We start from the raw sequence: 55,832 nt of genomic DNA, 5'->3' as shown, positions 1-55,832 counted from the left end.
CGCGTCGGCCGACCGGCTGGAACGCACCATCGAGGATCTCCTGGCGCTCGGCCGCGAACGCCGGGCGCCCCGGGCCGAGCTGGACCTGGACGCGCTCCTCGACGAGGTCCGGCAGTCCGGCGAGGCGCTGCTCGGGCCGCAGGGGCGGACGGTGCGGATCCTCCGGGAGGAACCGCCTCCGGCGCGCGTGGCGGCCGCGGCGGTCCGGCAGGTGCTCGGCGTGCTGCTGGACAACGCGGCGACGCACGGCCGCGGCACGGTCACGGTCCTGGCCCGCGACGCCGGCGACGCGCTCGCCATCGACGTCGCCGACGAAGGCCCGGACCTCGGCGAGACGGACCCGTTCGCGACGACGCCCAGCGGCCACGGCATCGGCCTGCGCCTGGCCCGCAGTCTCGCCGAGGCCGAAGGCGGCCGCCTCCGGCTCAGCCGCCCCCACCCACCGACGTTCACCCTCCTCCTCCCGGCCGCCGACCCCACCACCCCAGCGTGATCCGCGGGGCATCACCCGTGACTGGAGGGGCATCTCGCGTGATTGGGCGGGCATCACGCGTGACTGGCGGGGCATCGGCGTGATGCCTCCCGGATCACGCGTGATGCCCCGCTGATCACGCTTGATGCCTTTCGGATCACGGGTGGCGGCTACATCGGGAAGGTCGTGCGGAAGGCGGCCGAGATCGGGGTGAGGTCGGCGATGAGGTGATCCAGCTCGGTGGGGGTCAGGGCGGAGTACGGCGGCTCGGCGAGGCGGTCGGTCAGGGCCTCGACGCGCTCCTTCGCGGCTCGGCCGTCGGGCGTGAGCCAGCCGTCCGGGCCGACCAGGCCGCGGGCGCGCATGCCGTCGATGACCGCGTCCAGCTGCGCGGCCGGGAGGTGCCAGACCCGGCCGAACTTCTCCGCGGGCAGGTCGACGGACAGGGCGTGCAGCACGTGGGCCTCCGTCCCGCCGATGCCCTCGGTCAGCAACGCGGCGGTGTGGCCGTCGCCGCGGTGCTCGCGCAGCAGGGTCGCCGCGTGCCACAGCCGGGCCACCGGCTCCCGCGGCACCGGGAGCGCGCGCAGGGCCGCGTAGAGCGGACGGCCCGTCACCGGGGCGCTCGTCGCCGCCTTCAGCAGGAGGTCGCCGGCTCGGGCGATCGCCGGGTCGCCGGCCAGGTCGCCGAGGATCCGGCGCATGCCCGCGACGCAGCCCCGCTCACGGGCGGCCAGCGCCGCTTCGGGCGTCGTCAGCTCCCAGACGCGGGGGATGTGGCGGGCCACCTCGCCCGGGGCGAAGTTGTAGAAGATCGCGTGGACGACCTCCGCCGGGACCGAACGGCCGAAGGGCGCGGCCCGGCCGGCGAAGTAGGCGTCCCACACGTTGCGCAGGCCCAGCGCCAGCAGCGCCTCGTCCGACTCGTCGGCGTAGTAGGGCACCAGGCCGATCGGCTCGACCAGGTCGTACATGCGGCGGGCGACGTGCGTCATCGGCATCCCCTGGGGTTCCGGCGGCGCCCTCGTGGCGGCCGCTCACCCACTCCACGAACAGCTCAGCCCGGATCCGACAACCCCGGGCGAAGCAAAATCCACTGCGGAACGAATCGCCAGGATCCGACGGTCCTGTGCAATGAATCACCTGTGATTCATCTGTACGCGCAACGTCCTCGTGTTTTGCGCTCCGGAAACGACCGTTACCGTCGTCGGCATGACTTTGCGAGCCGCGGCGGTGCGGCGGAAACCGGTCGCCGACCTGGTCGCCGAAGGTGATCATGGCACGTTGAAGCGGTCGCTCGGCCTCGGGCAGCTCACCATGCTCAGTATCGGCGCGACGCTCGGCAGCGGCATCTTCGTCGTGCTCGGCGAAGCCGTCCCGGTGGCCGGCCCGGCCGTGGTGCTCTCGTTCGTGCTCGCCGGCGTCACGGCGTTGTTCTCGGCACTGTCCTACGCCGAACTGGCCGGGATGATCCCGCTGTCCGGCTCGTCCTATTCCTACACCTACGCCACGCTCGGCGAGCTCGTCGCCTGGGTCTGCGGGTGGTGCCTGGTGCTCGAATACGGCGTCTCGGTCGCCTCCGTCGCCGTCGGCTGGGGCCAGTACCTCAACGAACTGCTGCGGCTGGCCTTCGGCTTCGCCATCCCGGACGCGCTGAGCCGGCCACCCGGCTCGGGCGGCGTCGTCAACGTGCCCGCCATCCTCGTCGTGGTCCTCGCCATGGTCCTGCTGCTGTCCGGGGCGAAGGAGAGCGCGCGGGCCAACGCGGTCATGGTCGTCATCAAGATCGGCACGCTGGTGCTGTTCTGCGCCATCGCGTTCAGCGCGGTGCAGGCGAAGAACTTCACGCCGTTCCTGCCACTCGGGCTGGCCGGGCTGAGCGCGGGCGGGGCCAAGCTGTTCTTCTCCTACATCGGTTTCGACGCGGCCTCGACCGCCGGCGAGGAGGCGAAGAACCCGCAACGTGACCTGCCGCGGGCGATCCTGCTCTCGCTCGGCATCGTCACCGTGCTGTACTGCCTGGTCGCCGTGGCCGCGGTCGGCGCGCTGCCGTGGCAGAAGTTCGACGGCCAGGAAGCGGCGCTCTCGCACGTGCTCGACGTCGTCTCGGACAACCCGTTCTGGGCCGGGCTGCTGGCCGTGGGCGCGATCGTGGCGATCTCCAGTGTCGTGCTGACCGTCCTCTACGGACAGACGCGCATCCTGTTCGCGATGTCGCGCGACGGCCTCGTCCCGGCCGCGCTGTCCAAAGTGGACGCCAAGACCGGCTCGCCGCGGATCAACACCCTCGTGGTCTCGGCCTTCGTCGCGGTCCTGGCCGCCTTCATCCCGCTCGGGAAGCTCGCCGACGCCACCAGCATCGGGACGCTGTTCGCGTTCGGGCTGGTCAACGTCGCCGTGCTGGTCCTGCGCCGCAGCCAGCCCGACCGGCCGCGGACGTTCCGCGTCCCGTTCTCGCCGGTCACGCCGATCCTGGGCGTGCTCTGCTGCGCGTACATGATGCTCAGCCTCGACGGCGCCACGTGGCTGGTCTTCGGCGCCTGGATGGTGGTCGGCCTGCTGATCTACTTCGGCTACGGGATCCGGAAGTCGAGGCTGGCATGAGGGTCGCCATCCACCAGGGACCGCTCGCCGACCTGCCCCGGATCGACGCCGACCTCGTCGTCACGGCGGAGATGATCACCACCGGCTACCACATCGGCGCGCGCACGCACGAACTCGCCGAACCCGCCGACGGCCCCACCGCGGCCCGGATGTCCGCGCTGGCCGTCGAAACCGGCACCGCGCTGGTGTACGGCTACCCGGAAACCGACGGCGAGCACGTCTACAACAGCGTCCAGCTCGTCGACGCGACCGGCAACCGGCTCGCCAACTACCGCAAGACGCACCTCTTCGGCGACCTCGACAAAGCCTGGTTCACCCCCGGCGACGAAGCCGTGGTGCAGGCCGACCTCGGCGGCGTCCGGATCGGGCTGCTCATCTGCTACGACGTCGAGTTCCCCGAGCTGGTCCGCGCGCACGCGCTCGCCGGCACCGAACTGCTGGTCGTGCCGACCGCGCTGATGAGCCCGTACGAGCTGGTCGCCGACACGCTCGTGCCCGCGCGGGCCTACGAAAGCCAGCTGTTCGTCGCCTACGCGAACCGCTGCGACACCGAGCGGGACCTGACCTACTGCGGGCGGTCCTGCGTCGTGGCCCCGACCGGCGAGGTACTGGCCCGCGCCGGTGCCGGGCCCGGGGTGATCACCGCCGACGTCACGCGGGCGGCGCTGACCGCGTCCCGCCTGGAGAACACCCACCTGGCCGACCGACGGCCCGATCTGTACCGAGGAACCACCGCATGACCTCCGCCGTTCCGACCGCGCTCCACCACGACGAACCGGCCGGCCGGCCGATCACGATGTTCGGCCCCGACTTCCCGTTCGCCTACGACGACTACCTCGCCCACCCGGCCGGCCTGGGCTCGGTGCCCGCCGAGCGGCACGGCACCGAGGTCGCCGTGATCGGCGGCGGCCTCTCCGGCATCGTCACCGCGTACGAGCTGATGAAGCTGGGCCTGCGGCCGGTGGTGTACGAAATCGCCGAGATCGGCGGCCGGCTGCGCACCGTGCGGTTCCCCGGCTGCCCGGACGACGTCGTCGCCGAGATGGGCGCGATGCGCTTCCCGCCCGCGTCGACCGCGCTGTTCCACTACATCGACAAGGTCGGCCTGGAGACGACGCCGTTCCCGAACCCCCTCGCCCCGGGGACGCCGAGCACGGTCGTCGACCTCAAGGGACAGAGCCACTACGCGCGCACGCCCGAAGACCTGCCCGCCGTCTTCCGCGAAGTCGCCGCGGCCTGGGACCGGACGCTGGCCGAGCACGCCTGTTTCGCCGAGATGCAGACGGCGATCCGCGACCGCGACGCGAAGACGATCAAGCGGCTGTGGAACGACCTGGTCCCGCGGCTGGACAACCAGACGTTCTACGGCTTCCTCTGCGACTCCCCCGCCTTCGCCTCCTTCCGCCACCGCGAGATCTTCGGCCAGGTCGGCTTCGGCACCGGCGGCTGGGACACCGACTTCCCCAACTCCATCCTGGAGATCCTGCGCGTCGTCTACACCGGAGCCGACGACGAGCACCGCAGCATCGTCGGCGGCAGCAGGCAGCTCCCGCTGCGGCTGTGGGAGCACACCCCGGCAGACACCGCTTTCTGGCCGGCCGGCACGAGCCTGAGCACGCTGCACGGCGGCCGGCCGCAGCCCGGCGTCGCGCGCCTGCACCGGACGGCACCCGGCAACATCACCGTGACGGACGCGCGCGGCCACATCCGGACGTTCCCGGCGGCGGTGTTCACCGCGCAGAGCTGGATGCTGCTGTCGAACATCGAGTGCGACGAAGCGCTGTTCCCGATCGACCACTGGACGGCGATCGAGCGCACGCACTACATGGCGTCGTCGAAGGTGTTCGTGCCGATCGACCGCCCGTTCTGGCTGGACCGCGATCCGGTGACCGGCCGCGACGCGCTGAGCATGACGCTCACCGACCGGATGCCCCGCGGCACGTACCTGCTCGGCGACGACCCGGCCAAGCCCGCGGTGATCTGCCTGTCCTACACGTGGGCCGACGACTCGCTGAAGTGGCTGCCGCTCTCGGTGAACGAGCGCGTCGAGGTGATGCTGCAGTCGCTGCGCGAGATCTACCCCGGTGTCGACGTCCGGCGGCACATCATCGGCGACCCGGTGACCGTGTCGTGGGAGGCCGAACCGCACTTCATGGGCGCGTTCAAGGCGAACCTGCCCGGCCACTACCGCTACCAGCAGCGGCTGTTCACGCACTTCGTGCAGGACGAGCTGCCCCGGGAGTACCGGGGCCTGTTCCTGGCGGGCGACGACATTTCGTGGACGGCGGGCTGGGCCGAGGGCGCGGTCCAGACCGCGCTGAACGCCGTGTGGGGCGTGCTGCACCACTTCGGCGGTTCCACCGATCCGGCGAATCCGGGCCCGGGTGACGGCTTCGCGGACCTCGCGCCGATCACGCTGCCGGACTGACCGTGCCCCGATCGTGGGGGCGCATCCGACATCGTGCTGACTACCCTGCCCGGCGCAACGGCCCGTGCGACGATGGGCGGATGAACACCGAGCCGGCGCCGAGATGGCGAAGACTGGAACCGGACGAACGGAAGGAACAGATCTACACCTGTGCGGCGCGGCTCTTCGGTGAGCGCCCGTATTCCGCAGTGTCCACTTCGGACATCGCCGCGGCGGCCGGCGTCGCGCGGGGGCTGATCAACCACTACTTCGGCACCAAACGCGAGCTGTACCTGGAAATCATCCGCCGCGCACTGACCGTGCCGCGGCTGGCCGTCGAGATCCTCCCCGACGGGCCGCTCGAACTGCGCGCCGACGTCGCCATCGAGTGGTTCCTCGACATGGTCACCAGCCAGGAGCGGATGTGGCTGGCCGCGATCGCGCCCGAGGGCATCGGCCGCGACCTCGAGGTGGAGCGCATCCTCGAGGAAGCCGACCGCGAATCCGCCGACCGCGTGCTGGAGGCCGTCGGGCTGTCGCGGGAAAGCGACCACGGGCCGGAGCTGAACGCGCTGGTGCGCGCGTTCGGCGGGATGGTGAAGTCGGCGGGCCGGGAGTGGCTGGTGCGCCGGTCGCTGACGCGCGACCAGGTGCACCTGCTGCTGTCGAAGTCGCTGGTGACGCTGGTCGGCGAGATCTTCCCGGCCATCCAGGCGCGGCCACCGCGCGGCGGACCGCCGTCACCGCGGCAGGGCGACCCCGGGTAGACCGAAGCCCCCGGCGCCACGAGGGGGAGGAGGGCGCCAGGGGCTCCGGGTCAGTGGGCGAACCACCGACGCACGCCCACGGTACGCCGAAGCACTGTCAAGTCGCTGTCAACCGTCACTGTCCGATTCGCGAAGTTCACTCAGCCGATGCGCGAGCCCGTCGAGACACCGCCGGACGGCGTAGTCGTAGAGCTGCGCGTAATAGCCCGAGGCGAGTTCCGGGTCGCCCATCAGGTCGTGCATCGCCGCGCCCAGCTCGGCCATCCCGGGCAGGTCGGGCCGCTCGCGGTAGGCCGCGTACTCCTCGGTGTTGTCGATCCGCAGCGCGAGCGCGCCGTCGCGGTCGTCCTCCATCGCGACGAACTGGCACGCGGTCATCAGCAGCAGGTTGTAGGCCAGCACGCTTTCGCGGCCGAAGCCGGCGGCCAGCAGCACGCCGATGCCCGCGTCGATGGTGCGCGTGGCCGCCTTGACCGACGGGCCGAACAACGCCAGCCGCCGCGCGCAGCCCGGGTACGTCCGCAGCACCGCGCGCAGGCCGGCCAGCAGCTCGGTGAACCAGTCCTGCCACGGCAGCCGCTCGTCCGGCAGCTGGAGCAACCCGACCACCCGGTCGACGACGGCGTTCACCACCGCGTCCCGGTCGCCGACGTGGTGGTAGATCACCGCCGGGTAGGCCTCGACCGCGCGGGCGAGCTCCCGCAGCGTCCAGTTGTCCAGGCCGCGCTGGGCGGTGAGGGCGGTCGCCGCGCTGACGATGGTGTCGGCCGTCAGCGCCGGCAGTCCCGCCGCGGCCCGTGACCGTGGCCGCTGTCCCGTGCCCGAGGATGAGGTCGGCATGGGGCGTAACGGTAACGGCACCGCCCGGCCCGGTGCCAGCTTCGCGCGGGTGCGGCAGGATCGGGGTATGGCACGCGCACAGGCCAACGGTCTCGAGCTCGAGTACGACACCTTCGGCGATCCGGCCGCTCCGCCGCTGGTCCTGGTGATGGGCCTCGGCGCCCAGATGATCACCTGGGAGGACGGCTTCTGCGAGCTGCTCGCCGGCCACGGGTTTTTCGTGGTGCGTTACGACAACCGGGATGTCGGGCTCTCGACGTGGCTCGACCACCTGCCGCCGCCGGACCTGGCCGCGCTGGCCGCCGGCGACCTGTCGAGCGCGCCGTACACGCTGTCGGACATGGCCGACGACGCCGTCGGCCTGTTCGACGCGCTCGGTATTTCCCGCGCGCACGTCGTCGGGGCGTCCATGGGCGGGATGATCGTGCAGCAGCTGGCCATCGACCACCCGGACCGGCTGCTGTCGATCACGTCGATCATGTCGACCACCGGCGACCGGGCGGTCGGGCAGGCCGAGCCGTGGGCGCTGGCGCTGCTGACCCGCCCGCCGGCGACGACCCGCGAGCAGGCGCTGGCCGACAGCGTCGAGGGCTACCGGCGGCTCGGCTCCCCGGGCTACCCGGACGACGAGGCGTTCCTCCTGGCCAAGGCGGCGTTGCACTACGACCGCGCCCGCCACCCGGTGGGCACGCTGCGCCACGCGGCGGCGGTGGTGGCGTCCGGCGACCGCACTGCTTTTCTCCGGGATGTCCGGCTGCCGGCCCTGGTGATTCACGGCGACGCGGACCCGCTGATCAACGTGAGCGGCGGCAAGGCGACGGCGGAGGCAATCCCGGACGCGGAGCTGGTCGTGCTCCCGGGCATGGGGCACAACCTGCCGCGCGCGGTGTGGACGGAGATCGCGGACGCGATCAAGGACTTGGCGGATCGAAGTAAATAAAGCGTAAAGATCACGACGCCGGGTGTAGGGAATGTGTCCTGGCCCACGCCGGTCTTCGTCCCGGCGACTGGACTGGACGGATGAAAGAGGACTTCGGGTTTCCGTTCGGGTGCGTGGCCGCCGTCGCCGCGGTGATCGTGGCGAACCTGGCGGGGGCGACGGGCCATCCCTGGTACGCGCTGGTCACCCTGGGCGCGGTCGTGCTGTTCGCGGCCCGCCGAAGTTCGTTCGCGGCGGCGACGGGGGTCGCGGTGGTCGCCTGGGCACTGGACACGGGCTTCGTCCTCGGTCGCCTCGGCGAGCTGACGTTCGACGCGCCGGCCGCCCTCGCCGCGCTCGTCCTCGCCTCGACCCTGGTCACCGGACTTCTCACCCGCGCGGTGTCGACTGCGCAATCACGCGTGTCGACCCTCCAGGTACGCCAACCGACCGTCCGGGTGCGCGAGTTCGCCGGCCGGGTGCTCCGGGTCCCGTGATTGGAGGGTCGACTCGCGTACCGGGAGGGCCGGCCGGCGTGGTCAGCGGCGTGACTCGCGTGACTGGGCGCGTGACTCGCGTGATTGGGCGGGCATCTCGCGTGATTGGCGGGGGATCTCGCGTGATTGGGTGGGCATCTCGCGTGATTGGCGGGGGATCTCGCGTGATTGGGCGGGCATCACGTCAGCGGCGGGCGAGGGCGGCGCGGCGGGCCGCCGCGGCCGCGATGATGCGCGGGAGGCCGGCCGGGTGGAGGGGGTCGATGCCCGTGAGGTCGCGGACTCGGCGGAGGCGGTAGTCGACCGTGTTGGGGTGGACGTGCAGCTGGGCCGCCGTGCGGCGGCGGTTCGTGTCCAGGGCCAGGTACGCGTCGAGGGTTTCGACGAGCTCGGGGTGCGTTTCCAGCGGGTCGAGCGCCGCCGCGAGGCGGTCGCGGGCCGCTCCCGGGCGGGTCAGCTGGTACTCCACCAGGACGTCGTCGAGGCCGTACAGCCCCGGTGGGCGGCCGAACCAGCGCAGCACGTCCAGCACCTCGGCGGTCTGCGCCGCCACCGCCCGGACCTCCGGCGGCGCCGCCGTCTCCGCCGCCGCCAGCACCGTCACGCCCGCCGCGCGGCCGGCCGCGTCCAGCACCGCGCGCCGATCCGAAAGCCGGTCGGACAGCGGGAGCAGGACGAGCCCGCCGGGACCGTCGAGGGACGCCAGCACACCGTCGCCGCAAGCCTGCTCGAACGCCGCCAGGAACCGCCGCAGCTTGCGGCGGACCGCGATCTCGGCGTCCACGCCCGGCGACGCCTCGTCGGCGTGCGGTCCGAGCTCGACGCTCAGCACGACGTACCGCGCCGGCAGCGTGATCCCGGCGCTGCGGGCGACGACGTCGACCGGGCCGCCGTCGACGAGCACCGACAGCAGCGTCCGGCGCGCGGTGTGCTCCTGCCCGACCTTCGTGCGCAGCTCCTCCAGGTACCCGCGGGTCACCGCGCCGGTGACCGTGCCGACGAACGCCAGCACCCGGTCCGCGACTTCGAGCAGGTCGCCGACGTCCGCACAGCCCGACGAAGCCGAGCCGACGGCGAAGATCTCCCGCGCGCCGACGTGGTACGCGGTCAGCACGGCCTCCAGCGGGAAGCCCTCCTCCGCCCGGCGGACCGCGGACGCGCCGACCTGCCGGAGTTCCGCCGCGTTGAGCTCCCGGTCCTCGCGCAGGCTGCGCGCGAACGCCCGCACCGCCTGCCGGGTGATGCCCGCGATGTCGCCGGCCAGCTCCTCCACCGGCAGCCGCCGGTAGTCCGCGACCTCCGCCTGGATCCGTGAAAGCACCCGGGCGATCAGCTCCGGCTCCTCCCGGGTGAGCCGCTCGTGCACGCGCTGCCCGCCGAGGGTGAGGTCGCCGCCGCGCTTGTGCTCCGTCACAACCGATCCCCTCGTTCTCTGCCCGGATTCCCAGTCAATCCGGCCACGCCCGGTGCCGATGGTGTCACGGAGACCAACAGTCGGCACAACGTCAAGGAGGACGGCGTGCGAGTGAGGACGGCGTTCATCGGGATCATGGTCACCGCGCTGGCCGGCGCGACGGCGGGCACAGCGACGGCCGGCACAGCGACGGCGGGCACGGCGGCAGTGGGCACCGCGGGCGAGTACGTGGCACTGGGCGATTCGGCGGCGGCCGGGCCGCTGATCCCGCCACCGGACCTCTCCTCCCCCGGCTGCCTCCGGTCGCTGCTCGACTACCCGCACGTCGCCGCGAAGGAGCTCGGCGTGCCGCTGAAGGACGTCACGTGCTCCGGCGCGACGACGGCGGACATGACCGCCCCGCAGCAGACGTCGTCCGGTCCGGTGCCGCCGCAGCTGGACGCGTTGAGCGAGCAGACCCGCACGGTGACAGTGACGATCGGCGGCAACGACGTCGGCCTGGTCGGCGCCGCGACGAGCTGCATCAACCTGCTGCCCGGCATAGTCCCCGACTGCGTCGACCGGTTCACCGCGGGCGGCCGCGACCAGCTCGCCGAGAAGATCGCCGCGTTCGAGCCGGTGTGGGGCGCGCTGCTGGACGCGATCCACGCGAAGGCCCCGAACGCCGAGGTCTTCGTGGCCGGGTACGGCACGTACCTGCCCCGCAACGGCTGCTGGCCGATCGCGCCACTGACGCCGCGTGACGCGAACTACATCCAGGGCAGCATCGACCGGACCAACGCCGCCCTCGCCCGGCAGGCCGCCGCGCACAACGCGCACTACGTCGACGTCCGGACGTTCTCGATCGGCCACGACGTCTGCAAGCTGCCCGGCGTGAAGTGGTTCGAGGGCCTGGTCCCGACGGCGATCGCGGCACCGCTGCACCCGAACGCCGCCGGCATGGCTGCGATCGGCGGGCTGGTCGCCGCGGCGATCAGCGGGTGAAGTCCCAGCGGGTGGCGCCGTGGGGCTCGGCGGTGGCGACGCCGAACGCGCGGTGCAGCGTCAGCCGGTACAGGTGCCACGGCGCCGGCCCGGCGCTCGCCGCCATGAACGGGGCGGTGAACCCGCCGTCCAGGACCGTCGCGGGCCAGCCGCCCTCGCGGTAGACGGCCGCCACCCGTTCGAGGGTTTCCGGATCGGTGAGCCGGTGCGCTTCCCCTTCCATCGTGACGTCGAGGCCGCGCAGCCGCACCGACACGGTGCACGCCGGGTTCGCCGCCAGGTTGCGGGCCCGGCGCGTCCCCGGCCCGCTCACGAAGTACAGGGCGTCGTCCACCCAGATGGCGCCCACACCGGCGGCGTGCGGCTGTCCACCGGGGCGGACGGTCCCGACGAAGAAGGTCAGGTCTTCCTTGGGCGTCTGGCTCGCGAGGAGGTCGCGCGCCCGGCTCCACGGCAGTGCCGCGGCGCCGGACCGGTCGAGGTTCCGGGTTGCGTTGGGTTCCGTCATGCCTACGCGTCGAACGGGAGGACGGCGGATCGACACGCGGCGAGGGTTTTCGCGCCACCGGGGTCGTCGTCGCCGGTCGCGGGGACGATCGCCGGCTCGGCGATCCCGGCGGCCGGGTACTCGCCGATCTTCGCGGCGATCTCGGCGCGCGACCCGACCAACCCGAACTCGGCGGTGCGGCCGGGGTGCGCGCGAAGTCGATCAGGTCGCCGAAGCCCGCCGCGCGGAACATGTCCGCATAACCCGACGCCGCGAGACAGCCGACCACTCCCCGCCGCAGCTGCGCCGGTCCCGGGTCGGCCGCCGCGACCACCCAGGCGGTCACCGGCGGCGGGGGTCCCGGCACGCTCGGCCGCCCCCGTGCAGCCCGCGCATCAGCGTCGCCGCGGCCGCCGGGCTGACGAGGTTCGTCACCATCCGGTCCGCATGCCGCGCGGCGACGTCGAGCGCGCGGCCCGAACGCGGCGATCGTCACGGGAGACTCCGGCGCGAGCGGCTGTGCCGGCCGCGCGCCACGACGTCACTGGACGTCCCGAGCGCGACGCCGGTCGACCGGCAGGTCAGCGCTGGACCAGGTGCTTCCCAGTCCCGCGCTGGTGGTGTGCTCACCCTACGCTTAAATGTCACCACCGTGTGACAATTATAAATGCCACCACCGTGTGACAATTCGGCGTAGGCTGCCGGAGAGCTCCGCCGCGACCCGCCCATGGCGATCGTCGCCGGGTCCCGCACGGTCACCGCCGGCGGCCCGAAAGTCAGGGAAATCCACGAGATCGCCGTGCCGAGCGCGAAGGCGGCCCACGTCGCCATCTCGCCGATCCACAGCTCCGGGTAGCCCGCGGCCTCGGCGGCGGGAGCGGTGTCCAGTGCCTCCTCGGGCGACCGGTCCTGCCAGAGCCCCAGCGACACCGAAAGCTTCACCCCGCCCTCCCGTCGTGAACAGCGCGCGGTTCGCCGTCTCCGGACAACGACGAACCGGCGCTCAGCCCAAGGCCGCCCCGGCGAGCTGTGCTCGCCGTATCCGGTCGCGGCTGACCACCCGGCCACGCTGTCCGTTCGCACCCCTCCGGCGAACGGAAAACGTGCCCGGCAACCGCTTCCGGGTGCACCGCGCACGGTCTGTCCGACCGAGTGCGGCGTTGTGCGTTCAGATCGGCCGGCGCGAGCCCCTCCGGGCCGGTACCTGCCCGCTCATCTCGAGCCGGCCGATCGGTCTCCGCCGTGCACCGTTTCCCACGCCCGGGACCCCGGGCGCGACCCTCGACGGTGCTCAGGCGCGGAGGTTGTCCAGCTGGTCCGCCCGGACCCAGGTCGCGTGAAAACCGAGCGGAACACGCTGGGGAAGCAGGACCCTGGCCACGGGTCCGGCAGCGAGGTCGGCGGCGTCGAAGATGTCCAGTTCCGAGCGCCCCTCGCGCTCGTCCTGCACGAACGTCACCAGGTACCCGTCCGCGGAATCGACGGGTGCTCCTTCGCGGGGTGCGAACGGAGCCTCACTGCCCCACCGGCCGGGACCGAACCGGTATTCGGTCTTCGTACCGGCAAGATTGTCGAGGCGCACCAGCCCGTCGAACTTCAGCGTCGACTCGGGCGAGATGTGCACCGTGTAGGAGTACCGGTTCCGCCGCCCGACGCCGCGGGCGTCGACGGTCGGGAACTCGGTGTTGTCGTCGTCGAGCGGCGCCTCGTGGCACGCGCCGGTCCGCAGGTCGAAGCGGTAGCGGTGCAGCTGGGCGTCCAGCCGCAGGTAGGACAGCATCTTCGCGAGCGGCGTGTGCGCGTCGGCACGCGGCTGGGGCCGCTGCACGCGGCAGACGTCGAGGACGACCTCGTCGCCCTGCTCCCAGGCGTTGACGACGTGGTAGATGTAGCACGGGTTCGCTTCGAACCACCGGATCTGGCTACCGTCTCCGTAGCGTGGCAGGACCCCGAACCGGCTCGGCAGCGAGCGGTCGAAGTGCAGCTTGTGCCGCCCCCGCTTCGCCGCCGCCAGGTCCTGGACCAGCGGCAGGTCCATCAGCACCGCGTAGTGCTCGGTGATGGCCATGTCGTGCGGCAGGCGCGGGCCCGGCAGCTCGACGTCGGTGGTGTTCACGACGGCACCGTCCGCGCCGATCACGCCGTAGCGCAGGTACGGCGGGCGCGGCCCGTAGTCGAACCAGAACAGCTCGCCGGTGGTCTCGTCGACCTTGGGGTGGGCCATCATGTCGCCGGCCAGCGTGCCGAGGAAGTCTTCGGCGCCGAGGGTCTCCAGCGAAAGCGGGTCGACCGCGTACGGCGAGCCGCACAGGTACCAGGTGGCGAGGATCCGGCCGCGGTGGAAGACGACGTCGGTGTTCGCGTTGTCCTTGAGCCCCAGGCCATGCGTGTTGCCGAACGGGTTGTCCTTCGGGTTCTCCATGACGCCGGTCCAGAGCGCTCGGCCGGCCGCGGACTCGGCCTCGAAGGCCTTCGTGCGGATCCAGCGGTTGCGGTAGCGGGCCTTGCCGTTCTCCAGGTGGACCGCGTGGATCATGCCGTCGCCGTCGAACCAGTGGTAGCGGCCTTCCGGGGCGAACCGCGGGTTCGGGCCGTTGCGCAGGTAGACGCCGTTGAGGTCCTTCGGGATTTCGCCGATGACCTGCAGGTCTTCGGCGTCGATCTCGGTGCCGACCGGGGCGTAGACGCCGAGCAGGTAGGGGTTCGCCTCGGCCGCGTCCGCCGTCCTGGCCACCATCAGCGGCTGTTCGGAGGTGCTGGTCATCGGGCTGCTCCCTGGCTGTCGACCGGACTGCGCGGGCTGTTGGGGACGAGACTATGATTTGTGTACCCAGGTGTCAATAGGCTTCTTTTGGTGTAGTCAGGTGCTACCCTGAGGTCGCGACGTAACGAGGGGGACGATGTGGTCGAGGCGGCTGCACAACCGTCTGGCGGGGGCTCCGGGTGGCGGAGCCCCCGGCCCGGGGCGGAGCCCCGGATGTCACAGCGCGTAAGGCCGGCGGGAGATCCGCTGCGCCGGGCGCTCGAGCTGGTCGGCGACCAGTGGACGCTGCTCATCCTGCAGAGCCTGTTCCTGCGCTTCCGGCGGTACGAAGAACTGCGTCTCCGCCTGGGCATTTCGCCGACGGCGTTGTCGGGACGGCTGCGGGACATGGTGGACGCGGGCATGCTCACCCGCGTGCCGTACCGGGACGCGCGGCGCACGCGGCACGAGTACCGGCTGACCGAGCGCGGCCTGGAGCTGTGGCCGCTGCTGATCTCGATCTGGGCGTGGGAGCGCGAGTGGGTCGAAGGGCGCCGCGCGGTGCTGCCGACGCTGATCCACCTCGACTGCGAGCTGGCTACATCAGCGCCGCTGGGCTGCGCCGCCTGCGGCCGCCGGGTCGACGCGCGCGACGTCCGCGCGGAACGGCTGGACGGCACCGGCGTCGCGGCGGCGACGGCGTCCAAGCGCTTCCGCCGCAAGGACGCCGACTCCCTGGCCGGCGACCCGCTGATGTTCTTCCCGGACACGATGGAGCTGCTCGGCGACCGGTGGTCGACCGGCCTGCTCGTCTCGGCGCTGCTCGGCTGCCGGCACTTTTCGGAGTTCGAGCGCGAGCTGGGGATCGGGCCGAGCGTGCTGTCGGCGCGGCTGAGCAAGCTGGTCGAGGTCGGCGTCCTGCGCACCGGTGCGGCGAAGACCCGCACGGACGCCCGCGACTACCGCCTGACGGCGAAGGGCCTGGCGTTCTTCCCGGCGCTGGCGTTCATCGCGGAGTGGTCGCGCGGCTTCGAGGTGGCCGGCCAGGAGCCGGACATCACGCTGCACCACGTCGAGTGCGGGCAGCGCCTGCGCCCGATGTTGCTGTGCGACCACTGCGGCCGGCCGCTGACCCGCACGTCGGTACAGTTCGGCGGGGTGCCGTCCCCCCAACGCTGAAATCGACTCGCCAAGCGGGGACGCGGCTGCCAGGCTGGAGTGGTCACACGTCGTCGTTTCCGGAGGTAGGCATGAGTGAACCGAACCCGTCGCCCAGCGGCGAGGAGGACGACGTCAAGCGCAAGTTCCGCGAAGCGCTGGAGCGCAAGCAGGCGCACGCGCGAGCGGGAACGTCGCACGAGAACGGCGGCGGCAAGAACCAGCACGCCCACGGCCCGGCGGCGAACAAGCGGACCTTCCGCCGCAAGAGCGGCTGAGCAGCGGAACTCCCCGAAGGCCACCACGGACACTGTTCGTGGTGGCCTTCGCCGCACCCGGCCCGGGAACGCGCCCTAGGGTGGGCGGGGTGCGGTGGGACGAGGCGTGGCGGGTCGTGCGACACGTCTTGTACGCCGGCACCCGGCCCGAGGTCCGCGCGCGCTCGGCCGGCTTGGCCCGGCTGCGGGCCGCCGCCATCGTCGGCATCGGGCTCTGGAGCGCGTTCCTGGCGGCGCAGACCGCCCCGGGGCACCCGGCCGGCAGCCCGCTCGCCCTCGGGCTCGCCGCGGCGAGCGTGGTGCCCGCGATCGTGGCCGTCCGTTCGCCGTTGTGGGCGTGGCGCCTGGTCGTCGTGCTGATCTCGGCCACTCCGGCCGCGTACCCGGGCATGTCGAGGTTGTGGGGCTGGCCGTGGTCACCGGGTCTGGCGCTGACCATCGCGCTGGTCTGGTTCCTGGTCGCCGCGGGGCACGGGCAGGGTGTCCTGGTCGTGGTCGGGGTGATCTCCGCCGCGGCGCTGGGAGTCTGGGTCGAAGACTGGCGCGACCTGGCACTGCTGGTGGTCCTGATGACCGCGGTGCTGCTCGCCGGCAACGCGGTGCGGCAGCGGCGGGTCGCCGAACGGGAAAGCGCCGAGCAGCAACGAAGGCGGGCGGCCGAGGAGACCCGGGCCGCGGTCCTCGAAGAACGCGCGCGCATCGCCCGGGAACTGCACGACGTGGTCGCCCACCACATGTCCGTGCTCGCGCTGCGCACCGATTCCGCGCGGTACCGCTTCCCCGGCCTGCCGGACGACGTGCGCGCCGAGTTCGCCGAGCTGACCGGGACCGCGCGGGAAGGCATGGTCGAGATGCGCCGGCTGCTCGGCGTGCTGCGGACCGAGAGCGCCGGCGGGCCGCTCGCCCCGCAGCCGGACGTCACCCGGGTGACCGAACTGGCGGAGCGGGTGCGTGCCCTCGGCACGGCCTGCGCGGTGCGAGTGCACGGGGACTTCGACGCGCTGCCCGCGGGCGTCGCGTTGTCCGGCTACCGGATCGTGCAGGAGGCGCTGAGCAACGCGGTCCAGCACGCGCCCGGCGCGGCGATCGACGTGGAACTGCGGGTCGGCACCGGTTCCGTGCACGTGGCCGTGCGCAACGCCCCGGGCGGTGCCGCGCGGGTGGCCGGGACCGCCGGGCACGGCCTGCTCGGCATGCGTGAGCGTGCCGCGATGCTCGGTGGCACGCTGGTGGCCGGGCCGACTGCGGACGGCGGGTTCGAGGTCACCGCGGACCTGCCGCTGGACCACGAGGAGAACGTGTGATTTCGGTGCTCATCGCCGACGACCAGACCATGGTCCGGCAGAGCTTCCGCGCGGTGCTCGACGCCCAGGACGACATCCGGGTGGCCGGCGAGGCCGCGGACGGCGCCGAAGCGGTGGCGCGCTGCGCGGAACTCGCACCGGACGTCGTGCTGCTGGACGTCCGGATGCCCGGGATGGACGGTCTGGAGGCCGCCCGCCGGATCCTCGGCGCGGGCGGGGCCGTCCGGGTGCTGATGCTGACGACGTTCGACGTCGACGAGTACGTCTACGGCGCGCTGCGCGCGGGCGCCAGCGGGTTCCTCCTCAAGGACGCGCCGCTGGACGACCTGGTCGTGGCGGTGCGCGTGGTCGCCGCGGGCAACGCCCTGTTCGCGCCGTCGGTCACCCGCCGGCTCGTCGGCGAGTTCGCGGTCCGCGGCCGGGCTGCCGAAACCGGCTCCCGCGGGCCGGCCGGGATCGCGGACCTGACCGAGCGGGAGACCGAAGTGCTCCGCCTGGTCGCGAAAGGACTGTCCAACACGGAGATCGCCGAGACGCTGGTGATCGCCGAACAGACCGCGAAAACTCACGTCAGCCGCGTGTTCGGCAAGCTCGGCGCGCGCGACCGGGCGCAGGCGGTCGTGGCCGCCTACGAGGCGGGCATCGTGGTGCCCGGCCGGTGATACTGCGCCGATCGGGACCAATCCGGCCACAGTCACGGCCGGATGGCTTTGTAGCAACGGTTACGTGCCGCGCGAGGGCCGGCCTGCTTTTGGCCGGATCGGTACCGGGGTAGCACACGAGGACTCCACCCCTACCCGGGTGCCGCCGGAAGACGGCACTCCGGGGCGACGACCGGACGTCCGTCGTCGATCATCGTTGCGGCCATGGGGATCGAGCGGCGCACCAGGACCGTGACGTTGACGGCGACCGCGGTCTTCGCGCTCGTGGCGGTGGTGTGGTGGGCGCTCGGCCGTCCGCTCGGCGTCGACTCAGCGGTGTACCGCGCCGGCGGAATCGCCGTGCTCCGCGGGGAACCGCTCTACGAACACCTGTCGGCGCTCCCCGGCTGGGCGCCGGAGCTGCCGTTCACCTACCCGCCGTTCGCGGCGCTGGTGTTCACCCCGCTCGCCGCGTTGCCCGTGCAGTGGTGCTGGGGCGTCCTGGCGCTGGCCGCCGCACCCGCGCTGGTCGTCGCCTTGCGCCCGTACGCGCCGGGGGCGGGGGTGCTGCTCGCCGCGTTCGGCCTGCAGCCGGTGTGGCAGACCATCGGACTGGGCCAGCTCAACCTGGTGCTGATGGCGCTCGTCATCGCCGACGTGCTGCGGCGCCGCGGCTCGGCGGGCGTCCTCATCGGTCTCGCGGCGGCGATCAAGCTGGTGCCGCTGATCTTCGTCGGGCACCTGCTGCTCACCGGCCGCCGGGCGGACGCGTTCCGCGCGCTCGGCACGTTCGCCGGAGCGACCGCGCTCGGCGCTGTGCTGCTGCCGGCCGACTCGGCCCGGTACTGGACGTCCGCCCTGTTCAACGACCACTTCGAGCAGATGAAGGGCTGGGTGGGAAACCAGTCCTGGGCGGGCTTCGCCGCCCGGACCGCGCCCGGCCAAGCCTGGCTGCTCGCCTTCGCCGCGCTGGTCGTGGTGGGTGCCGCGGTCGTCGTCCGGTGGCGGCACCGGGCGGGCGACGACCGCGGCGCGCTGCTGGTCACCGCCGGGTGCGCGCTGCTGGTGAGCCCGATTTCGTGGACGCACCACTGGGTGTGGATCGTGCCCGCGCTCGGCTACCTGCTCGCGAGCGGCCGGCGGTGGTGCGCGCTCCTCGTCGCGGCGGTCTTCACCGGCTGGACGGTGGCGGTGGTGCCCGGCGGTCAGGGGCGGGAGCGGGACTGGACCGCCGGGCAGGCCCTCATCGGCAACGCCTACCTGCTGGTGGCCGTGGTCGCCGGCGCGGTGCTCGTCACGGCGGCGGTCCGCCGCCGATCGGCCCGGGCTACGGTGTGAACTCGCCGAGGTGGCCGAGCACCACGAACTCGCTGCCCGGGCTCGCCGCCGCCACCGCCTTCCGGAGTGCTTCGAGGCCTCCGGCGTCCTTCACCTGCCCCAGCGGCAGGTCGAAGTCGTCCCAATGCGTCGCCGCCACGTAGCGCGGGTTGCCCACCGTGCGCAGCAGCCGGGGGACGTACTCGCGCACCTTCGCCCCGCCCGGTGGCAGCAGCACCACGTCCGGGCGCAGCCCCGCCAGCTCGGACTCGATGTAGTTCGATCCCCCGAAGTCCAGCACGGCCGCGCCGCCGCCGGTCACCGCGTACGCCAGCGTGCCGCCTTCCAGCAGGTCCGCGATCACCCGCGGGCGGTCGCGGCGGGACAGCTGCCTCGTTCCCGGGTACGCCACCTGGGCCCGGTCTCCCGTCGCCGAATGCAGGGAGCGCAGGACCCGGATCGCGTAGCCGTCGAACGTCAGGTCCTCGCCGCCGGTGGCGATCGCCAGCTGGTCCTCCGGGGCACCCAGCGCCGCCATGAGACTCAAATGCGTCTCGGTGCCGAGCACCGTGGCTCCGGTGCGTTGGGCCAGGTACGGGACGTCCGTCAGGTGGTCGTAGTGGCCGTGCGTCACCAGGATGTGGTCCGCGCGGAGGAACCCGCGGTCGAGGTAGCCGTCGATCAGGGCGCGGTTCACCGAGAGCGGCGTGCGGGGGTCGGCGCCCGCCTCGGTGTACGTTCCGGTCTTGAACCGGGTCAGCCACGGGTCGATGAGGACCGTCTTCGACCCGATGCGGATCTCCCAGCTGTTGTTGCCCCACCAGCGCAGTGTCATGCCCGAAAGCTTCGGCGCGGCGTGTGCCGCGGCCGGCACGCCCGCCAGGATCGCCGCGGCCGCCGCGCCCGCGCCGAACAGCCCGCGTCTGCTGAATCCGTTGTCCATACCGGACACCCGACCACGACTCACCCGGCGCTGTCCAAGATCGCTCCGGCGGCATGTCGATATGTGAACAGCTATCATCGCAGCGTGGACCATCTTCGTTCACTGCGGTACTTCCTCGTCGTCGCCGACGAGCTGCACTTCGGCCGGGCCGCCGACCGGCTCGGGATCGCGCAGCCGCCGCTGAGCCAGCGCGTCAAGCGGCTCGAAGCCGAGCTGGGCGCGAAGCTGTTCGAGCGCGGCCGCCGCGTCACGCTCACCGAAGCCGGCGAAGTGCTGCGCGCCGAAGCGCGCGACCTCCTCGCCCGGTGGGACCGCATGACGGCGCTCGTCGCGAAGGCCGAGCGCGGCGAGATGGACAGCCTGCGCGCGGGCGTGCCGCCGGACCTGCCCGGCCGGGTGCTGGCCGCGATCCTGACGAAGTTCGCCGACGAGTGCCCGGCCGTGCGGCTGGACCTGCAGGAGCTCACCACCGCCGAGCAGGCCCGGCTGCTGGCCGACGGTTCCCTGGAGGCGGGGCTGTTGCAGCTACCGGTGGACGCGGTCGGGCTGGAGCTCGGCCCGGTCGTCGACACCCCGCTCGGCGTGCTGCTCCCCCGCGACTCCCCGCTCGCCCGCCGCACCGGGCTCGCGCTGGCCGACCTCGCCGGCGAAGGTCTGGTCCACGCCCCGCGCGCGGCGGCGCCGGGAAGTTACGACGCCCTGCTGCGCACCTGCTGGGACCACGGCTTCCGCCCGGCCGCGATCCGGCACGCACGCAATCCCGAGTTCGTGCTCGGCTTGGTCCTGGCGGGGCACGGAGTGGCGTTCGAACCCCGCGCCCGCAAGGAGCCGCGGGTGGTGTGGCGCCCACTCGACGGCGAGGTACTGCGGGCGCGGATGGCGTTCGCCTGGCCCGCGACGAGCCCGCACCCGCAAGTGGCGAAGCTCGCCGAGCTCGCGGCCGGTGTTCTCGGGGGTGACGGGGTTTCGCGCCTGATGCCGCCCGAGCCGGACGCCGCCCGGCCTTGGGACCTGTTCTACGAGCGCAGCTGATCCACCGCCGCCCGGGCCGCCTCCCCGATCGCGCGGTCGATGTCCGGGCGGCGCAAGGTCTCCGTCCCTCCGGCCGTGAACACCGCCACCGCGTACTCCGCTCCGTCCGGGTACCTCGCCACGCCGATCTCGTTGCGGATGCCCGGCATCGTGCCCGTCTTGCCCGCCACCGCCACCTCCGGCGGGAAGCCCGCCGTCAGCCGGTGCCAGCTGACCTGGGCCGTCATCCACTCGCGGACCGGTGCCCCCTCCTCCGCCGCCCAGATCGCCGACAGCAACGCCGTCATCTCGCGGGGCGTGGTCGACGATGTCCGCAATGGATCCAACGCCCGCAACGGGACCCCGGCCGCCGTGTCCTCGATGATCGTGCGCAGCACGTCCCTCGGCGCGCCGATGACGGAAGTCCGCGTCAGGCCCAGCTCCGCCAGCAGCGACCGGACGTTGTCCACGCCGACGCGGTCGAACAGCAGGTCCGCCGCCGTGTTGTCGGACACCGACAGCGCCAGCAGCGCCGCGTCGCGCAGGCTGTAGGAGACGTCGTCCGCGAACCCCGCCGAACCGGTGCCGCCCAGGCGGTCCGCCGCCGACGCGTGCACCCGGTCGGTCGGGTCGAGCAACCCGGCCGCCACCTGGCGCGCGAACTCGAACGCCAGCGGCACCTTCACCACGGACGCCAGCACCACCGGCGCATCGGCGTCGAACCCCACGGACGCGGCGGAACCGAGACGGCGGGCGTGCAGGAAACCCCGCACGCCCACCGCTTCGAAGAACTCGGCAAGACTCACCCGGTCATGATGGACCGCAGCCGCCCGACCTCCGCCATCCGGCGCTCGGCGAGCCGGTCGGCCGCCGTCGCCGGGGGCACGCCGTCGGTGTCGGCCAGCGCGAACACCGCCTTCGTCGTGTCGTAGATCGCCGTCGTCTTGCGCTTCGCGCGCTCGAAGTCGAAGCCGTGGCGCTCGTCGTCGACCTGGATCACGCCGCCCGCGTTCACCAGGTAATCCGGCGCGTACAGAATGCCGCGGTCGGCCAGCTGCTTGTCGATGCCCGCGTGCGCGAGCTGGTTGTTCGCCGCGCCGCAGACGATCTTCGCGCCGAGCACCGGCACCGTCTCGTCGTTCAGGACGCCGCCCAGCGCGCACGGGGCGAAGACGTCCAGCTCGGTGCGCAGCAGGGTGTCCACATCGGACGCGACCTGCACGGACGGATAAACCTCGAGGGTGCGCGAAACAGCCGGCGCGTAGACGTCGGTGATGGTCACCTGCGCGCCCGCCGCCACGAGGTGGCCGACGAGGATGTGGCCCACCTTGCCGACACCGGCCACGCCGACGCGCTTGCCGGCCAGGTCCGGGCTGCCCCAGACGTGTTCGGCCGAGGCCCGCATGCCCTGGAACACGCCGAACGCGGTGAGCACGGACGAGTCGCCGGCGCCGCCGTCCTCCGGCGAGCGGCCGGTGACGTACCGGCACTCGCGGGCCACGACGTCCATGTCCTGCACGTAGGTGCCCACGTCGCAGGCCGTGATGTAGCGGCCGCCCAGGGACTGCACGAAGCGCCCGTACGCGCGCAGCAGCGCTTCGGACTTGAGCGTCTTCGGGTCGCCGATGATGACGGCCTTGCCGCCGCCGAGGTCGAGCCCGGCGAGGGCGTTCTTGTACGCCATGCCCTTGGACAGCGCGAGGACGTCGTCGAGCGCTTCGGATTCGGTGGCGTAGGGGTGGAAGCGCGTCCCGCCCAGTGCGGGGCCGAGCGCGGTGGAGTAGATGCCGATGATGGCCTTGAGGCCACTGGCCTGGTAGTGGCAGTACACGACCTGTTCGTGCCCGGTGCCCCGGGCGAACACTCCTTCGGTCACGGTGGTGACTCCTTTGTCATCCGCGCCCGGTTTCGTGGCCGGGACGCGCTTCACGGGTTGGCGGGAACCCGGCGCGGAGGTCGTCCGCTCGGGTGCCCGGGACCAACCTAGATCCCCGATGATCGCGAGACCAGTGGAGGTCTCGCCATACGGACGGGTAATCAGCCGGTGATCACCTTGCCGAGGGTGTGCATCGCCGTCTCCAGCTGCGCGTCCGACAGGTACGGCGCCGGGCCGAAGCGCAGGTACTGCCCCCGGCTGTCGGTCCTGACGCCGTGCTCGGCCAGCGCCGCCCGCAGCCCGGCGGCGTCGGCGCAGCGCAGCGAGAGGAACCCGCCGAGCATCCCGAGTGGCGTCTCGCGGTCGCGGGTGACGACGTCTTCCGGCAGCGCGAGCTGGTCGAACACCGACGCGAGCAGCCCCACCTGGTGCTGGGACACCTGGCGGAGGAACTCCGGCGTGAGGCCCTGCTCGGCGAAGAACCGCTGGACCCGGACGCCGCGGTAGTGGCTCGCCGGGTCGTAGGTGGCGCCGGCGAACCGGTCGCCGCCGATGGCGTAGGGCACCTGGCCGGGGTGGCGCTCGTCGGCCAGCGCGCCGAACTTGGCGTACCAGCCGGTGATCACCGGGCGCAGCTCCTGGGCGTGCGCGGGCAGCCGCAGGAAACAGTTGCCCTCGCCCAGCTGCAGGTACTTGTAGCCGCCGCCGAGCACCCAGGCGTTGGTGAGCCCGAGGTCGTGCAGCGCGAACGGGACGACGCCGAGCGCGTGGTAGGCGTCGACGACGAGCTCGATCGAGCGGCCGCGGCAGACGTCGGCGAGGTGCGCCAGCCCCGGGACCAGCCTCGACGTCTCGAACAGCACCGCGGACACGAGCACGGCGGCGGTGTTGCCGTCGACCTCGCCGGCGACGCGCTCGGCGAGCGTCGTCACCGGGTCCAGGGGCACCCGGACGACCTCGACACCCTCCTCTTCGAGGCGGGCGAGCTGACGGCGCAGCGTGTGGAACTCGCCGTCGGTGGTGACGAGCCGCGGGCGCCGCGGCAGCTCCAACGCGGACAGGAAACGGAGCACCAGGTCGTGCGTGCTGGCGCCGAGCGCGTACTCGCCGTGCGGGTCGCCGAGCAGCAGGCGGAAGCCCGCGCGCAGCTGGTCCGCCTTCGCGAAGGCGCGCTCCCACTTGCCGTCGACGTCGCGGGCGGCGTCCGCGAAGGACTCCAGGAGCCCCTCCTCGGCGACGTCCGGCCAGGCCTGGTGCGAGTGCCCGGAGAGCAGGAGGCGGTCGGCCACCGCGAACCGGGTGTAGTGCGCGGCGAGGCTGTTGGCGTCCGCGCGCAGGTCGTCCAAAGTGGTCACAGTCGGCTCCGTACGGCCCAGAGATCCGGGAACATCGGCTGGAAAAGCGTGGTACGCAGGTAAGTCGCGCCGGATGATCCTCCCGTCCCGGTCTTGTCGCCGATGGTGCGTTCGACCATCTTCACGTGCCGGTAGCGCCACTCCTGCATCCCTTCGTCGAGATCGACCAGACACTCCGCGACGACCGAGGGTCCCCCGTCGTCGCTGTACACGTCCAGCAATATCGCCTGCAGGGCCGGGGACGGCTCCACCGGTCGAGTGACGTCTCGGTCACACTCGACCGCATAGCCAGAAACCTTGAGGTACGCGAGAAAAGAGTCGAACAACGACGGCCGCGCCATCGCGTCGGCAATGCGTTTCCGCTGCTCGCCGTCCTCGGGGTAGTGCGCGAACACGCGCTCGTCACGCCGCCCCAGCACCGCCTCCAGCTCGCGGAACTGGGCCGACTGGAAGCCGCTCGAAGCGTCCAAACGGGCGCGGAAGCCGGCGAACTGACTGGGTGTCATGGTTTCCAGCACGTCGATCTGCGCGACCGCGACCTTGAGGATGGTCAGGATGCGGCGCAGCGTGCGGATGGAGTGCGCGGTCTTGCCCTGTTCGAGGTTCGCCTGGAGGAAGGCGGCTTCGTGCAGGATCTGCTTGAACCACAGCTCGTACACCTGGTGGATCACGATGAACAGCAGCTCGTCGTGCTCGTCGGACCGCAGGCGCTGCGCGTTCAGCACTTCGTCCAGCCCGAGGTACGAGGTGTAGCTCAGAGCTTCCTGGGTCGCTTGGCTGGGTTCGGTCATCCTCGGGTCACCTCGTCGAAGTGGCGTTGCGCGGGGCGCGCGAGCGCGGTGTACAGATCGTGGAACAGCTCGACCGCCGCCGCCCGGCGGTCCGGGGCGGGCACCAGGTCGGCGGGTAGTTCCGGGTCGAGCGACGGGAACATCCGGAAGGTGTGCACCAGCCGGGTGCGCACCTCGAACGCCTCGGCGTCCGGCGGCTCCCGGCCCGCGTACCCGCCGAACTGACCGACGAACGCGGCGTACCGCGCGGCCAGGTCGTCGAGGTCCCAGGCCCGGCCGGCGAACCGGCGGACGTCCAGCGCGGCCGACGGGCGGCCGAGCAGCAGCCCGGCGTGCTCGGTGACGTCGAGTTCGCCGAGCAGGGCGACGACCTCGGCCTCGCGGTCGTGCGGGGCGATCCAGGTGCCGTCCTGGTAGGGCCCGAAGCCGAGAAACCGCAGCCGCCTGACCAGGCGTTCCCTGGCCTGGCGACGGCTCTCCGGGATGCTCTGCCACAGCACCGTCCACTCGCCGGCGGCGCGCTCGCGGCGGCCGAGGGAGAAGATCCGCCGGTCGCCATCGGCGAGCAGCGCGATGGAGCGCCGGGTCAGCGAGTAGTGCACGGTGCGGCCTTCGCGGTGGCGCTGCAGCAGGCCGCGGCGCACCAGGCGGGTGAGCGCGATCCGGGCGGCGCCGTCGGAGAAGCCCAGCTCGGCGAGCACCGCGACCAGGCCACCCGACCACACCCGGCGGGTCTCGCGCGGGTGCACGTAGCTGCCCAGCAACGTCACGACCAGCTCCTGGGGGCCGGCTTCGAAGGCATCGGTGGGCATGGGCGCAACTCTATACACCTCAGGTCGCTGCGGTGTAGCTTGATTTGCGTGACGTACTTCGCGGACCTCAGCTCGCGTCAGGTCGCCGCGGTCGCTTCGGGTGAGCGCGTGCCGGTGCTGCTGCTTCCGCTCGGCGCGGTCGAGCCGCACGGTCCGCACGCGCCACTGGGGACCGACCCGCTCATCTCGCGCGGGATGTGCGAGCGCGCGGCGTCCCGCTTGGCCGCCGATGAGGACGTCCGCGTGCTGGTCCTCCCCGAGGTGCCCTACGGCGTGACGCGGTTCGCGGCCGGGTTCGCCGGGGGCATCCACATCGGCGAGGAGACGCTGCACGCGCTGCTCGTCGACATCGGCGCGGCGCTGATCGGCCAGCGGTTCCGGCGGATCCTGCTGGTCAACAACCACTTCGAGCCGGCGCACCTGGTCACGCTGCGGCGCGCGGTGGAGACGCTGAACTTCGCCTACGACGGGCGAGTCGCCCTGCTCGACCTGGTCCGGCGGCGGCACGCGGAGCGGCTCACCGACGAGTTCCGGTCCGGCGAGTGCCACGCCGGGCGGTACGAGACGTCGCTGGTGCTCGCCGACCGGCCCGAGCTGGTCGACCAGGCGCTGATGCGGACGTTGCCGCACGTGCCGGTCAGCTTGGCCGCCGCGCCTTCCGACGGGGGTTTCCGCGAGCTGGGCATGACCGAGGCGTACTGCGGCAAGCCCGCGGAAGCGACCGCGGCCGAAGGGGAAGAGACCTTCTCGACGTTGACCGACCTGCTGGTGGAAGCGATCCGGGAGCTGGCCCGTGAGTGAGCCGTTCAACCTCGCCACGTACTTCCTCGACCGGCGCGTGACCGCGGGCCGCGGCGACCGGACCGCCCTGTACGTCGGGGACCGTTCCGTCAGCTACGCGTCGCTCGCGGCGCTGGCGAACCGCGCCGGGAACGTGCTGCGCGACGCCGGCGTCCGGCGAGGACAACGGGTGCTGCTGGCGCTGAGCGACGGCGAAGAGTTCGTCGCGACCTGGTACGGCGCCCAGAAGATCGGCGCGGTCACCGCCGAGGTCTACCCGTTCCTGCAGCCCAAGGACTACGCGTACTACCTCGGCTACACCGAAGCCGTCGCGGTCCTCGCGGACGCCGTCACGCTGCCCGCGCTGCGCGCCGCGGGCGCGACCGGGCTGCTGGTCACCGGCGTCCCCGCCGACGAGCTGCTTCCCGGTGAGCGTCCATTCCGGACACTGCTCGACGCGGCGCCCGAGGTTCTGGAAGCGGCACCGACCACTGTGGACGACGTCGGGATCTGGAAGTTCACCACCGGCAGCACGGGCGCGCCCAAGGCGTGCGTGCATCCGCTGCGCAGTCCGCTCGAAAGCTTCGAGCGCTACGCTGTCGGGGTCCTCGGCCTGCGCGAGGACGACACTGTCCTGGCCGTGCCGAAGCTGTTCTTCGGCTACGCGCGCGACCTGGTGGCGTTGTTCCCGTTCGGCGTGGGCGCGGCCGGGATCGCCTTTCCCGAGCGCAGCACGGCGGACCTGATGTTCGAGCTGATCGCTCGCTACCGGCCGACCGTGCTGGTCAACGTGCCGACGATGATGAGCGCGATGGTCGCCCACCCGGCCGCGGCCGAGCAGGACCTGAGCTGCCTGCGGATGACGACTTCGGCGGGCGAGGCACTGCCCTCGGAGCTGCACCGCAAGTGGGACGCGGCCTTCGGCGTGCCGGTGGTGGACGGGATCGGCTCGTCCGAGGCGTACCACATCTACCTGTCGAACCGGCCGGGCGCCGCCCGCGTCGGCACGCTGGGGACGCCCGTTCCCGGCTACCGCGCCGAGGTCGTCGACGAGCTCGGGAACCCGTTGCCGGACGGGGAAATCGGGCCGCTGCGCGTCACCGGGCCGACGATCGCGCTAGAGTACCACGGCGATCCCGGGAAGTCGGCGCGCACGTTCGACGGCGACACGCTGACGTCGGGCGACCTGTTCAGCCGGTCTCCGGACGGGTACTTCCGCCACCACGGCCGGGCGGACGCGCTGCTCAAGGTCGGCGGCGTGTTCGTCGCGCCCGGCGAGATCGAGGACTGCCTGCTCGGACACCCTTCGGTGGTGGACTGCGCGGTGGTCGGCCACGAGGTCGACGGCCTGGTCGTGCCGCGCGCGTACGTCGTGGTGCGCGCTCCGGTGCCGGCCGACGAGCTTCAGCGACACGCGAAAGCCCACCTGGCCAAGCACAAGTACCCCCGCGAGGTGGTCTTCATGACGGAACTCCCCCGCACGGCCAACGGAAAGCTCGACCGGCGCGCCCTGGCGGCCCACCCGTGAGCCGCCGGGTGGTGGTCACCGGCGGCACGCGCGGCATCGGCGCGGCGATCGCGGACCGCTTCCGCTCGCTCGGCGACACGGTGCTGGCGCCGGGCCGCGCGGACTGCGACGTGACCTCGGAGGAAGCGGTGGCGGCGTACTTCGCGACGGTGGGCCCGGTGGACGTGCTGGTCAACAACGCCGGGATCTCTTCGAGTGCCCCGGTTTCCCGGACTTCGCTGGACGACTGGCGCTCGCAGTTCGAGGCGAACGCGACGGGCGCGTTCCTCTGCACGCGCGCGGTGCTGGACGGGATGCGCTCGCGCGACAGCGGCCGGATCGTCACGGTGGCGTCGACGGCCTCGCACGTCGGCTACCGCTACACGGCGGGGTACACGGCGTCGAAGCACGCGGCGGTGGGCTTCATGCGCGCGGTGGCGGCGGAGCTGGCCGGCACGGGCGTGACGGCGAACGCGGTGTGCCCGGCGTTCGTCCGCACGGACATGACGGCGACCTCGGTGGAGCGGATCGTGTCGCGCTCGGGACGTTCCGCTGCGGAGGCGGAAGCGGCACTGGCGGCGGCGTCCCCGCTCGGCCGGCTGCTGGAGCCGTCGGAAGTGGCGTTCGCGGTGTCCTTCTTGGCGGCCCCGGAAGCCGCCGCGATCAACGGCCAGACCCTCGTACTCGACGGCGGAGGAATCCAGTCATGAGCCCGTTCCGCGCAACCGCCCCGCTGACTCGCGAATGGGAGCACTTCGGCTTCGCCGTGGCCGACGGGGTGGCGACGGTGACGTTCACGCGTCCTGCGAAGCTCAACGCGCTGACGTTCGAGGTGTACGCGGATCTGCGGGACCTGGTGCTGGAGCTGCCGCAGCATTCTGATGTTCGGGTCCTGGTGATCACGGGCGAGGGCCGCGGGTTCTGTTCCGGCGGCGACGTCGAGGAGATCATCGGCGAGCTGCAGAAGTTCGAGACGGCGGAACTGCTGGAGTTCACCCGGATGACGGGCGCGGTGGTGAAGGCCCTGCGCGAGTGCCCGCTCCCGGTGATAGCGGCGGTGAACGGAGTGGCGGCGGGAGCAGGTTCGGTGATCGCGCTGGCGAGCGACTTCCGGCTGCTGGCGGAGTCGGCGAAGTTCGCGTTCCTGTTCACGAAGGTGGGCTTGGCGGGCGCGGACATGGGATCGGCGTACCTGTTGCCGCGCCTGGTCGGTCTGGGCCGGGCGACGGAGCTGTTGATTTTGGGGGACAAGGTATCGGCGACGCGGGCCGCGGAGATCGGGTTGGCTTCGCAGGTGGTTCCGGACGCTTCGCTGGCTTCTACGGCTGCGACGCTGGCGCGGCGTTTGGCGGACGGGCCGGCGCTGGCGTACGCGACGACGAAGGTGCTGCTGACTCGTGAGCTGGACATGGACCTGGGCAGCGCGATCGAGCTGGAGGCGATCACGCAGGCGTTGTTGATGACGGCTAAGGACCACAAGGAGTTTTACGCGGCCTGGTCCGCGGGCCGGGAGCCGCGCTGGACGGGCCGTTAGCTGCGGCCGGAGGAGCTGCAAGCACGAGACCCGACCAGCCGACGAACCCCAGACGGCAGGCCGGGCGCTCTGTCGGAAAGCTGCGAGCGCGAGGCTCGGGTGACCCGTTAGCACGGCTTCTCCGAGGTTTGTGAGCGGTCGAAATCCTGCCGGGCCTTCACCCCTGTGGGGAGTTTCGGGTTTGGGCGTGGGTTTGGGCCCGCAGCCGTTGGGCTGCAGGCCTTTCCCGTATTCGGCTGGCTCAGGCTGTGAATGGGAGTGGTTCGTGGAGGTTGTTGCGCCTGGGCTTTCGGCGACGGTCGATGAATACCGGTGGGAGGAATTCGGGGAGGCCGTCGGTGGCGATGCGGACTTCCCAGCCGGATCGGTGCAGGAGCCGGTGGTGGTGGGCGCACATCAGCACGAGGTTGGTGAGGTTGGTGGGGCCGCCGTCTGCCCAGTGGCGGATGTGGTGGCCTTGACAGTGCCGGGGTGGCCGATGACAGCCGGGGAAGGCGCAGCCTCGGTCGCGGAGGAAGAGGGCTCGGCGGAGTCCGGCGGAGATGAGGCGGCGGAGTCGGCCGAGGTTCAGCGGTTCGCTCTTGTCGCCGAGCACCGCGGGGATGATCATGGCGTCGCAGGCATGCACCCTTGCTTCGGCCGCGGTCATGGTGCCGGTGTCGCCGAGGGTGGCCTTGCCGAGGCCGGATTTCAGGTCGTTCAGGGAGACCGCGACCATGACGTGGGCGCGTTCCCCGGCCTGCATCGGCAACTCCGGAGAGTTGAGTGCAAGGTCGACGGCATCGGAGAAAGCATCGCCGTAGCGCTGCGGCAACGTGCGGAAGTCGGGGCCGTCATCGCCGGTACGGCGTTCGGCCAAAGCGTCGAGGAGGGCGTGGGCGCGGGTGCCGGTTTCGTCGTCGAACCGGCCGCTCAGTTCCCAGATCCCGGTTCTTTTACGACGGAGGAACAGCTCCCGGGTGGGGGCGGCGGGTTCAGTGTCGTCGGGGGCGGGCCCGTCGGGGATGAGGTGGGCGAGGATGCGGGCACCGAGGGCGGCGACCTGCTTGTGCCCGGCCTCCTCGGCAAAAGCCACCAGGTTGGCCTCGGCACTCACACAATGCTCGGGCGGAACCTGAGCCAGCACAGAGGTGATCACATCGATCATCGGGTTACTCAACCGCCCCGCCCGAGCCGCAACACCAGTGGCGGGGGCCAGAGCAGGGATCGGGGAGCCGTCGAGGTTGCGGCCCGGATTCAGCAGGCGGGCACGTTTGATCAACCGTTCCGCGGCCGACTTCGGCTCATCGGCCAGATGCTCCAACAGCCGGGCAGCGGAGCGGTAGCCGAACAGCTCCATCACCCCGCGCTGTTCGATTTCCACCAGCAGGGCCCCGAGTTCGGCCTCCGCAGACCGCATGCGCGCGACCAGCTCGCCGATGCGGTCGGCAAGAGCCACCGCCTCGGAAGAGAGAGCCGCGTTGCTGGTCATATCTCCAAGCTACCGGCGATCGAACACAGTGACATCACTCGATCGGGCAAGAAAACCACAGCCTTGTCCGCAACGAAGAACACCGGAAACCGCTGTCAGGGAACCACTTCACCGAGCCCGATCAGATTCCCCTCGCTGTCCCGGAACCAAGCAGCCCGCTCCCCGCTCCCCTTGCTCGGGTAGTTGCCCCGAATGTCCATAACCCCACCACGCATGCCTTCGTACTCCTCGAAAACCACCCCGCGCGAGCGCAGCACGGCCACCGTCGACTCGAGGTCGTCGACGTAGAACGCCACTTGCGTGAAAGACCCGTCGGACACCCCTGTCGAGGCGTACAGGCAGAAGACGCCCGACGCGCCTTCGTACCGCAACCCGCCTTCGCGTTCCTCGACGGCTTCGAGGCCCAGTTTCTCCGCGTACCACCGCCGGGCGCGGGCGAGGTCCTGGGTGGGGATGCGCGCTTCGATCCGGATGTCGCTCAGCATCACCCGATGGTAGGCGTCACCGCGATCGCCGACTCCTCCAAAGAGCCGAAATACAGCCGGCCGCGCCACTCGCGGACGCCCACCAGCATGCGGAAGCCCGGGATCTCTCCCCGATACGAATGGACCACTCGGCCGTCCGGTGCGACGCCCAGCACGCCGACCTCGCGTCCCGGACGCGGCTGCAACGATGTCGGCAGCCGCCGGATTCCGGCCCGCACGAAGGCCGGCAAGCGGCGGGCCACGTCCAGTGCCGCCACGCGGGGTGATGCCTGTGTGATCCAGATCAGGCCGTCCGTGCCCGTGGCGATGTTGTCCGGGAAGCCCCCCAGACCGTCCACGAAGACGTCGGACCTGCCGTCGTCGAGCCACACTCGCGACACGCGGCAGGCACCCGTCTCCGCCACCGCCACGAACGACTCGTCCGGGGCCAGTGCGACGCCGTTCGCGAACTGGAGGCCGTCGAGGAGCAGGTCGATCGAACCGTCCGGGGTGCGGCGCAGCAGGCGGCCGCCCGCCGTTTGCTCGATCAGGTCGTCGCGCCAGTTGGCTATGCCGAAGCGGCGGGACGAATCCGTGAAGTAGATCGTTCCGTCCGCCGCCACCGCCGCGTTGTTGCAGAACACGAAGTCCAGGCCCAGCGCGGAAGTCGCCAGCACCGACGGCGAGCCGCCCGGCAGCGGCACCACCAGCAGCCCGGCGCGGGCGTCGCAGATCAGCAGCTCGTCGTCGCCGTACAGCTCCAGCCCGAGCGGGCGGCCACCCGTGTCCGCGATGACGTCGATGCGCTGCCCGTCGGGTGACAGGCGCAGGATCCGGCCGTCGTCGACGCCGGTGTAAACGCGGCCCTCGGCGTCGACGACGACGTCCTCCGGGCCGTGGCCGTTCACCGGGTACAGCGTGACCTCGCCGAACTGCATCAAGGCTCCTATCGGTAGGTGAGCAGCGACGCCGCGTCCGCCTCGAAGTGCGGGTGCTCGTTGAACGACAGCAGCGTGACGCCGCCGCGGCCGGACACCAGCTTCGTGATCCCGCCGTTGACCGTGACGCGGTTGAGCTTGAGCAGGCCGGCCTCGGGCGTCCCCATGAGCAGCCCGCAGATCGTCGCGATCACGCCGCCGGAGGTGAACACGACCGCGTGCTCGCCCTTGCCCAGCGACGCCACCAGGTCCGAAAGCGCGTCGCGGCAGCGCGCCAGGAACATGGGCCACGTCTCGGCGCACGGCCCGTCGGCGCCGGCCGTCGTCCAGGCGGTGAGCGCCGCGTCCAAAACGCCTTGGTAGGCCCGCGAATCCTCCTGCGGCGCGCCGCCGGCGTGGTGGAGCGCGATGTCGACGTGGTCGTACTCGTTCCAGCGCGGGTCCTCGACCACCTGGACGTCGGTGCCGAGCGCCTTCAGCGCCGTGGCCGCGGTGTCGCGCTGCCGGGCCAGCGAACCCGACCGGACCTGGCTGAAAACCACCCCGCGCCGCAGCAGTTCCGCACCGACCACAGTGGACTGGTCGAAGCCGCGCGGGGACAGCGCGTCGTAGTCGGCCGCGCCGAACGACGCCTGGCCGTGGCGGACCAGGTAGATCGCGCCCACTACACGCTCCCCTTCGCGATGATCTCGCGGCAGCGCCAGTCCAGGTACCCGACGAACTGCCAGAAGTCCTTGAACGCCGGGTTGCGGGTGCCGCCGTCGCGGTAGCGGCGGTACAGCTGCTGCAGCACCGCCGCCAGCCGGAACAGGCCGTAGACCTCGTAGAACCGCCAGTCGCCGACGGACAGCCCGGTCTTCTCGGCGTACCGCGCGACGAACTCCTCGCGGGTGAACATGCCGGGCAGGTGGGTCGGCTGGCGGCGGCTGGTGTGCATGACGTCGTCGTCGCCGGCCTGGACCCAGTAGGCGAGCATGCTGCCCAGCTCCATCAGCGGGTCGCCGAGCGTGGCCAGCTCCCAGTCGAGGACGCCGGTGATGTTCAGCGTCGACGGACCGTCGAGGACCAGGTTGTCGAGCCGGTAGTCGTTGTGGATCAGGCAGATCCCGACCTCGCCGGGCTGGTTCGCGGCCAGCCACTCGCGCACCTCGGCGAAGTCGCCGACGTTGTCCGTCCGTGCCGCGACGTACCGCTCCGACCAGCCGCGGATCTGCCGCTCGACGTACCCCGCGCCCTTGCCGAGGTCGGCGAGGCCCGCCTTGCCGACGTCGACGGCGTGCAGGTCGACCAGCCGGTCGACGACCCGGCCCGACAGCTCGCGCGCCTGCCCCGGCGTCAGCGTCAGCCCCGGCGGCAGGTCGCCGCGCAGGATCAGGCCGTCCAGCTTCTCCATGACGTAGAAGTCGCCGCCGAGCACGGCCGGGTCGTCCCCGAACGCCACCATCCGCGGCACGTACGGGAACACCGGCCGCAACGCGTGCTGGACGCGGTACTCGCGCCGCATGTCGTGCGCCGACGCCGCTTTGTGCCCGGCGGGCGGGCGGCGCAGGATCAGCTCGCGGTCCGGGTAGGTCAGCAGGTACGTCAGGTTGGACGCGCCGCCGGGGAACTGCCGGACGTGCGGTGGTGCGTCCCCGAGGCCCTCGACCTTCGCGCTCAGCCAGGTGTGCACCGCGGCCGCGTCGAAGGCGTCCTCCGCGCGGACCTCGACCGGGGCGTTCACGCGAACTTCCGCAGCAGCCCGGCCGGCACCACGCGCATCACGACGCTCAGCGGCACCCACGGCCACGCCGGCACGTAGGCGCGGCGCGGTTCGGCCTCGATCGCCTTGGCCAGCGCGCGAGCGCCGGTCTCGGCCTTGGCCAGCAACGGGTTCCGGCCGATCCGGTCGTTCATCTCCGACTCGATGTAGCCGGGCCGGACGTCGGTGACGGCGATGCCCTTGCGCTTCAGCTCGATCCGGGTGCCGTCGACGAACGCCGAGATCCCGGCCTTCGACGCGGCGTACGCGGTGAGCTTGCCCGGGAACGGGCGAAGCGCACTGAACGAGGAGATGACGGCGAGGTGGCCGGCGCCCTGCTCGCGGAAGATGCCGGCGGCGGCCTCGACCTGGGCGGCGGCCGCGACGAAGTTGACCTCGAGGGTCTGCCGGTTGGCGTCGAACCGGCCGGTGCCGACCCGCTGCCCCTTCCCGAGCCCGGCGTTCACAATCACCCGGTCGAGGGACCCGAGCTCGGCGCGGAACTCCTCGAAGACCGCGAAGACGCGGTCGTGGTCGGTGACGTCGAGGGTGCGCGTGACGACCTTGATCCCCGGGTGCGCCGCGGTCAGCTCGGCGGCCAGCTTCTCGAGCCGTTCGGTGCGCCGCGCGCAGAGCGCCAGGTTGCGCCCCTTCGCCGCGAACTGCCGGGCCATGCCCTCGCCCAACCCGCTGCTGGCGCCGGTGATCAGGATGTTCTTGCGAAGGACCATGGCCCGGATGCTACCCGGTGGTAACAAGACCGGTGGCCCGGCGCTGGGGGCGTCGCCGGGCCACCGGTCATCGCGCGGCCACACCGGCCGGTCGCACAACTCGACCGGGTGAACCGGAGCCGGAACCGCTCGCGCGGCCGGTCGCACCTGCGCCCGGGTGGGCCGTGAGGGGAGGCGGTGCCACCGGCGCAGGCAAGTCATACAAGCGCGTCCGTCCAGGCCGGGGCAATGGTTCACAGTTGCCAGTACTAGCCCGTTCGCCCGAGTGGCCGTCCCCGGCGGCACGGCCGAAGAGGGGCGCGGAGAGCGCGGGGAAAACTGCTAACGTGCTCCGTGTCGGGGATCGTCGGGGGACGGCATGGGGCGGGTCGGGGTTTCAGCGATGGTGGGCAGCGCGGTGGGTGACGGCCAGGAGAGCGGGCGCACCGAATTCGCCATCCAGCTGCGCGCGGCCATCGCCACCAGCGGGCTGTCGCTCGACCGGATCCAGGCGCGGCTGCGGGCCCGCGGCGTCGTCGTCAGCGTGACCGCGCTCAGCTACTGGCAGTCGGGCAAGCGGCAGCCGGAGCGGCAGAGCTCGCTTTCGGCCGTCCGCACGCTCGAAGAAATCCTCGACGTCCCCGCCGGGGCCCTGCTCGGGTTGCTGCCGCCGCCCCGGCCCCGCGGCGGCGCCGGCAAGCGCCAGGCCGGCGGCGAGCCGATGTCGTTCCCGCGCGAGGTGCTGCAGCCGCTGCTGGAGAAGGTCGGGGCGCCGCACGCGCTCGACCGCCAGCAGCCGCTGAAGATGGTCGGGCTCCACGACCTGTGCGAGATCGCCGCGGACGGCGGCCAGCGCGCGGTGACGGCGCGGGCGGTGTTCCAGGCCGCGGCGGACGGCCAGGACCGCTGGCTGCTGGTGTACACGCAGGACGACCCGGCCGCGGGCGTACCCGAGCTGCACGCGGTGCGCAACTGCCGGGTCGGCCGCGCCGAGATCGACGAGTCGCACGGCCTGCTCGTCGCCGAGCTGCTCTTCGAGCAGCCGATCAACCGCGGCGAGACGCACCTGATCGAGTACACGCTGACCAACGGCGGGCCGCCGTTCCCGGAGTGCCGCAACACCCACTACCGCGAGTTCCGCCGCCCGGTGCGCGAATACCTGCTGGAGGTCAGGTTCGCCCCGGGCACGGCCCCGGACCGCTGCTGGCAGTACTCGCGCAACGGGGCTACCGGCACGCTGGCCCGCCGAGCCCTCAAGCTCGACGGCGCGGACGGCGTCCACGCGGTGACGTTCGACTTCGGCCCGGGCGTGTTCGGCATCGACTGGGACTGAGCTCACTCAGCCCAGCCGGGCCGCGGCGAGGGTGGCCAGCTCGGTGCGGTTGGCGATGCCGAGCTTCGCGTAGACGTGCGCCAGGTGCGTCTTGACCGTGCCGCGGCTCATGAACAGCCGGGTGCCGATCTCCGGGTTCGTGCAGCCCTCCGCCGCCAGCTTCACCACCTCCAGCTCGGTCGGTGTCAGGCTGCCCCAGCCGCTCGACGGCCTGCCGCGGGTGCCGCGGGTCCGGCGGACGAACGCGACCACGTCGTCGAGGCCCATCGGCGGCTCGGACGTCTCCAGGCCGAGCGCGTCCAGCTCCGCCTGTGCGGACGGACGGCGGGGCGCCCCCAAAGCGGCCCGGGCCCGCGTAGCCGACACGAACACGCGTGCGGCGTCGGCCTCGCGGCCGGTGCGGGCGAGCAGGCTCGTCAGCGCGTCGAGGCCGGCCAGGACGCCCAGCCGGAGGCCGTGCTCGAGACGCAGGTTCAGGGCTTCGTGGTGGAGCTCGGCGGCCTGCTCCGGCTCCGCGAGGCAGCCCTGCTGGTCCAGGGCTTCGGCCAGGGCCGACGGCAACGACCAGCGCCGCGTGAGGTCGACGGCGGTGGCCAGCACCTCCGCGGCCTCGTCGACCCGGCCGAGCGCGCGCAGCACGGCGCCGCGCTCGGGGAGTCCCTGTGCGGCCATGTACGTGCCGGGCACGGCTTCGCGCTCGAACCAGCGCAACGCCTCTTCGAACTCGCCTCGCCGCCAATGCAGCTCGCCCAGCACGCCCGCCATGCCGGGTACAAAGACGTCGCCCGCCGTTTCGAGCAGCCGCAGGAACGGTTCCATCACGCGGAACCCGGCGTCGACGTCGCCGGCCGCGCAGTGCACCAGCGCCAGGCGGCACAACGTCGTGTTGACGCGGTGGAAGTCCCCCAGTGGCGCCGCGACGTCGACGGCTCGGAAGGCCAGCTCCCGTGCCCGCGGCAGGTCCGCCGCGGCCAGCGCGCTCGCCGACTGCACACTGAGGACGGTCGAGGCGAGCCCGCGGTCGCCGCGCCGGAGCAGTCCCTCGGCCGCTTCGGCGAGCAGCGGTGCCGCTTCGGTGTGGCGGTCGCGGACGGTCCGGATGATTCCGCGCAGCATCAGCGCGCTGTCCCGGGCGAAGCCGTCGGCCTCCTTCCCGGCTTCGACGGCGAGGTCCCAGGCGGTGTCCAAGTCCGTGTACAGGTGGCCGAGCGCCGTCAGCGTGAGACACCGCGCGCGCAGGCCCGCTTCGCCGAGTTCGGTGGCCAGGGCCAGGCCCTGCCGCGCGGCTTCGAGGTCGAACGGCGCCGTCGTGTCCGCGACCAGGCCCATCCCGGTCAGCAGCCGGGCCTGCAGCGGCGTCCGGTCGTCCGGGCACCGGGCGACCGCGCGCTGGAGGTACGCCAGGCCCTCGTGCCCCTGGCCGCGCAGGTTCCACAGCCACGCGGCGGCGGCGGCGAGCCGGCGGCCCCGGTCCGGGTCCTCCCGCGTCAGCCCCCATTCCAGGGCCGCGCGCAGGTTGTCGCGCTCGGGCTCGATCCGCGCCCGCCAGGCGTCCTTGTCGCGGTCGAGCTCGGGCTCGGCGGCTTCGGCCAGCGCCAGGTAGTGGTCGAGGTGCCGGTCGCGGACGGCGTCGGTCTCCCCCGCCTCGGCCAGCCGGGCCGCCGCGTACTCGCGCAGCGTCTCCAGCAGCCGGTAGCGGCCGTCTTCGGCCAGCACCAGGGACTTGTCGACGAGCCGGCCGAGCGCGGGCAGCACGGCCGGCCCACCCGCCGCGGCCAGGGTGAACCCGCCGGCGAACACCGCGAGCCGCCGGAACACCACACGGTCGTCCTCGTCGAGCTGGTCGTGGCTCCACGCGAGGGAGCCTTCGAGGGTCCGCTGCCGCGCCGGCACCCCGCGTGGGCCGCGGGTGAGCAGGGCGAACCGGTCGTCGAGGCCGGTGTCGATCTGGTGCGGGGTCAGGGTCCCGAGCCACGCCGCGGCCAGCTCGACGGCCAGGGGGATGCCGTCGAGCCGCGTGCAGATCGACCGGACTGCGGCCGCGCTGGAGGCGTCCAGGGTGAACAGCGGCCGGACCGCGCCCGCGCGCTCGACGAACAGCGCGACAGCGTCCTCGACGGCCAGCGGCGGCACCCGCCACACCGTCTCCCCCGGCACGCCCAGCGGCTCCCGGCTGGTCGTCAGCACGGCCACCTCGGGGCAGGACCGCAGCAGCTCGACCGCGACTTCGGCGGCGCCGTCGAGGACGTGCTCGCAGTTGTCGAGGCAGAGCAGCACGCGCCGGTCGCGCAGTTCCGTCGCGACCGAGCGCGCCGCGCCGACCTGGGGTTCCACGGGCACGCCGAGCGTGGCGGCGACCCGCTCGGCGACCTCGGTGACGGCGTCGAGCTCCACCCACCAGACGCCGTCGGGCCACTCCGTGCTCGCGGCGACCTGCGCGGCGAGCCGCGTCTTGCCGCTGCCGCCGGCCCCGGCGAGGGTGACCAGGCGCGTCCCGGCGAGCTGCCGCCGGACGTCGTGGACCTCGGCGTCGCGGCCGACGAAGCCGGTCAGCTGCACCGGGAGGTTGTTCGGGACGGCGTCGAGCGAGCGCAGCGGCTCGGGCGTCCCGCCCAGCTGGAAGATCCGCTCGGGCGCGGTGAGGTCCGGCAGGCGGTGGACGCCGAGGTCGTGCAGCTCGACGGCGTCCCCGAGGGCCGCCGCGGTGCGCGCCGACACGAGGACGCGGCCCTCGGCCGCCAGCGCGCGCAGCTGTTCGCAGCGGCGCACGGCCGGGCCGGTGGGCGTGCCGTCGTCGCGGATCAGGACGTCCCCGGTGTGCACGGCCGCCGGGCCGCCGGTCAGGGCCGTGAGGGCCGCTTCCGGGCTCGTGAAGACGACCGGGGCGGCGGCGCCGGCGCAGAGGATGGTGACCGTGCCGCCCGGGAGGAGTTTCGTCGCAGTCATGGCCCGGCCAGTCTGCCAGCGGATCTCGGCCAGGTGGCCGATGTTGCGCTACCCCGCGCCTGCGACCTTCGAAGCCGTGGAGACGTTCGAGGAGCTGCTGGCCCGCTGGCGGGACGCCGACGCGGGCGGCGACACCGAGGCACTGGCGCCGCTGCTCGCCGACGGCTTCCGCGGCGACGGCCCGGCCGGGCGCGTGCTCGGCAAGGCCGGCTGGCCCGGCCGCGTCCCGGCGGGCGCGTTCCGGTGGACGCGCCTGCAGGTGACGCAGTCGGTGGGCGTCGCGACCGGGCACCGCGACGGCGTCGCCTGCACGGTGGTGGCCGAGCGCCGGGACGGACGTTGGCGGGTCGTCAACGTCCAGTGTGGGTCATGACAGCTTGGTGCGCAGGACCTTTCCGGTCGCGTTGCGCGGCAGCTCGTCCAGGAACTCGACGTCCCGGGGGACCTTGTACCGGGCCAGGTTCGCCTTGACGTACTCGCGGATCTCGTCGGCGTCGAGGTCGGCGCCTTCGGCTTTCACCACGAACGCCTTGAGCCGCTGGCCGAACTCCGGGTCCTCGACGCCGATCACCGCCGCCTCGATCACGTCTTCGCGCTCGACCAGGAGGTTTTCCACCTCGATCGGGAACACGTTCTCGCCGCCGGAGACGATCATCTCGTCGTCGCGGCCGTCGATGAACAGCAGGCCGTCTTCGTCGAAGTGGCCGACGTCGCCGCTGGAGAGCAGGCCGTCGATGATCTCCTTGTGGCGGCCGTCGGTGTAGCCGCCGAAGCTGAGCCCGCTGCCGACGAACACGCGGCCGGTGACGTGCGGCTCGGTGATCTTCTCGCCCTTTTCGTCGTACAGCGCCACTTTGCAGCCGACCGGGGCGCGGCCGACCGTGCCCGGCGCCTTCGCCCAGTCCTCCGGCGTCGCAACCGTCGCCACCGCGACCTCGGTGGAGCCGTAGAGGTTGTGCACGACCGGGCCGAACGCCTCGTTCGCCCGGTTGCCCAGGTCCGGCGAGAGCGCGGAGCCGGCGACGAAGATGATCCGCAACGCCGACGTGTCGTACTTCCGCCGGACGTCCTTGGGCAGGTCGACGATCCGCTGCAGCATGGTCGGCACCAGCACGAGCGCGGTGCACTTGTGCTCGGCGACGCCGCGCAGCGCCTCTTCGGGGTTGAACTTGCGCCGCATGACGACCTTCGAGCCGAGCGCGAAGGACAGGATGAACTGCGAGAGGCCGGTGCCGTGGAACAGCGGCGCGCCCATGTAGGTGGCTTCGTTCGAGCGCAGCGGGATCCGGTCGAGGAACTGCGCCGACGCCAGCGCGGAGGTGTGCGGGCGCGGCGCGCCCTTCGGCGTGCCGGTGGTGCCGCTGGTCAGCAGCACGAACCCGCCCGGCTTGGTCGGCGCGGGCCACGGCCGGTCGTCGGTGCTGGCGATGATCTCGGCGAGCACCGGGACGGTCCGGTCGGTCAGGTCGGAGCCCGGGTCGACCCAGGCGAGGTAGCGGTCGACGCCGTCGGGGATGGCGTCGAGCAGGCCGGTGAACTCCTGGTCGTAGACGATCGCCGTGACGCCTTCGCGCTTGGCGACGTCGGCCAGCTGCGGCTTGGCGAACCCGGTGTTCATCAGCAGCAGCCGGACGCCGAGCTTGCCGGACGCGGCCATCGTGATGACCAGGCCGCGGTGGTCGCGGCACAGCGCGGCGACGACCTGGCCGGGCTTGACGCCGCGCTCGGACCACGCCCTGGCCAGCGCGTTCGACTGGTCGTCGAGCTGCTTGTAGGTGAGCGGGCCGAGCTCGTCGACGATGCCGACGGCGGCCGGGTCGCGGCGGGCGGAGATGTGGTTGGCGCCGGCGAACGGGCCGAACTTCCGCAACGCGACCAGCGAGCGCACGCCCTCGTCGACCCGGGGGAAGGGGACGAGGCCCGCCCGCCGCATCACGTCGACGCTGCGCACCGTCTCGGTCACCTTGTCCGCCATCGTCGTGGCGAGCGCGACCAGGCTCATCCGGGCACCTCCGTTGCTGCGGGGAAGAGAGCCCATGCCGACGGCGGCGTACCGGCGGTATGGGAGCTACCGGAGAGTAAACCAACCGTACGCCGAACGCACCAGCCCGCGCGCGGGCGGAAATTGTCGGTGGTGGTCGGCATGATGTCCGGGTGCAGGTGATCGCGGGACGAGAGGAGGACGGGAGCTTCACCGTGCACACGCCTTCGGACACGGTGTCCGGCCTGGACGAGGCGGCTTTCGCGGGGCTGGCGCGGGAGCTGGAGTCCTCGGCGGCGCCGCGGTGGGTGTTCCCGTCGGTGGAGCGGACGTACCCGCTGCTGGTCGCGGCCGGGGTGCGGGTGCGCCGGTGCTACGACCTCGAGCTGGCCGAGGGGCTGCTGCTGGCGTACGAGGGCGCGGAGGAGCAGCCCCGGAGCCTGCGCGCGGCCTGGGCCCGGGCGAACGGCGAGGAGCCGCCTTCCGAGCAGTCCGCCGTCGAGCTGGCGCAGCCGACGCTGTTCGAGACGCGGGTGCCGACGCTGCCCGAGGGCGTGACGGTCGTCACGGCGGTGCGGCGCGTCCTCGCGGAGCAGGAGCGGCGGGTGGCGGCGACCGGGCACCCGGACCGGATGCGGCTGCTGCTGGCCGCGGAGTCGGCGAGCGCGCTGGCCGCGGCGGAGATGTCGGCCGACGGCCTGCCGTGGCGCGCCGACGTCCACGAGGCGCTGCTGGCGGCGCGGCTCGGTCCGCGCGTGCCGGCCGGGCAGCGTCCGAAGGCACTGGTGGAGCTGGCGGCGAAGATCAGCGAGGCGTTCGGCGGGCGGCCGGTGAACCCGGACTCGCCGCCGAGCGTGGTCCGGGCGCTGGCCCGCGAGGGCATCGAGGTGCCGGCGGCGCGGAAGTACCTGCTGAAGGGGATCGACCACCCGGCGGTCGGGCCGTTGCTGGAGTACAAGGAGCTGTCGCGGCTGTTCACGGCGAACGGCTGGGCGTGGCTCGAGGAATGGGTCTCCGGCGGCCGGTTCCGCCCGCACTACGTCGTCGGCGGGGTGGTGTCGGGGCGGTGGGCGAGCCGCGGCGGCGGGGCGCTGCAGATCCCGAAGGTGCTGCGGACGTGCGTGCGCGCGGACCCGGGCTGGAAGCTCGTGGTGGCCGACGCGGCACAGCTGGAGCCCCGGGTCCTCACGGCGCTGTCGGGCGACCGGCGGCTGGCCGACGTCGCGGCGGCGACCGACCTGTACGCGAGGCTGGGCGAGGCGCTGTTTTCGGGCGCCCGCTGGGTACCGGCGGCCGACGACGACCGCGACGACCGGGCGCGCGCGAAGATCGCGATGCTGTCGGCGATGTACGGGGGCACGTCCGGCGAGGCGGGCCCGCTGCTGGGGTTGCTGCGCCAGCGGTTCCCGGACGCAGTGTCCTATGTGGAGCGTGCGGCGCAAGCGGGTGAGCGCGGTGAGCGGGTCCGGTCCCGGCTGGGCCGCACTTCGCCGGCGCCGTCGGCGGCCTGGCGCGCGTTGACGGGCGGCTTGGCTTCGGACGAGGCGGCGGAGTTGAAGGCGCGGCGGGCGTCGCGCGGCTGGGGCCGGTTCACCCGGAACTTCGTGGTCCAGGCGAGCGCGGCGGACATGACGGCGGTGCTGCTCGCGACCCTCCGCACCCGCCTGCCGGCACCGGCCCACCTGGTGTTCTTCCAGCACGACGAGGTGATCGTCCACACCCCGGCGCCCCTGGCCGGCTCGGTCGCCACCGCGATCACGGACTCGGTGGCGGAAGCGGCCCGGATGCTGTTCGGCCCGGCCTGCCCGGTCCGCTTCCCGATGCAGACCGCGGCCGTGGACACCTACGCCGACGCGAAATAGCGAGTGATGCCCCGCCAATCACGCATGATGCCCGCCCAATCACGCGAGATCGCCGCCCAATCACGCGAGTTCCGCCCCCAATCACGCAAGATCGCCGCCCAATCAGGCCAATCGACCCTCCGGGGACGCCAACCGGCCGCCGAGGTACGCCAACCGACCCTCCGGGTGCGTCAGGCCGGCCGCTCCCGGCTCGGAGCGGCCGGCCCCGCCACTACGGGAACATCGGAAGCGACTGGGTCCCGACGTCCTGGTTCGGCAGCGTCTTCCCCGGATTTCCGCGGAAATCCGTCCACACCGGGTGCAGCCGGAAGTCCGCGCCCACCGCCGCCGCTGTGTAGTCGCCGATGAACACCCCTTGCAGTTCCTTGCCCGTCTCCGCTCCCGGCGAGACGAACTGGACCTGCGGGTTCGCCGTCTGCGTCGTGATCCTTCGCAGCGGCGACAACCCGTCGCCCCAGCCTGTCGCGTACGCGTAGTCCAGTCCGATGCCGTTCGGGTCGTACGCGCGCGTGTACGTCGTCACCGCGACGCGGCCGGCCACCGCCGCCACCGCCGGGAACACCTCGTCGGCCGCCGTTCCCACCTGCACCGGCTTCGACCAGCCGTGACGGCCGTCCGATCCGCTCAGGAACGCGTCTCCGTTCGTCTTCACCGACTCTCCGTCGCGGTACGTACCGTTGCGGTCGTCCGCCCACGTCACCCACAGGTGGTCCGTCGCGCGGTCGTACGTCAGCTGCGGGAAGCTGTTGACGCGGAAGTTCTCGCCGGTCAGCGCGTTGTTGGCGACGTCTTCGTCGACCGGGAAGTCGAAGTCCAGGCCCACCTCCGCGTGCCGGAACGTCCGGCCGCCGTCGCGGGAGGTCGCCACCACCACCGCGTCGTGGTCGGCCGGCTGGTCGCACGCCGCCGTCGCGCACACCGACGTCTCGTACGCCACCTGGAGCGTTCCGTCGCGGGTCACCACCGGGTTCGAGCCGCTGCCGAACGGCGTGATCCCGCCCGGAAACCCGGTCAGCGACGGCGAAATCCGGCGCGTCGGCGACCACGTCCGGCCGAAGTCGGCCGACTTCGACAGCACGATCGGCGACTCGGCGAACGCGCCGGACGCGTCGTAGGTGAACTGCGTCCACGTCACGTAGACGTCGCCGGACACCGGGTCGGCGGCGATCCACTCCTTGTCGTTGAAGATCCGCGCCGGCGTCGGCGTGCCCGCCGGGGTGACGCCGTCGAGGTGCAGGATCGCCGGGTCGCCGAAGCTGCGGCCGCCGTCGTGGGACACCGACACCGCGATGCCACTGGCCGTCTGCTGGCCGTCCGGCACCTCGGCCCGGCTGAACACCAGCGTCGCGTAGTACACCGTGTTGTGCGGCCCGAACGCGATCGCCGGGTCACCCGCGGCGTCCATATAGGACAGTGGTGCGGTCGCCCCGGTCGGGTAATCGAGGTGCGGCAGCTGGACGTTCACCCAGGTCCGGCCGCCGTCGAACGACGTGTAGGCGAAGCCGCCGGAGTCGTTGCGGGCCTCTCGTGTGTTGTACAGCCGGTAGTCGTTGGCGCCGGCGACGATGTTGCGCGGGTTCTCCGGGTTGACGGCGACGGTGGTCTCGTTCTGGGCCGTGCTGCAGCCGGTCTGGCTGCCGGTCGGCACGATGGTGTCCCCGTCGATGACGTCGGTGTTCGGCGCGAGCGGCCGGTAGGGGTTCGGCTTGCCGAGGTAGGTCTGGCAGAGCGCGGACAACGCGGGATCGTCGCCGTCCTCGTCTTCCCCGTCGGCGAACTGCTCCTTGAGCAGCGGGTTCGGGACGTGGTGCCGAGCCTCGGCCGCGTGCGCGGCGGGCGCGAGGACAAGCGGCAGGAACAGTGCGGCGCAGACGGCGAGAATTCTTCGCCTGGCGGACGAAACACCCAAGGACATCGGAAAGCCCTTTCCCAGGAAGGTCTCCAGCCGCCCCAGGCTTGACCCGCGCGCGGCCGCGGTCAACCGACGGAAGTTCGAAGCCGGACATTCCGGCGAAGACGCGCGGAAGTGGCTGGAGGGTCTTCCGCTAGGCCAACGCGTCGTCGAGGGCCTTTGTGATCCGCTTCAGCGACACCGGATGCGCCGTCCCCAGCGTCTGCGCGAAGAACGAAACCCGCAGCTCCTCGATCATCCACCGCACCTCGCGCAACGCCGGCGACGAGGTTCCCGGCGGCAGCGAAGCCAGCGCGTCCTCGTACTCACGGGTGATCCACGCGATGTCCGCCGTCCGCTGGAGGTCGCGAGTCGGCTCCGAAGCCAGTTTCTCGAGCCGGCGCGAAATCCCCTGCAGATACCGGACCACGTGCCGCAACCGCGGAGCACCCGTCTCCGTGACGAAACCGGGGTACACCAAGCCGGCCAGCTGGGCGCGGATGTCGGCCAGCGAATCCGCCGGACCGCGCGCCGACGACAACGCCACCTCGACGTCGTTCGCCGCGCGGAGGATCTTCTCCACGTCCGTGAGAACGTCGAGCACCGAAGGGTGCAGGCCCGCCCGGACCTTCTCCAGCAGCACCTTGAAGCCGGTCTCGTCGAACACCGGGCCGCCACCCGCGGCCATCAGGGCGTCCACCGCGCAGTCGACGCAGTCCTCCAGCAGGGCCGCGACACTGCCGTGCGGGTTCCGGTTCAGCACCAGCTTCGACGAGTTGGACAGCGACCGCGTGATGAACTTCATCGGCGAGTTCAGGTTCAGCCGCAGCATCCGCCGGGTGCCCGCCCACATCGCGTGCCGCTGCTGCTCCGGCGTGTCCAGCAGCCGCACGGCCACCGACTCGCCTTCGTCCACCAGTGCCGGGAACGCCTTGACGTCGTGCCCGCGCTGCGTCGACTCGAACACCTTCGGCAGCGAACCGAACGACGGCTTCGTCAGCCCGGCCTTTTCGAGGGTGTTGGCCGCCTTGGAGATCGTCGCGCGGACCTTCGGCGCCAGCCGCCGCTGCAGCTCCGAAACGTCCTTGCCTTCGGCGACCCTCTTGCCGCGCTCGTCCACGACCCGGAACGTCATCTTCAGGTGCTCCGGCACCGAAGCCAGGTCCCAGTCCGCGTACGGCACCGTGATCCCGCGCAGCGCGCGCAGCTCGCGGCCGAGCACCTCCAGCAGCGGACCGTCCGAAGGGGACACTCGCGAAAGGACGTCACGGGCGGTGTCCGGCGCCGGGACGAAGTTGCGCCGCAACGCCTTCGGCAGCGACTTGATCAGCTGCGTCACCAGCTCCGCGCGCAGGCCGGGGACCTGCCAGTCGAACCCGTCCGGCGTCACCTGGTTGAGCACCGGCAGCGGGACGTGCACGGTGACGCCGTCGGCGTCCGCGCCCGGCTCGAACTGGTACGTCAGCTTGAAGACCTGCGTGCCCTGCGTCCACGAGTCCGGGTAGTCGCCCTCGCGGACGCCGCCCGCGGTCTCGTTGATGAGCATGGACTTCTCGAACGACAGCAGGTCCGGCTGCTCGTGGCGCGCCTTCTTCCACCAGCTGTCGAAGTGGCGCACCGAGACGACGTCCGCCGGGACGCGGGCGTCGTAGAACTCGTACAGCGTCTGGTCGTCGACCAGGATGTCGCGCCGCCGCGCGCGGTTTTCGAGGTCCTCGACCTCCTCCAGCAGCGCGCGGTTCTCGGCGAAGAAGTGGTGGCGCGTCTGCCAGTCGCCCTCGACCAGGGCGTGCCGGATGAACAGCGCCCGCGACATCTCCGGGTCGATCCGGCCGTAGTTGACGCGGCGGTCGGCGATCAGCGGGACGCCGTACAGCGTCACCTTCTCGGTCGCGATCACCGCGCCCTGCTTGCGTTCCCAGTGCGGCTCGGAGTACGACCGCTTGACGACGTGCTGGGCCAGCGGCTCGACCCATTCGGGCTCGATGCGCGCGTTGACCCGGGCCCACAGCCGCGACGTCTCGACCAGTTCCGCCGACATCACCCAGCGCGGCTGCTTCTTGAACAGCGCCGAGCCCGGGAACACGCCGAACCGGGCGCCGCGCGCACCCAGGTAGTCGCCCTTGGCCGGGTCCTTGAGCCCGATGTGCGAGAGCAGCCCCGCGATCAGCGACGTGTGCACGCGCTGCGGGTCGGCCGGGGACGCGTTCGTGTTCAGGTGGATGCCGAGCGGCTTGGCCAGCTGGCGCAGCTGGCTGAAGATGTCCTGCCACTCGCGCAGCCGCAGGTAGTTGAGGTACTCGGTGCGGCACATGCGCCGGAACTGGTTGCCGGACAACGCCTTCTGCTGCTCGGCGACGTACTCCCAGAGGTTCAGGTAGGCCAGGAAGTCCGACGTCGGATCGGCGAACCGCCCGTGCTGGGCGTCGGCCGCCTGCTGCTTCTCCGCCGGCCGCTCCCGCGGGTCCTGAATGGACAGTGCGGCGGCGATGATCATGACCTCGCGGACGCACCCGTTCTTCGCGGCTTCCAGGACCATCCGGCCCATCCGCGGGTCGACGGGCAGCTGTGCGAGCTTGCGGCCGATGTCGGTGAGCCGCCGGTCCGAGGAAGTGGCGCTGTCGAACGCACCCAGCTCCTGCAGCAGGCCGATGCCGTCGCTGACCTGGCGGCGGTCCGGCGGCTCGACGAACGGGAACGCGGCGATGTCGCCGAGCCCCAGCGACGTCATCTGCAGGATGACCGAGGCCAGGTTGGTCCGCAGGATCTCGGGGTCGGTGAACTCGGGACGGCTCTCGAAGTCCTCTTCGGAGTAGAGCCGGATGCAGATGCCGTCGGACGTCCGGCCGCAGCGGCCCTTGCGCTGGTTCGCCGACGCCTGCGACACCGGTTCGATCGGCAGCCGCTGCACCTTGGTGCGGTGGCTGTAGCGGGAGATCCGCGCGGTGCCCGGGTCGACGACGTACTTGATGCCAGGCACGGTCAGCGACGTCTCGGCGACGTTCGTCGCGAGCACGACCCGGCGTCCGGTGTGGGACTGGAAGATGCGCTGCTGCTCGGCCGAGGACAGCCGCGCGTACAGCGGCAGGACCTCGGTGTTGCGCAGGTTCGCCCGGTTGAGCACGTCCGCGGTGTCGCGGATCTCGCGCTCGCCGGACAGGAACACCAGGATGTCGCCGGGTCCTTCGGCACACAGCTCCTCGACGGCGTCGAGGATGCCCTGGGTCTGGTCCCGCTCGTCGGCGTCTTCCGAGGGGTCGTCGGGGTCGACCAGCGGCCGGTAGCGCACCTCGACCGGGTACGTCCGGCCGGAGACCTCGACGATCGGGGCGTCGTCGAAGTGCTTCGAGAAGCGTTCCGGGTCGATCGTCGCCGAGGTGATGATGACCTTGAGGTCGGGACGGCGGGGCAGCAGCTGCTTGAGGTAGCCGAGGATGAAGTCGATGTTGAGGCTGCGCTCGTGGGCCTCGTCGATGATCAAGGTGTCGTACTGGCGCAGCGACCGGTCGGTCTGGATCTCGGCCAGCAGGATGCCGTCGGTCATCAGCTTGACCAGCGTGTCCTGCCCGGACTGGTCGGTGAACCGCACCTTGTAGCCGACGGCGTCGCCGAGCTCGGTCTTCAGCTCGCTCGCGATCCGGTCGGCGACCGTGCGCGCGGCCAGCCGCCGCGGCTGGGTGTGCCCGATCTGGCCGCGGATGCCGCGGCCGAGCTCCAGGCAGATCTTCGGCAGCTGGGTGGTCTTGCCCGAGCCGGTCTCCCCCGCGACGATCACGACCTGGTGCTTCTCGATGGCGGCGGCGATCTCGTCCTTGAGCTTGCTGACCGGCAGCTCTTCGGGGTACTCGATCTTGGGCACGCTCTCGCGGCGCGACCGGATCCGCAGCTCGGCCTTGTCGATGTCAGCGGCGATCTGCGCGAAGGCGGCTTCGCGGTTGCGGGCCTTGCGGGCACCGTCGAGCCGCCGGCGCAACCGGTGCTCGTCGCGCGGCATCAGCTCGGGCAGGCGCGCACGCAGCGCTTCGAAGGGGGATGACGTGGACATTCTTGGACCAAGGATAGCCGTGCGTGACGAACGGGGCTTCCGAATATCCCCGGCGCGTGACCGGGGGCACGCCGAAGGCCCCCTCACCGGCGGCGAAGGGGCCTTCGGGGACGAGCGTCAGCCGGGCTGGCCGGGCTGCGGAGCCGGAGCGGCGGCCTTGCGCCGCCCGATGAGCACGTTGGCGGCGATCAGCACCGCGCCGACGAGCGCGACGCCGATGCCGAGCCAGGGCTGAGCGCCCTCGACCGCTTCCTGCCCCTTGATCTCCAGCCCGACGTACTTGAGGAACAGCGAACCGAGCCCCAGGAAAACCAGAATGCCACCGATTCTGACCATGACAAAACCCCCTGCTGAAAGGACTGATGAAACCATCGGTCCGTCCCCGAGCGGCCGTGGTGAGGCAGAAATGTAGCGGTCCCGGCCCCCGCTGTCTCCGGAATTCCCGATTCGTTACCTCACGTCCGCTGCAGCGAGTCCGGGCCCAGGTCGGCGAGCGTGCGGTGGCCGGACAACCCCATGGTCAGGTCGAAGTCCGCCAGCAGGCTGCGCAGGACGTGCCGGACGCCGTCCTCGCCCGCGTGGGCCAGGCCGTACACCCACGGGCGGCCCACCAGGACCGCCCGCGCGCCCAGGGCCAGCGCCTTGAGCACGTCGGCTCCGGTGCGGATGCCCGAGTCGAACAGCACCTCCACGCGGTCGCCGACCGCCGCGACGATGGCCGGGAGCGCCTCCAGGGCGCCGATCGCGCCGTCGACCTGGCGGCCGCCGTGGTTCGACACGATGATGCCGTCCATGCCCGCCTCGGCCGCGCGGCGCGCGTCGCCGGCGTGCTGGATTCCCTTGAGGACGATCGGGCCGTCCCAGTGCTCGCGCAGGAACGGCAGCTGGTCCCACGTCCGGTCGGTGCCGGTGAGCATGCCGATCCAGCGCAGGATCGCCATGTTCGGGTCCTCCTCCGGCGTCTTCTCCAGCAGGCCGCGGAACACCGGGTCGGTGAACGGGACCGCGCAGCCCTCGCCCTTGAGGAACGGCAGGTACGCCTGGTCCAGATCGGACGGTCGCCAGGCCAGCGTCCACGTGTCGAGCGTGACGACCAGCGCCGTGTAGCCCGCGTTCTTCGCCCGCTTCAGCAGGCTCGCGCAGACGTCGGCGTCGCCGGGCCAGTACAGCTGGAACCAGCGCGGGCCGTCGCCGTTGGCCGCGGCGGCGTCCTCGATGCCGGTCGACGACGCCGTGGAGAGGACGAACGGCAGGCCGACCGAGGCGGCGGCGCGGGCGGTCGCGGACTCGGCGTCCGGGTGCACGATCGACTGGACGCCGACCGGCGCGACGGCCACCGGGGCCGGGAGCCGGGTGCCGAGCACGGTCGTGGCGAGGTCGCGTTCGGTGGCGCCGGTCAGCATGCGCGGCACGATGCGCCAGCGCTCGAACGCCTCGCGGTTGGCGCGGGCGGTCGCGCCGGAGCCGGCCGCGCCCGCGACGTAGGAGAACGGCCCGGGCGCCATGACCTCGCGGGCCGATGCTTCGAGCCGGGTGGCGTCGGTCGAGCACGGCGGCAGCTGACCACCGAGTCCCTGCAGGTAGATCTCGTTCTGGTAGCTGCCGAAGCGTTCGGTCACGGTTGCCTCCTCGCGTTCGAGGGGGCACTGTACCCGCCGGTAGTTCACCCGGCGCCCCGAAGTGACCGACGGGTAACCTCAGGCCCGTCGACGTCCCTTCGAAGGAGCAGACATGCGCGCGTACGACGTGGTCCTGTTCGGCGCCACCGGGTTCACCGGCGGCCTGACCGCCGAATACCTGGCCCGCCACGCGCCGGCGGACCTGCGCTGGGCGCTGGCCGGGCGCAGCCGCGGCAAGCTCGAGGCCGTCCGGGCCCTGCTGACCGAGATCGACGACCGGTTCGGCGCGCTCGACCTGCTCGTCGCCGACTCCGGCGACCGGGCATCGCTCGCGGCCGTCGCTTCGGCGACGAAGGTGGTGATCACGACGGTCGGGCCGTACCTGACGCACGGCGAGCCGCTGGTGGCGGCGTGCGCCGAGGCGGGCACCGACTACGTCGACCTGACCGGTGAGCCCGAGTTCGTCGACCGGATGTACCTGGCGCACGACCGGCGGGCCCGCGAGACCGGCGCGCGGCTGGTGCACGCGTGCGGGTTCGACTCGATCCCGCACGACCTCGGCGCCTGGTTCACCGTGCGGCAGCTGCCCGAGGGCGTGCCGCTGCGGGTCGACGGGTACGTCCGGGCCGGCGGGATGCCGTCGGGCGGCACGTTCCTCAGCGCGCTGACCATCATGTCCCGGCTGCCGGCCGGCGCCCGCGCGGCTCGCGAGCGGGCCGCGGCCGAGCCGCGCCCGGCCGGCCGGTTCGCGCGGGCCCCGCTCGGCCGCCCGCACCGGTTCGCCGAAGCCGGCTGGTGGGCGGTGCCGCTGCCGACGATCGACGCCGAGGTCGTGCGCCGGTCGGCGGCCGCGTCCGAGCGCTACGGGCCGGACTTCACCTACCGGCACTTCGCCGCGGTGAAGCACCTGCCGGTGCTGGCCGGCGGGGTGGCGGGGGCGGGCGCCCTGCTCGCCGCGGCCCAGGTCCCGCCGGCCCGGCGGGCCCTGGGCCGGCTGCTGGCGCCGGGCAACGGGCCCAGCCCCGAGCGGCGCGCGCGGTCGTGGTTCTCGGTGCGGTTCGTCGGCGAAGGCGGCGGCTCCCGGGTGGTGACGGAGGTGTCCGGCGGCGACCCGGGCTACGACGAGACGGCGAAGATGCTCGCGGAGTCGGCCCTGTGCCTGGCGACCGACGACCTCCCGGCGACGGCGGGCCAGGTGACCACGGCGACGGCGATGGGCGGCGCGCTGGTGGACCGGCTCACCAAGGCGGGGATCCGCTTCACGACGCTCTGAGCCGGCCCGGAAGGTCGCGCGGGCGGCCTCGTGCTCACCCGCGGCGAACCTGCGCCGACACCCGCCGGACGTAGGCCGCGCGGGCCTCCGGGTCCAGTTCCCGCAGTGCCCGGTCGTCGCCGATCAGCCCGCGCGCCCACGCCATCACCGGCTCCGGCGTCAGCGCGGCGAGCAGATCCCAGCCGCCGAGCCAGCGTGGGACCGCCGTCTCCGCGCGGCGGCTGCGCAGGGTGCCCGCGATCGCCCTGGCCACGTCCTCGGGGTCCACTGTGGGCAGTGCCCCGCCCAGCCGGACGCCGGACGCCAGCTCCGTGCGGACCGCGCTCGGCAGCACCGCGCTGACGCTGACCCCGGTCGCCGCGTACTCGCGGCGGACCGCCGCCGTCAGCCCGACCGCCGCGAACTTGCTCGCGTTGTACACCGCCATGCCGGGCAGCGGGATCTTCCCCGCCATCGAGGCCACGTTGACGACGTGCCCGCGGCCGCGCGCGATCATCCCCGGCAGCACCGACCGCAGCCCGTGGACCAGCCCCTGCACGTTGACGTCCAGCGTGGTCCGGCCGACGCCGTCCGGTTCCTCGAGGAAGTCGCCGAGCGGCATCACGCCCGCGTTGTTGACCAGGACGTCGATCCGCCCGAACCGCTCGGTCACCGCGGCCGTGAACGCGTCGAACGACTCGCGGTTCGTGACGTCCAGCGGGAACGACGGCACGCCGGAGGCCGGGTCGAGGTCGCCGACGCACACCGTGGCGCCCCGTGCCGCGAACTCGGCGGCCGTCGCGCGGCCGATCCCCCGGGCGCCACCGGTGATCGCGACCACCGCGCCGCGCGCCTCAATCGCCGGATACCGCACGCGCCCTCCCGATCTCGTAGTCGGCCTCGGTGAACGCCCCCACCTGCGACCGCAGCCGCCCGGTCGAAAACGGCCAGCTGAAGCTGTTGCGCCCGTTGACATCCGTGTAATAGCTCGAACAGCCGCCCGCCTGGTACACCGTGCCCGGCAGCGCGGCCTGGACCTCCGCGTTGAACGCCGCCTGCACTTCCGGGCGCACCGACAGCGACGTCCACCCCGCGCTCAGCGTCCGCGTCACCGCCGCCACCGTGTGGCGCAGCTGGGCCTCCAGGATCATGAACGCCGACGAGTGCCCGGTGCCGAGGCTCGGACCGAGCAGCAGGTACAGGTTCGGGAACCCGGCCACCGTCGTCCCCGCGTATGCCTGCGGGCTGCCCTTCCAGTGGTCGTCCAGGCTCCGGCCGTCGCCGTCGAAGACGCGGGACGACACCGGCATGTCGAGGATGTGGAACCCGGTGCCGAAGATGATCGCGTCGACCTCCGCCGACGAGCCGTCCGCGCCGAGCACCCGATTGCCGTCGACGGCCCGCACCGCCGTCGGGTGCACGTCCACATGGGACTGTGTCAGCGAGCGGTAGTACGTGTTGGACATCAGCAGCCGCTTGCAGCCGAGCGTGTAGTCCGGGGTCAATGCCCGGCGCAGCACCGGATCCTTCACTGCGAGCCGCAGGTGGGCGAGCCCGATCTTCTGCACCTGCCGCAGCAGCCACGGGTGCCGGAAGCCGAAGCCGAGGGTCTCCATCGCGCCGTATTCGGCGCTGCGCAACGCCCGCTGCAGTGCCGGGAACCGCCGCAGCAGGAACCGCTCGACACCGGGGACGTGGTGGTCCGGCTTCGGCAGCACCCACTGCGCGGTGCGCTGGAACAGGTGCAGCCGCCCGACTTCGGGCACGATCCGCGGGACGAACTGGACCGCCGACGCGCCGGTGCCGATCACCGCGACGCGCTTGCCCGCCAGGTCGTAGCCGTGGTTCCAGCGCGCGGAGTGGAAGACCTCGCCTGGGAACCCGCCGAGCCCCGGCAGGTCCGGGATCAGCGGTTCGTGCCAGGGACCGGTGCCGGCGACCAGGATCCGGGCCGTGTAGGACCCCTGGGACGTCTCCAGTTCCCAGATCGACTCGCGGGCGTTCCACTGCGCGCGCGTCACCTCGACGCCGTAGCGGATCTTGCCGGTGACGCCGAAACGCTCGGCCGTGTCCCGCAGGTAGGCGCGGATCTCGGCCTGGCCGGCGAACGCGCGCGTCCACTCCGGATTGGGCGCGAACGAGTACGAGTACAGCGCGGACGGGACGTCGCACGCGCAGCCGGGATAGGTGTTGTCGCGCCAGGTCCCGCCGAGCGCGTCGGCCTTCTCCAGCACGGCGAGGTCGCCGACGCCGGCCTGGGCGAGGCGGATGGCGGCACCCAGCCCCGACGCCCCGGCACCGATGACGAGGACCGCGAAGTGGCGTTGTTCCATTTCCGGAGACTAACAGTATCCGAATACCAGCGGTACCCCGATCCTGAAGTTCGCTAGAGTTGCCGGCATGGCCCGACTCACCCGCGCGGAAAGCCAGGCGCGCACCCGCGAGCAGCTGATCGAGACCGCCAAGCAGCTCTTCCTGCGCGACGGCTACTCGGTGACGTCGCTGGAGAAGGTCGCCGACGAGGCCGGGTATTCGAAGGGCGCGGTGTACTCGAACTTCCGCAACAAGGACGAGCTGTGCCTCACCGTGCTCGACCGGATCCACGACGAGCAGGTCGCGCTGATCGCCGAAGCACTGGTCGGCGCCGACGGCATGGAGGGCCTGCTGACGGCGTTCCAGGCGTGGGCCGAGCGCAGCATCGGCGACGAGGCCTGGACGTCGCTCGAGGTCGAGTTCGCGACGAACGCGCGTCACAACCCGCACGTGCGCGCCGAGCTGGCGGCGCGGGACAAGGCCATCCGCGACACCATCGCCGGCCTGCTCACCGGGTACGCCGAGCGGTTCGGGATCACACTCCCGATGTCGGCCGACGACGCCGCGACGGCGTTGCTCAGCCTGGGCATCGGACTCGGCGTCCAGCGCGCCATCGACCCGACGATCCCGGTGAACGTACTGCCGGACGTCATCCGCATCTTCGCCGGGGTGCGCTGAACGTCCTTTGTGGACCCTTGCCGAATGGTCTGGACCGTTCACGAACATGAACGGATTCCGCCTCTTGTGGAGCTCGCTGACTCTTCGCTACCGTGTCGCTACGCCGCAGCTCCACCCGCACACATCCGTACCGCCGTGCTCCGACGGCGCATCCCGCGGAAAGGGTCCCTCCCCATGAGCAAGAAGTTGCGGCCGGTCCTCCTCGGCACGCTCGGCGCCGCCTCCGTCGCGGCCCTCGTGATCACCACGCCCGCGTTCTCCTCGGCCGCCCCCGCGCCGGTCGCCGGGGCTTCGGTGCTCGCCGCCGGCGACCTTTCGGCGCCGGCGAAGAAGGAAATCGCGATGAAGCTGGTCTCCAGCGCGGAAAACTCGTCGCTGGACTGGAAGGCGCAGTACAAGTACATCGAAGACATCGGCGACGGCCGTGGGTACACCGCTGGCATCATCGGGTTCTGCTCGGGCACCGGCGACATGCTCGAACTCGTCGAGGCGTACACGAATTCAGTGCCGAACAACCCCCTCGCCAAGTACCTCCCGGCGCTGCGCAAGGTGAACGGCACGGACTCCCACGCGGGCCTGGGTTCGGCGTTCGAGAGCGCGTGGAAGCAGGCCGCGGCGACCACGGCGTTCCAGACGGCGCAGAACAACGAGCGTGACCGCGTGTACTTCAACCCGTCGGTGAACCAGGGCAAATCGGACGGCCTGAGCACGCTGGGCCAGTTCATCTACTACGACGCGATCGTGATGCACGGCCCCGGCACCAGCTCCGACAGCTTCGGCGGCATCCGCAGGACGGCGATGCAGAAGGCGAAAACCCCGGCCCAGGGCGGCAACGAGACGACGTACCTGAAGGCCTTCCTCGACGCCCGCAAGGTGATCATGAAGCAGGAGGAGGCGCACGCGGACACGTCGCGGGTGGACACCGCGCAGCTGAAGTTCCTCAACGAGGGCAACTTCGACCTGCACACGCCCTTGAAGTGGAAGGTGTACGGCGACTCGTACACGATCAACTGAGCGAGCGCCCCAAGGTGGCCTTGGTTGCGTTGAACGCACCCAAGGTGGCCTTCGGTGCGTTCAACGCACCGAAGGCCACCTTGGGGCGCTTGGGAAACCGGGGTCAGCGGGTCAGGAGCGCGTCCGCCGTGCG

At 72.1% G+C, this 55,832-nt stretch carries 51 protein-coding genes (1 of these 51 running past the window's edge); 25 read left to right on the top strand and 26 right to left on the bottom strand.

Annotated features, from left to right (window positions below; translation table 11 throughout):
- On the top strand, positions 1 to 493 hold the end of the coding sequence (locus I4Q55_RS43125) for a HAMP domain-containing sensor histidine kinase (protein ID WP_206796457.1). It extends 806 nt beyond the left edge of the window; only the last 493 of its 1,299 coding nucleotides appear in the window; its start codon lies off the left edge, out of view; the stop codon is at positions 491 to 493.
- A 149-nt stretch (positions 494 to 642) separates the two neighbouring features.
- Here I4Q55_RS43125 and I4Q55_RS43120 read toward each other — a convergent pair whose 3' ends face one another.
- Entirely contained in the window at positions 643 to 1,446 is an 804-nt protein-coding gene (locus I4Q55_RS43120; RefSeq protein WP_374194540.1) for a MarR family transcriptional regulator, read from the bottom strand.
- 238 nt (positions 1,447 to 1,684) lie between these two features.
- Here I4Q55_RS43120 and I4Q55_RS43115 point away from each other — a divergent pair, with 238 nt between their 5' ends.
- The 4 genes from I4Q55_RS43115 to I4Q55_RS43100 all read left to right on the top strand — a co-directional run bounded on the left by I4Q55_RS43115 (position 1,685) and on the right by I4Q55_RS43100 (position 6,250).
- Positions 1,685 to 3,076 (top strand): amino acid permease, encoded by a 1,392-nt coding sequence (locus tag I4Q55_RS43115; RefSeq protein ID WP_206796454.1) that lies wholly within the window; start codon positions 1,685 to 1,687, stop codon positions 3,074 to 3,076.
- Positions 3,073 to 3,816, top strand: a complete 744-nt coding sequence (locus I4Q55_RS43110; protein WP_206796453.1) for a carbon-nitrogen hydrolase family protein — start codon at positions 3,073 to 3,075, stop codon at positions 3,814 to 3,816. The genes I4Q55_RS43115 and I4Q55_RS43110 overlap by 4 nt, the downstream gene beginning before the upstream one ends.
- Positions 3,813 to 5,504 (top strand): NAD(P)/FAD-dependent oxidoreductase, encoded by a 1,692-nt coding sequence (locus I4Q55_RS43105; protein ID WP_206796452.1) that lies wholly within the window; start codon positions 3,813 to 3,815, stop codon positions 5,502 to 5,504. The genes I4Q55_RS43110 and I4Q55_RS43105 overlap by 4 nt, the downstream gene beginning before the upstream one ends.
- Positions 5,505 to 5,584: 80 nt before the next feature.
- Positions 5,585 to 6,250, top strand: a complete 666-nt coding sequence (locus I4Q55_RS43100; RefSeq protein WP_206796451.1) for a TetR/AcrR family transcriptional regulator — start codon at positions 5,585 to 5,587, stop codon at positions 6,248 to 6,250.
- Between the two features lie 108 nt (positions 6,251 to 6,358).
- Here I4Q55_RS43100 and I4Q55_RS43095 read toward each other — a convergent pair whose 3' ends face one another.
- Positions 6,359 to 7,090 (bottom strand): TetR/AcrR family transcriptional regulator, encoded by a 732-nt coding sequence (locus I4Q55_RS43095; RefSeq protein ID WP_206796450.1) that lies wholly within the window; start codon positions 7,088 to 7,090, stop codon positions 6,359 to 6,361.
- Between the two features lie 67 nt (positions 7,091 to 7,157).
- Here I4Q55_RS43095 and I4Q55_RS43090 point away from each other — a divergent pair, with 67 nt between their 5' ends.
- Together I4Q55_RS43090 and I4Q55_RS43085 are read left to right on the top strand one after the other, a co-directional pair.
- Positions 7,158 to 8,030: an alpha/beta fold hydrolase gene (locus I4Q55_RS43090; RefSeq protein ID WP_206796449.1), complete on the top strand. Its 873-nt coding sequence runs from the start codon at positions 7,158 to 7,160 to the stop codon at positions 8,028 to 8,030.
- Positions 8,031 to 8,110: 80 nt separating this feature from the next.
- The gene (locus I4Q55_RS43085; protein WP_206796448.1) at positions 8,111 to 8,506 is read left to right on the top strand and encodes a hypothetical protein; all 396 of its coding nucleotides are present in this window, start codon (positions 8,111 to 8,113) and stop codon (positions 8,504 to 8,506) included.
- 184 nt (positions 8,507 to 8,690) lie between these two features.
- Here I4Q55_RS43085 and I4Q55_RS50835 read toward each other — a convergent pair whose 3' ends face one another.
- Positions 8,691 to 9,920, bottom strand: coding sequence for a CdaR family transcriptional regulator (locus I4Q55_RS50835; protein ID WP_206796446.1), 1,230 nt, complete (start codon positions 9,918 to 9,920; stop codon positions 8,691 to 8,693).
- Positions 9,921 to 10,055: 135 nt separating this feature from the next.
- Between I4Q55_RS50835 and I4Q55_RS43075 the strand changes: the two genes are divergently transcribed.
- The gene (locus tag I4Q55_RS43075) at positions 10,056 to 10,904 is read left to right on the top strand and encodes an SGNH/GDSL hydrolase family protein (RefSeq protein WP_206796507.1); all 849 of its coding nucleotides are present in this window, start codon (positions 10,056 to 10,058) and stop codon (positions 10,902 to 10,904) included.
- On the opposite strand, the gene I4Q55_RS43070 is transcribed toward I4Q55_RS43075, so the two are convergent.
- Entirely contained in the window at positions 10,894 to 11,412 is a 519-nt protein-coding gene (locus tag I4Q55_RS43070) for a pyridoxamine 5'-phosphate oxidase family protein (RefSeq protein ID WP_206796444.1), read from the bottom strand. The genes I4Q55_RS43075 and I4Q55_RS43070 overlap by 11 nt on opposite strands.
- Before the next feature lie 2 nt (positions 11,413 to 11,414).
- Entirely contained in the window at positions 11,415 to 11,573 is a 159-nt protein-coding gene (locus tag I4Q55_RS49875) for a hypothetical protein (RefSeq protein ID WP_242547777.1), read from the bottom strand.
- A 545-nt stretch (positions 11,574 to 12,118) separates the two neighbouring features.
- On the opposite strand from I4Q55_RS49875, the gene I4Q55_RS50440 reads away from it, so the two are divergent.
- Complete coding sequence (locus I4Q55_RS50440; protein WP_277992098.1) at positions 12,119 to 12,247, top strand: hypothetical protein; 129 nt, start codon at positions 12,119 to 12,121, stop codon at positions 12,245 to 12,247.
- A 435-nt stretch (positions 12,248 to 12,682) separates the two neighbouring features.
- On the opposite strand, the gene I4Q55_RS43060 is transcribed toward I4Q55_RS50440, so the two are convergent.
- Entirely contained in the window at positions 12,683 to 14,155 is a 1,473-nt protein-coding gene (locus tag I4Q55_RS43060) for a carotenoid oxygenase family protein (RefSeq protein WP_206796443.1), read from the bottom strand.
- 213 nt (positions 14,156 to 14,368) lie between these two features.
- On the opposite strand from I4Q55_RS43060, the gene I4Q55_RS43055 reads away from it, so the two are divergent.
- From I4Q55_RS43055 to I4Q55_RS43035, 5 genes are all read left to right on the top strand, one after another.
- On the top strand, positions 14,369 to 15,313 hold the full coding sequence (locus tag I4Q55_RS43055) for a helix-turn-helix domain-containing protein (RefSeq protein ID WP_206796442.1): 945 nt from the start codon (positions 14,369 to 14,371) through the stop codon (positions 15,311 to 15,313).
- A gap of 71 nt (positions 15,314 to 15,384) precedes the next feature.
- Positions 15,385 to 15,570, top strand: a complete 186-nt coding sequence (locus tag I4Q55_RS43050; RefSeq protein ID WP_206796441.1) for a DUF5302 domain-containing protein — start codon at positions 15,385 to 15,387, stop codon at positions 15,568 to 15,570.
- 89 nt (positions 15,571 to 15,659) lie between these two features.
- The gene (locus I4Q55_RS43045; protein WP_307793466.1) at positions 15,660 to 16,874 is read left to right on the top strand and encodes a sensor histidine kinase; all 1,215 of its coding nucleotides are present in this window, start codon (positions 15,660 to 15,662) and stop codon (positions 16,872 to 16,874) included.
- Entirely contained in the window at positions 16,871 to 17,536 is a 666-nt protein-coding gene (locus I4Q55_RS43040) for a response regulator transcription factor (protein ID WP_206796440.1), read from the top strand. Before I4Q55_RS43045 ends, I4Q55_RS43040 begins: the two co-directional genes overlap by 4 nt.
- Before the next feature lie 204 nt (positions 17,537 to 17,740).
- Positions 17,741 to 18,853: a glycosyltransferase 87 family protein gene (locus I4Q55_RS43035; RefSeq protein ID WP_206796439.1), complete on the top strand. Its 1,113-nt coding sequence runs from the start codon at positions 17,741 to 17,743 to the stop codon at positions 18,851 to 18,853.
- Here I4Q55_RS43035 and I4Q55_RS43030 read toward each other — a convergent pair.
- Entirely contained in the window at positions 18,843 to 19,775 is a 933-nt protein-coding gene (locus tag I4Q55_RS43030; protein WP_206796438.1) for an MBL fold metallo-hydrolase, read from the bottom strand. The genes I4Q55_RS43035 and I4Q55_RS43030 overlap by 11 nt on opposite strands.
- Positions 19,776 to 19,859: 84 nt before the next feature.
- On the opposite strand from I4Q55_RS43030, the gene I4Q55_RS43025 reads away from it, so the two are divergent.
- Entirely contained in the window at positions 19,860 to 20,807 is a 948-nt protein-coding gene (locus I4Q55_RS43025; RefSeq protein WP_206796437.1) for a LysR substrate-binding domain-containing protein, read from the top strand.
- Here I4Q55_RS43025 and I4Q55_RS43020 read toward each other — a convergent pair.
- From I4Q55_RS43020 to I4Q55_RS43000, 5 genes are all read right to left on the bottom strand, one after another.
- The gene (locus tag I4Q55_RS43020; RefSeq protein ID WP_206796436.1) at positions 20,792 to 21,592 is read right to left on the bottom strand and encodes a serine hydrolase; all 801 of its coding nucleotides are present in this window, start codon (positions 21,590 to 21,592) and stop codon (positions 20,792 to 20,794) included. The two genes, I4Q55_RS43025 and I4Q55_RS43020, sit on opposite strands and share 16 nt — an antisense overlap.
- Positions 21,589 to 22,662, bottom strand: a complete 1,074-nt coding sequence (locus tag I4Q55_RS43015) for a Glu/Leu/Phe/Val dehydrogenase (RefSeq protein WP_206796435.1) — start codon at positions 22,660 to 22,662, stop codon at positions 21,589 to 21,591. The genes I4Q55_RS43020 and I4Q55_RS43015 overlap by 4 nt, the downstream gene beginning before the upstream one ends.
- Positions 22,663 to 22,823: 161 nt before the next feature.
- Entirely contained in the window at positions 22,824 to 24,017 is a 1,194-nt protein-coding gene (locus I4Q55_RS43010; protein WP_206796434.1) for a kynureninase, read from the bottom strand.
- Entirely contained in the window at positions 24,014 to 24,808 is a 795-nt protein-coding gene (locus tag I4Q55_RS43005; RefSeq protein ID WP_206796432.1) for a tryptophan 2,3-dioxygenase, read from the bottom strand. Before I4Q55_RS43005 ends, I4Q55_RS43010 begins: the two co-directional genes overlap by 4 nt.
- Positions 24,805 to 25,620: a PaaX family transcriptional regulator C-terminal domain-containing protein gene (locus tag I4Q55_RS43000; protein ID WP_206796431.1), complete on the bottom strand. Its 816-nt coding sequence runs from the start codon at positions 25,618 to 25,620 to the stop codon at positions 24,805 to 24,807. The genes I4Q55_RS43005 and I4Q55_RS43000 overlap by 4 nt, the downstream gene beginning before the upstream one ends.
- Positions 25,621 to 25,668: 48 nt before the next feature.
- Between I4Q55_RS43000 and I4Q55_RS42995 the strand changes: the two genes are divergently transcribed.
- The 4 genes from I4Q55_RS42995 to I4Q55_RS42980 are packed head-to-tail and all read left to right on the top strand — an operon-like array spanning position 25,669 to position 29,441.
- On the top strand, positions 25,669 to 26,421 hold the full coding sequence (locus tag I4Q55_RS42995; RefSeq protein WP_206796430.1) for a creatininase family protein: 753 nt from the start codon (positions 25,669 to 25,671) through the stop codon (positions 26,419 to 26,421).
- Entirely contained in the window at positions 26,414 to 27,928 is a 1,515-nt protein-coding gene (locus tag I4Q55_RS42990) for a benzoate-CoA ligase family protein (protein ID WP_206796429.1), read from the top strand. The genes I4Q55_RS42995 and I4Q55_RS42990 overlap by 8 nt, the downstream gene beginning before the upstream one ends.
- Entirely contained in the window at positions 27,925 to 28,617 is a 693-nt protein-coding gene (locus tag I4Q55_RS42985; RefSeq protein ID WP_206796428.1) for an SDR family NAD(P)-dependent oxidoreductase, read from the top strand. The genes I4Q55_RS42990 and I4Q55_RS42985 overlap by 4 nt, the downstream gene beginning before the upstream one ends.
- Positions 28,614 to 29,441 carry an enoyl-CoA hydratase family protein gene (locus I4Q55_RS42980; RefSeq protein ID WP_206796427.1) on the top strand — a complete coding sequence of 276 codons (828 nt, stop codon included), beginning with the start codon at positions 28,614 to 28,616 and terminating at the stop codon, positions 29,439 to 29,441. The genes I4Q55_RS42985 and I4Q55_RS42980 overlap by 4 nt, the downstream gene beginning before the upstream one ends.
- A gap of 241 nt (positions 29,442 to 29,682) precedes the next feature.
- Here I4Q55_RS42980 and I4Q55_RS42975 read toward each other — a convergent pair whose 3' ends face one another.
- The 6 genes from I4Q55_RS42975 to I4Q55_RS42950 form a co-directional block, all read right to left on the bottom strand.
- Positions 29,683 to 30,912, bottom strand: coding sequence for an HNH endonuclease signature motif containing protein (locus tag I4Q55_RS42975; protein WP_206796426.1), 1,230 nt, complete (start codon positions 30,910 to 30,912; stop codon positions 29,683 to 29,685).
- 95 nt (positions 30,913 to 31,007) lie between these two features.
- Positions 31,008 to 31,397, bottom strand: coding sequence for a VOC family protein (locus I4Q55_RS42970; RefSeq protein ID WP_242547776.1), 390 nt, complete (start codon positions 31,395 to 31,397; stop codon positions 31,008 to 31,010).
- Complete coding sequence (locus tag I4Q55_RS42965) at positions 31,397 to 32,314, bottom strand: SMP-30/gluconolactonase/LRE family protein (RefSeq protein ID WP_206796424.1); 918 nt, start codon at positions 32,312 to 32,314, stop codon at positions 31,397 to 31,399. Before I4Q55_RS42965 ends, I4Q55_RS42970 begins: the two co-directional genes overlap by 1 nt.
- Before the next feature lie 8 nt (positions 32,315 to 32,322).
- On the bottom strand, positions 32,323 to 32,979 hold the full coding sequence (locus tag I4Q55_RS42960) for a histidine phosphatase family protein (protein WP_206796422.1): 657 nt from the start codon (positions 32,977 to 32,979) through the stop codon (positions 32,323 to 32,325).
- The gene (locus tag I4Q55_RS42955) at positions 32,979 to 34,037 is read right to left on the bottom strand and encodes a phosphotransferase family protein (RefSeq protein ID WP_206796421.1); all 1,059 of its coding nucleotides are present in this window, start codon (positions 34,035 to 34,037) and stop codon (positions 32,979 to 32,981) included. Before I4Q55_RS42955 ends, I4Q55_RS42960 begins: the two co-directional genes overlap by 1 nt.
- Positions 34,034 to 34,786 (bottom strand): SDR family oxidoreductase, encoded by a 753-nt coding sequence (locus I4Q55_RS42950; RefSeq protein WP_206796420.1) that lies wholly within the window; start codon positions 34,784 to 34,786, stop codon positions 34,034 to 34,036. Before I4Q55_RS42950 ends, I4Q55_RS42955 begins: the two co-directional genes overlap by 4 nt.
- Before the next feature lie 382 nt (positions 34,787 to 35,168).
- Here I4Q55_RS42950 and I4Q55_RS42945 point away from each other — a divergent pair, with 382 nt between their 5' ends.
- Entirely contained in the window at positions 35,169 to 36,098 is a 930-nt protein-coding gene (locus I4Q55_RS42945; protein WP_206796419.1) for a hypothetical protein, read from the top strand.
- 6 nt (positions 36,099 to 36,104) lie between these two features.
- Here the strand turns inward: I4Q55_RS42945 and I4Q55_RS42940 are convergent, their stop codons facing one another.
- The gene (locus I4Q55_RS42940) at positions 36,105 to 39,044 is read right to left on the bottom strand and encodes a LuxR C-terminal-related transcriptional regulator (RefSeq protein WP_206796418.1); all 2,940 of its coding nucleotides are present in this window, start codon (positions 39,042 to 39,044) and stop codon (positions 36,105 to 36,107) included.
- 40 nt (positions 39,045 to 39,084) lie between these two features.
- On the opposite strand from I4Q55_RS42940, the gene I4Q55_RS42935 reads away from it, so the two are divergent.
- The gene (locus tag I4Q55_RS42935) at positions 39,085 to 39,417 is read left to right on the top strand and encodes a nuclear transport factor 2 family protein (RefSeq protein ID WP_242547775.1); all 333 of its coding nucleotides are present in this window, start codon (positions 39,085 to 39,087) and stop codon (positions 39,415 to 39,417) included.
- Here the strand turns inward: I4Q55_RS42935 and I4Q55_RS42930 are convergent.
- Positions 39,412 to 41,046, bottom strand: coding sequence for an acyl-CoA synthetase (locus I4Q55_RS42930; RefSeq protein WP_206796417.1), 1,635 nt, complete (start codon positions 41,044 to 41,046; stop codon positions 39,412 to 39,414). The genes I4Q55_RS42935 and I4Q55_RS42930 overlap by 6 nt on opposite strands.
- A 152-nt stretch (positions 41,047 to 41,198) precedes the next feature.
- Between I4Q55_RS42930 and I4Q55_RS42925 the strand changes: the two genes are divergently transcribed.
- A complete protein-coding gene (locus I4Q55_RS42925) occupies positions 41,199 to 42,887 on the top strand; it encodes a bifunctional 3'-5' exonuclease/DNA polymerase (protein WP_206796416.1) in 1,689 nt (562 codons plus the stop codon).
- Between the two features lie 211 nt (positions 42,888 to 43,098).
- On the opposite strand, the gene I4Q55_RS42920 is transcribed toward I4Q55_RS42925, so the two are convergent.
- The 4 genes from I4Q55_RS42920 to I4Q55_RS42905 form a co-directional block, all read right to left on the bottom strand.
- Positions 43,099 to 44,802 (bottom strand): sialidase family protein, encoded by a 1,704-nt coding sequence (locus I4Q55_RS42920; RefSeq protein ID WP_206796415.1) that lies wholly within the window; start codon positions 44,800 to 44,802, stop codon positions 43,099 to 43,101.
- A gap of 130 nt (positions 44,803 to 44,932) precedes the next feature.
- The gene (gene hrpA / locus I4Q55_RS42915; RefSeq protein WP_206796413.1) at positions 44,933 to 48,823 is read right to left on the bottom strand and encodes an ATP-dependent RNA helicase HrpA; all 3,891 of its coding nucleotides are present in this window, start codon (positions 48,821 to 48,823) and stop codon (positions 44,933 to 44,935) included.
- Between the two features lie 117 nt (positions 48,824 to 48,940).
- Positions 48,941 to 49,159: a hypothetical protein gene (locus I4Q55_RS42910; protein WP_206796411.1), complete on the bottom strand. Its 219-nt coding sequence runs from the start codon at positions 49,157 to 49,159 to the stop codon at positions 48,941 to 48,943.
- Positions 49,160 to 49,278: 119 nt separating this feature from the next.
- Positions 49,279 to 50,442, bottom strand: coding sequence for a lactate 2-monooxygenase (locus tag I4Q55_RS42905; RefSeq protein WP_206796409.1), 1,164 nt, complete (start codon positions 50,440 to 50,442; stop codon positions 49,279 to 49,281).
- Positions 50,443 to 50,554: 112 nt separating this feature from the next.
- Between I4Q55_RS42905 and I4Q55_RS42900 the strand changes: the two genes are divergently transcribed.
- On the top strand, positions 50,555 to 51,715 hold the full coding sequence (locus tag I4Q55_RS42900) for a trans-acting enoyl reductase family protein (RefSeq protein ID WP_206796407.1): 1,161 nt from the start codon (positions 50,555 to 50,557) through the stop codon (positions 51,713 to 51,715).
- A gap of 34 nt (positions 51,716 to 51,749) precedes the next feature.
- Here I4Q55_RS42900 and I4Q55_RS42895 read toward each other — a convergent pair whose 3' ends face one another.
- Both I4Q55_RS42895 and I4Q55_RS42890 read right to left on the bottom strand, forming a co-directional pair.
- Positions 51,750 to 52,568, bottom strand: coding sequence for an SDR family oxidoreductase (locus I4Q55_RS42895; protein ID WP_206796509.1), 819 nt, complete (start codon positions 52,566 to 52,568; stop codon positions 51,750 to 51,752).
- On the bottom strand, positions 52,549 to 54,027 hold the full coding sequence (locus tag I4Q55_RS42890; protein WP_206796406.1) for an NAD(P)/FAD-dependent oxidoreductase: 1,479 nt from the start codon (positions 54,025 to 54,027) through the stop codon (positions 52,549 to 52,551). The genes I4Q55_RS42895 and I4Q55_RS42890 overlap by 20 nt, the downstream gene beginning before the upstream one ends.
- A 67-nt stretch (positions 54,028 to 54,094) precedes the next feature.
- On the opposite strand from I4Q55_RS42890, the gene I4Q55_RS42885 reads away from it, so the two are divergent.
- Positions 54,095 to 54,685: a TetR/AcrR family transcriptional regulator gene (locus I4Q55_RS42885; protein WP_206796405.1), complete on the top strand. Its 591-nt coding sequence runs from the start codon at positions 54,095 to 54,097 to the stop codon at positions 54,683 to 54,685.
- A gap of 174 nt (positions 54,686 to 54,859) precedes the next feature.
- Positions 54,860 to 55,699 carry a chitosanase gene (locus I4Q55_RS42880; protein ID WP_206796404.1) on the top strand — a complete coding sequence of 280 codons (840 nt, stop codon included), beginning with the start codon at positions 54,860 to 54,862 and terminating at the stop codon, positions 55,697 to 55,699.
- The last annotated feature ends 133 nt before the right edge of the window (positions 55,700 to 55,832 follow it).

Source organism: Amycolatopsis sp. MtRt-6 (assembly GCF_017308975.1).
Classification (GTDB): Bacteria; Actinomycetota; Actinomycetes; order Mycobacteriales; family Pseudonocardiaceae; genus Amycolatopsis.
Note: the sequence above shows the minus strand (reverse complement) of the source record. Positions and strands in the feature narration are given on the sequence as shown.

Excerpts from the sequence above, each read along its gene's own strand:
- I4Q55_RS43120 (WP_374194540.1), bottom strand. The coding sequence starts at position 1,446 with ATGTACGACCTGGTCGAGCCGATCGGCCTGGTGCCCTACTACGCCGAC.
- I4Q55_RS43115 (WP_206796454.1), top strand. The coding sequence starts at position 1,685 with ATGACTTTGCGAGCCGCGGCGGTGCGGCGGAAACCGGTCGCCGACCTG.
- I4Q55_RS43110 (WP_206796453.1), top strand. The coding sequence starts at position 3,073 with ATGAGGGTCGCCATCCACCAGGGACCGCTCGCCGACCTGCCCCGGATC.
- I4Q55_RS43105 (WP_206796452.1), top strand. The coding sequence starts at position 3,813 with ATGACCTCCGCCGTTCCGACCGCGCTCCACCACGACGAACCGGCCGGC.
- I4Q55_RS43100 (WP_206796451.1), top strand. The coding sequence starts at position 5,585 with ATGAACACCGAGCCGGCGCCGAGATGGCGAAGACTGGAACCGGACGAA.
- I4Q55_RS43095 (WP_206796450.1), bottom strand. The coding sequence starts at position 7,090 with ATGCCGACCTCATCCTCGGGCACGGGACAGCGGCCACGGTCACGGGCC.
- I4Q55_RS43090 (WP_206796449.1), top strand. The coding sequence starts at position 7,158 with ATGGCACGCGCACAGGCCAACGGTCTCGAGCTCGAGTACGACACCTTC.
- I4Q55_RS43085 (WP_206796448.1), top strand. The coding sequence starts at position 8,111 with ATGAAAGAGGACTTCGGGTTTCCGTTCGGGTGCGTGGCCGCCGTCGCC.
- I4Q55_RS43075 (WP_206796507.1), top strand. The coding sequence starts at position 10,056 with ATGGTCACCGCGCTGGCCGGCGCGACGGCGGGCACAGCGACGGCCGGC.
- I4Q55_RS43070 (WP_206796444.1), bottom strand. The coding sequence starts at position 11,412 with ATGACGGAACCCAACGCAACCCGGAACCTCGACCGGTCCGGCGCCGCG.
- I4Q55_RS50440 (WP_277992098.1), top strand. The coding sequence starts at position 12,119 with ATGGCGATCGTCGCCGGGTCCCGCACGGTCACCGCCGGCGGCCCGAAA.
- I4Q55_RS43060 (WP_206796443.1), bottom strand. The coding sequence starts at position 14,155 with ATGACCAGCACCTCCGAACAGCCGCTGATGGTGGCCAGGACGGCGGAC.
- I4Q55_RS43055 (WP_206796442.1), top strand. The coding sequence starts at position 14,369 with ATGTCACAGCGCGTAAGGCCGGCGGGAGATCCGCTGCGCCGGGCGCTC.
- I4Q55_RS43050 (WP_206796441.1), top strand. The coding sequence starts at position 15,385 with ATGAGTGAACCGAACCCGTCGCCCAGCGGCGAGGAGGACGACGTCAAG.
- I4Q55_RS43035 (WP_206796439.1), top strand. The coding sequence starts at position 17,741 with ATGGGGATCGAGCGGCGCACCAGGACCGTGACGTTGACGGCGACCGCG.
- I4Q55_RS43030 (WP_206796438.1), bottom strand. The coding sequence starts at position 19,775 with ATGGACAACGGATTCAGCAGACGCGGGCTGTTCGGCGCGGGCGCGGCG.
- I4Q55_RS43005 (WP_206796432.1), bottom strand. The coding sequence starts at position 24,808 with ATGACCGAACCCAGCCAAGCGACCCAGGAAGCTCTGAGCTACACCTCG.
- I4Q55_RS43000 (WP_206796431.1), bottom strand. The coding sequence starts at position 25,620 with ATGCCCACCGATGCCTTCGAAGCCGGCCCCCAGGAGCTGGTCGTGACG.
- I4Q55_RS42980 (WP_206796427.1), top strand. The coding sequence starts at position 28,614 with ATGAGCCCGTTCCGCGCAACCGCCCCGCTGACTCGCGAATGGGAGCAC.
- I4Q55_RS42975 (WP_206796426.1), bottom strand. The coding sequence starts at position 30,912 with ATGACCAGCAACGCGGCTCTCTCTTCCGAGGCGGTGGCTCTTGCCGAC.
- I4Q55_RS42970 (WP_242547776.1), bottom strand. The coding sequence starts at position 31,397 with ATGCTGAGCGACATCCGGATCGAAGCGCGCATCCCCACCCAGGACCTC.
- I4Q55_RS42965 (WP_206796424.1), bottom strand. The coding sequence starts at position 32,314 with ATGCAGTTCGGCGAGGTCACGCTGTACCCGGTGAACGGCCACGGCCCG.
- I4Q55_RS42950 (WP_206796420.1), bottom strand. The coding sequence starts at position 34,786 with ATGGTCCTTCGCAAGAACATCCTGATCACCGGCGCCAGCAGCGGGTTG.
- I4Q55_RS42945 (WP_206796419.1), top strand. The coding sequence starts at position 35,169 with ATGGTGGGCAGCGCGGTGGGTGACGGCCAGGAGAGCGGGCGCACCGAA.
- I4Q55_RS42940 (WP_206796418.1), bottom strand. The coding sequence starts at position 39,044 with ATGACTGCGACGAAACTCCTCCCGGGCGGCACGGTCACCATCCTCTGC.
- I4Q55_RS42935 (WP_242547775.1), top strand. The coding sequence starts at position 39,085 with ATGTTGCGCTACCCCGCGCCTGCGACCTTCGAAGCCGTGGAGACGTTC.
- I4Q55_RS42930 (WP_206796417.1), bottom strand. The coding sequence starts at position 41,046 with ATGAGCCTGGTCGCGCTCGCCACGACGATGGCGGACAAGGTGACCGAG.
- I4Q55_RS42920 (WP_206796415.1), bottom strand. The coding sequence starts at position 44,802 with ATGTCCTTGGGTGTTTCGTCCGCCAGGCGAAGAATTCTCGCCGTCTGC.
- hrpA (WP_206796413.1), bottom strand. The coding sequence starts at position 48,823 with ATGTCCACGTCATCCCCCTTCGAAGCGCTGCGTGCGCGCCTGCCCGAG.
- I4Q55_RS42910 (WP_206796411.1), bottom strand. The coding sequence starts at position 49,159 with ATGGTCAGAATCGGTGGCATTCTGGTTTTCCTGGGGCTCGGTTCGCTG.
- I4Q55_RS42900 (WP_206796407.1), top strand. The coding sequence starts at position 50,555 with ATGCGCGCGTACGACGTGGTCCTGTTCGGCGCCACCGGGTTCACCGGC.
- I4Q55_RS42890 (WP_206796406.1), bottom strand. The coding sequence starts at position 54,027 with ATGGAACAACGCCACTTCGCGGTCCTCGTCATCGGTGCCGGGGCGTCG.
- I4Q55_RS42885 (WP_206796405.1), top strand. The coding sequence starts at position 54,095 with ATGGCCCGACTCACCCGCGCGGAAAGCCAGGCGCGCACCCGCGAGCAG.
- I4Q55_RS42880 (WP_206796404.1), top strand. The coding sequence starts at position 54,860 with ATGAGCAAGAAGTTGCGGCCGGTCCTCCTCGGCACGCTCGGCGCCGCC.